Origin of the sequence: Chryseobacterium sp. ON_d1 (assembly GCF_006829085.1) — a bacterium.
Classification (GTDB): Bacteria; Bacteroidota; Bacteroidia; order Flavobacteriales; family Weeksellaceae; genus Chryseobacterium.
On record NZ_BJTC01000001.1, the window covers coordinates 495,842 to 553,512 of the forward strand.

General features: G+C 38.2%; 46 protein-coding genes and 1 tRNA gene (2 of these 47 running past the window's edge). 14 read left to right on the forward strand and 33 right to left on the reverse strand.

Annotated features, from left to right (window positions below):
- Positions 1–447, forward strand: partial view of a pectate lyase gene (gene pelA, locus CRS_RS02140; RefSeq protein WP_142722436.1) — the 3' portion only. It extends 573 nt beyond the left edge of the window; only the last 447 of its 1,020 coding nucleotides appear in the window; its start codon lies off the left edge, out of view; the stop codon is at positions 445–447.
- A 111-nt stretch (positions 448–558) separates the two neighbouring features.
- On the opposite strand, the gene CRS_RS02145 is transcribed toward pelA, so the two are convergent.
- From CRS_RS02145 to CRS_RS02205, 13 genes are all read right to left on the reverse strand, one after another.
- Complete coding sequence (locus CRS_RS02145; protein ID WP_142722437.1) at positions 559–1,665, reverse strand: polysaccharide lyase family 1 protein; 1,107 nt, start codon at positions 1,663–1,665, stop codon at positions 559–561.
- A 605-nt stretch (positions 1,666–2,270) separates the two neighbouring features.
- Complete coding sequence (locus CRS_RS02150; RefSeq protein WP_142722438.1) at positions 2,271–3,005, reverse strand: rhamnogalacturonan acetylesterase; 735 nt, start codon at positions 3,003–3,005, stop codon at positions 2,271–2,273.
- A gap of 42 nt (positions 3,006–3,047) precedes the next feature.
- Positions 3,048–4,010 carry a pectinesterase family protein gene (locus tag CRS_RS02155; protein WP_142722439.1) on the reverse strand — a complete coding sequence of 321 codons (963 nt, stop codon included), beginning with the start codon at positions 4,008–4,010 and terminating at the stop codon, positions 3,048–3,050.
- Positions 4,011–4,041: 31 nt separating this feature from the next.
- The gene (locus tag CRS_RS02160; RefSeq protein ID WP_142722440.1) at positions 4,042–4,950 is read right to left on the reverse strand and encodes an alpha/beta hydrolase; all 909 of its coding nucleotides are present in this window, start codon (positions 4,948–4,950) and stop codon (positions 4,042–4,044) included.
- A 55-nt stretch (positions 4,951–5,005) separates the two neighbouring features.
- Complete coding sequence (locus CRS_RS02165; RefSeq protein ID WP_142722441.1) at positions 5,006–6,673, reverse strand: glycoside hydrolase family 28 protein; 1,668 nt, start codon at positions 6,671–6,673, stop codon at positions 5,006–5,008.
- 1 nt (position 6,674) lies between these two features.
- Positions 6,675–7,520 carry a rhamnogalacturonan acetylesterase gene (locus CRS_RS02170; RefSeq protein ID WP_142722442.1) on the reverse strand — a complete coding sequence of 282 codons (846 nt, stop codon included), beginning with the start codon at positions 7,518–7,520 and terminating at the stop codon, positions 6,675–6,677.
- A gap of 49 nt (positions 7,521–7,569) precedes the next feature.
- Positions 7,570–9,213: a glycoside hydrolase 43 family protein gene (locus CRS_RS02175; protein ID WP_142722443.1), complete on the reverse strand. Its 1,644-nt coding sequence runs from the start codon at positions 9,211–9,213 to the stop codon at positions 7,570–7,572.
- 33 nt (positions 9,214–9,246) lie between these two features.
- Complete coding sequence (locus tag CRS_RS02180) at positions 9,247–10,500, reverse strand: glycoside hydrolase family 105 protein (protein WP_142722444.1); 1,254 nt, start codon at positions 10,498–10,500, stop codon at positions 9,247–9,249.
- Positions 10,501–10,511: 11 nt separating this feature from the next.
- Positions 10,512–11,507, reverse strand: coding sequence for a DUF4861 family protein (locus CRS_RS02185; protein ID WP_142722445.1), 996 nt, complete (start codon positions 11,505–11,507; stop codon positions 10,512–10,514).
- A gap of 49 nt (positions 11,508–11,556) precedes the next feature.
- Positions 11,557–12,972 (reverse strand): polysaccharide lyase family 1 protein, encoded by a 1,416-nt coding sequence (locus CRS_RS02190; protein ID WP_142722446.1) that lies wholly within the window; start codon positions 12,970–12,972, stop codon positions 11,557–11,559.
- A 31-nt stretch (positions 12,973–13,003) separates the two neighbouring features.
- Entirely contained in the window at positions 13,004–14,026 is a 1,023-nt protein-coding gene (locus tag CRS_RS02195) for a pectinesterase family protein (protein ID WP_142722447.1), read from the reverse strand.
- An 80-nt stretch (positions 14,027–14,106) separates the two neighbouring features.
- Positions 14,107–15,942 carry a RagB/SusD family nutrient uptake outer membrane protein gene (locus CRS_RS02200; protein ID WP_142722448.1) on the reverse strand — a complete coding sequence of 612 codons (1,836 nt, stop codon included), beginning with the start codon at positions 15,940–15,942 and terminating at the stop codon, positions 14,107–14,109.
- A gap of 10 nt (positions 15,943–15,952) precedes the next feature.
- Positions 15,953–18,970 carry a TonB-dependent receptor gene (locus CRS_RS02205; protein ID WP_142722449.1) on the reverse strand — a complete coding sequence of 1,006 codons (3,018 nt, stop codon included), beginning with the start codon at positions 18,968–18,970 and terminating at the stop codon, positions 15,953–15,955.
- Positions 18,971–19,845: 875 nt separating this feature from the next.
- Here CRS_RS02205 and kduI point away from each other — a divergent pair.
- From kduI to CRS_RS02250, 9 genes are all read left to right on the forward strand, one after another.
- Positions 19,846–20,682 (forward strand): 5-dehydro-4-deoxy-D-glucuronate isomerase, encoded by an 837-nt coding sequence (kduI, locus tag CRS_RS02210; protein ID WP_142722450.1) that lies wholly within the window; start codon positions 19,846–19,848, stop codon positions 20,680–20,682.
- An 8-nt stretch (positions 20,683–20,690) separates the two neighbouring features.
- A complete protein-coding gene (locus CRS_RS02215; RefSeq protein ID WP_142722451.1) occupies positions 20,691–21,473 on the forward strand; it encodes a gluconate 5-dehydrogenase in 783 nt (260 codons plus the stop codon).
- Positions 21,474–21,490: 17 nt separating this feature from the next.
- Complete coding sequence (gene uxaC, locus CRS_RS02220) at positions 21,491–22,888, forward strand: glucuronate isomerase (protein ID WP_142722452.1); 1,398 nt, start codon at positions 21,491–21,493, stop codon at positions 22,886–22,888.
- Positions 22,889–22,897: 9 nt separating this feature from the next.
- Entirely contained in the window at positions 22,898–23,902 is a 1,005-nt protein-coding gene (locus CRS_RS02225) for a sugar kinase (protein ID WP_142722453.1), read from the forward strand.
- Positions 23,903–23,904: 2 nt separating this feature from the next.
- Entirely contained in the window at positions 23,905–24,573 is a 669-nt protein-coding gene (locus CRS_RS02230) for a bifunctional 4-hydroxy-2-oxoglutarate aldolase/2-dehydro-3-deoxy-phosphogluconate aldolase (protein ID WP_142722454.1), read from the forward strand.
- Positions 24,574–24,796: 223 nt separating this feature from the next.
- Positions 24,797–26,320: an MFS transporter gene (locus CRS_RS02235; protein ID WP_142722455.1), complete on the forward strand. Its 1,524-nt coding sequence runs from the start codon at positions 24,797–24,799 to the stop codon at positions 26,318–26,320.
- Between the two features lie 48 nt (positions 26,321–26,368).
- Complete coding sequence (locus CRS_RS02240) at positions 26,369–27,832, forward strand: tagaturonate reductase (protein ID WP_142722456.1); 1,464 nt, start codon at positions 26,369–26,371, stop codon at positions 27,830–27,832.
- A gap of 5 nt (positions 27,833–27,837) precedes the next feature.
- Positions 27,838–29,451: a UxaA family hydrolase gene (locus CRS_RS02245; protein ID WP_142722457.1), complete on the forward strand. Its 1,614-nt coding sequence runs from the start codon at positions 27,838–27,840 to the stop codon at positions 29,449–29,451.
- Between the two features lie 213 nt (positions 29,452–29,664).
- Positions 29,665–30,390 (forward strand): WG repeat-containing protein, encoded by a 726-nt coding sequence (locus CRS_RS02250; RefSeq protein ID WP_142722458.1) that lies wholly within the window; start codon positions 29,665–29,667, stop codon positions 30,388–30,390.
- A gap of 199 nt (positions 30,391–30,589) precedes the next feature.
- On the opposite strand, the gene CRS_RS02255 is transcribed toward CRS_RS02250, so the two are convergent.
- From CRS_RS02255 to CRS_RS02275, 5 genes are all read right to left on the reverse strand, one after another.
- Positions 30,590–31,618 (reverse strand): LacI family DNA-binding transcriptional regulator, encoded by a 1,029-nt coding sequence (locus CRS_RS02255; protein WP_142722459.1) that lies wholly within the window; start codon positions 31,616–31,618, stop codon positions 30,590–30,592.
- 330 nt (positions 31,619–31,948) lie between these two features.
- Positions 31,949–32,974, reverse strand: a complete 1,026-nt coding sequence (locus CRS_RS02260; protein ID WP_142722460.1) for an NAD(P)-dependent alcohol dehydrogenase — start codon at positions 32,972–32,974, stop codon at positions 31,949–31,951.
- Positions 32,975–33,863: 889 nt separating this feature from the next.
- Positions 33,864–33,935: transfer RNA gene (locus CRS_RS02265), tRNA-Arg, on the reverse strand.
- Positions 33,936–34,394: 459 nt separating this feature from the next.
- Complete coding sequence (locus CRS_RS02270; RefSeq protein WP_142722461.1) at positions 34,395–35,165, reverse strand: alpha/beta hydrolase; 771 nt, start codon at positions 35,163–35,165, stop codon at positions 34,395–34,397.
- A gap of 12 nt (positions 35,166–35,177) precedes the next feature.
- Positions 35,178–36,284 carry an epoxide hydrolase family protein gene (locus CRS_RS02275; protein WP_142722462.1) on the reverse strand — a complete coding sequence of 369 codons (1,107 nt, stop codon included), beginning with the start codon at positions 36,282–36,284 and terminating at the stop codon, positions 35,178–35,180.
- Between the two features lie 340 nt (positions 36,285–36,624).
- Between CRS_RS02275 and CRS_RS02280 the strand changes: the two genes are divergently transcribed.
- A complete protein-coding gene (locus CRS_RS02280; RefSeq protein ID WP_142722463.1) occupies positions 36,625–37,266 on the forward strand; it encodes an NAD(P)-dependent oxidoreductase in 642 nt (213 codons plus the stop codon).
- Positions 37,267–37,585: 319 nt separating this feature from the next.
- Here the strand turns inward: CRS_RS02280 and CRS_RS02285 are convergent, their stop codons facing one another.
- Both CRS_RS02285 and uvrA read right to left on the reverse strand, forming a co-directional pair.
- Positions 37,586–38,353 (reverse strand): methyltransferase domain-containing protein, encoded by a 768-nt coding sequence (locus CRS_RS02285; RefSeq protein WP_142722464.1) that lies wholly within the window; start codon positions 38,351–38,353, stop codon positions 37,586–37,588.
- 82 nt (positions 38,354–38,435) lie between these two features.
- Positions 38,436–41,228 (reverse strand): excinuclease ABC subunit UvrA, encoded by a 2,793-nt coding sequence (gene uvrA, locus CRS_RS02290; RefSeq protein WP_142722465.1) that lies wholly within the window; start codon positions 41,226–41,228, stop codon positions 38,436–38,438.
- Between the two features lie 642 nt (positions 41,229–41,870).
- Between uvrA and CRS_RS02295 the strand changes: the two genes are divergently transcribed.
- Both CRS_RS02295 and CRS_RS02300 read left to right on the forward strand, forming a co-directional pair.
- Positions 41,871–43,682 carry a TonB-dependent siderophore receptor gene (locus tag CRS_RS02295; protein WP_142722466.1) on the forward strand — a complete coding sequence of 604 codons (1,812 nt, stop codon included), beginning with the start codon at positions 41,871–41,873 and terminating at the stop codon, positions 43,680–43,682.
- A 71-nt stretch (positions 43,683–43,753) separates the two neighbouring features.
- Positions 43,754–44,470 (forward strand): DUF2490 domain-containing protein, encoded by a 717-nt coding sequence (locus CRS_RS02300; RefSeq protein WP_142722467.1) that lies wholly within the window; start codon positions 43,754–43,756, stop codon positions 44,468–44,470.
- Here CRS_RS02300 and CRS_RS02305 read toward each other — a convergent pair.
- The 13 genes from CRS_RS02305 to CRS_RS02365 all read right to left on the reverse strand — a co-directional run bounded on the left by CRS_RS02305 (position 44,467) and on the right by CRS_RS02365 (position 57,451).
- The gene (locus CRS_RS02305) at positions 44,467–46,515 is read right to left on the reverse strand and encodes a M48 family metallopeptidase (protein ID WP_142722468.1); all 2,049 of its coding nucleotides are present in this window, start codon (positions 46,513–46,515) and stop codon (positions 44,467–44,469) included. The two genes, CRS_RS02300 and CRS_RS02305, sit on opposite strands and share 4 nt — an antisense overlap.
- A gap of 10 nt (positions 46,516–46,525) precedes the next feature.
- Positions 46,526–46,972: a phosphohydrolase gene (locus CRS_RS02310; protein ID WP_041461800.1), complete on the reverse strand. Its 447-nt coding sequence runs from the start codon at positions 46,970–46,972 to the stop codon at positions 46,526–46,528.
- A gap of 79 nt (positions 46,973–47,051) precedes the next feature.
- Positions 47,052–47,387 carry a YegP family protein gene (locus CRS_RS02315; protein ID WP_142722469.1) on the reverse strand — a complete coding sequence of 112 codons (336 nt, stop codon included), beginning with the start codon at positions 47,385–47,387 and terminating at the stop codon, positions 47,052–47,054.
- Positions 47,388–47,413: 26 nt separating this feature from the next.
- Positions 47,414–47,728 carry a hypothetical protein gene (locus tag CRS_RS02320; protein WP_142722470.1) on the reverse strand — a complete coding sequence of 105 codons (315 nt, stop codon included), beginning with the start codon at positions 47,726–47,728 and terminating at the stop codon, positions 47,414–47,416.
- 152 nt (positions 47,729–47,880) lie between these two features.
- Complete coding sequence (locus CRS_RS02325) at positions 47,881–49,656, reverse strand: acyl-CoA dehydrogenase family protein (protein ID WP_142722471.1); 1,776 nt, start codon at positions 49,654–49,656, stop codon at positions 47,881–47,883.
- A gap of 118 nt (positions 49,657–49,774) precedes the next feature.
- Positions 49,775–50,953, reverse strand: coding sequence for an acetyl-CoA C-acyltransferase (locus CRS_RS02330; RefSeq protein WP_142722472.1), 1,179 nt, complete (start codon positions 50,951–50,953; stop codon positions 49,775–49,777).
- 48 nt (positions 50,954–51,001) lie between these two features.
- A complete protein-coding gene (locus CRS_RS02335; RefSeq protein ID WP_142722473.1) occupies positions 51,002–51,355 on the reverse strand; it encodes a four helix bundle protein in 354 nt (117 codons plus the stop codon).
- 48 nt (positions 51,356–51,403) lie between these two features.
- Positions 51,404–53,797, reverse strand: a complete 2,394-nt coding sequence (locus tag CRS_RS02340; protein WP_142722474.1) for a 3-hydroxyacyl-CoA dehydrogenase/enoyl-CoA hydratase family protein — start codon at positions 53,795–53,797, stop codon at positions 51,404–51,406.
- 53 nt (positions 53,798–53,850) lie between these two features.
- The gene (locus CRS_RS02345) at positions 53,851–54,303 is read right to left on the reverse strand and encodes a MarR family winged helix-turn-helix transcriptional regulator (protein ID WP_041461799.1); all 453 of its coding nucleotides are present in this window, start codon (positions 54,301–54,303) and stop codon (positions 53,851–53,853) included.
- A gap of 165 nt (positions 54,304–54,468) precedes the next feature.
- Entirely contained in the window at positions 54,469–55,392 is a 924-nt protein-coding gene (locus CRS_RS02350) for an ABC transporter ATP-binding protein (RefSeq protein ID WP_142722475.1), read from the reverse strand.
- Positions 55,393–55,394: 2 nt separating this feature from the next.
- Positions 55,395–55,799, reverse strand: a complete 405-nt coding sequence (locus CRS_RS02355; protein ID WP_142722476.1) for a hypothetical protein — start codon at positions 55,797–55,799, stop codon at positions 55,395–55,397.
- Positions 55,800–55,893: 94 nt separating this feature from the next.
- Complete coding sequence (locus CRS_RS02360; protein WP_172616980.1) at positions 55,894–56,865, reverse strand: iron ABC transporter permease; 972 nt, start codon at positions 56,863–56,865, stop codon at positions 55,894–55,896.
- 25 nt (positions 56,866–56,890) lie between these two features.
- Positions 56,891–57,451, reverse strand: coding sequence for a thioredoxin domain-containing protein (locus CRS_RS02365; protein WP_142722478.1), 561 nt, complete (start codon positions 57,449–57,451; stop codon positions 56,891–56,893).
- Positions 57,452–57,484: 33 nt separating this feature from the next.
- Here CRS_RS02365 and CRS_RS02370 point away from each other — a divergent pair, with 33 nt between their 5' ends.
- A protein-coding gene (locus CRS_RS02370) for a ferredoxin--NADP reductase (protein ID WP_142722479.1) crosses the window boundary here: on the forward strand, positions 57,485–57,671 show its start. Its footprint extends 938 nt past the window's final position; only the first 187 of its 1,125 coding nucleotides appear in the window; it begins with the start codon at positions 57,485–57,487; the stop codon falls past the right edge of the window.

Consider the following 57,671-nt stretch of genomic DNA (forward strand, 5'->3'; position numbering starts at 1 on the left):
TGGGCGGATCAGTATCATGAAATTACTTTGCAGCCGGATAAGGCGAGAGCCTTTGAACCTGTTTCATTAGCTACAGGAGAATCAGTAGGAATTATAAGGTTTTTGATGCAGCAGCCCGTGACTCCTGAAATAGAAAAGTCCATAAAAGCAGCAGTAGCATGGTTTAAGCAGAATAGAATTGAAGGATACAGTTACAATGTTGCCAGGCAGAACGGGAAAGCGGTGAGAATACTGGCTGAAGATAAAAATTCTGTGATCTGGGCCAGATTCTATGACATTCACACCAACAAACCTCTGTTTGGAGACCGTGACGGCAGTGTAAAGTATAATTATAATGAAGTTTCGGAAGAAAGGAGAAATGGATATAGCTGGTTTGGGAATTTTGCAGAAAAACTGCTCGCCAGAGAATATCCCAAATGGCTGGAAAAAAATAAGATAAAGGAATAATTAGCGTCATTCATGAAGCAGGCTGAAGTCTGCTTCTATTAGAAACTAAAGAGAGTACCTCAGAAATGAGGTACTCTTCTTTTTTATTACTACTATTATTAAAGTCTTCTGTTAAAAAGCGTCACAGACATTTCCGCCTAACGTAGCTCCTGCATTAGCCGTAACATCAGCTTTTACATCAGCTGCATTCAGTTTTGTTATGCTGTATGGCGGGGTGAATGCGGTTCCGCTTCCTGCTGTATTTCCGGTAACATTAATAAAGCTGCTTCCGGTTTGCGTTACGGCAGTAAAGCCGCTCATTAAATTAATAGGCTCTTTTACGTTTTCAAAAACATTTCTTTCGACAAGAATATTAGCCTGTACCCCTGCTGCAATACATTTATTGCTCACAGAACTGTTGAAATAACTGTTCAGGATATGAATCTTTCCAAACCGCACTCTCGGCATACGCTCTCTGCATCCAGGAGCCCACCAGCAGCGTACAAAAGTTACATTCAGTTTTCCGGCATCCGCTGTAGCACCATCACTGGAGCCGATAAGGTTAGAAAATCTGTGGTCATCTGTCCCTCCTGAACCTCCAGGTTTCGGAGCTTTCAGATAATGGAACTTGGTATAGGAAACCGTAACGTAGTCGGATTTGTTTTTGATATCAAAATTTCCATCCACACCATCTCTGAATTCGCAGTGGTCTATCCATACATTTCGACAGTCATCAAGGATAGCATTGTCCCAGCCATCCGTATCATAGGCTCCCGGACCTTCGAAAATAAGGTTTCTGATGATGATATTGTTACATCTTTTAATGTTGATAATTCCGGAACCGTCTTTAGTCTGGTCTGTAGAAACAAGCTTTGCTCCTGCAGTCCCGTAAATTGTTTTTCCGGTCTGATCCTGAAGAGATAAACGGGTAGTGATGGTAATGGTTCCGGTTACTTTAATCACTTTTACAGCTGTATTTTCAATAGCCGCTTTTAACTGGGCATAGGTAGAAACCGTTGTTTCTGCAGCGGTTCCCCCTCCAGTAGTTCCTCCGTTTTGAGAAGCCCATCCCGGAGCTACACAATTAGCCAGAGGAACAATCTTTTGGGCCAAAGTGTTTTTAGTATTGATTTCGCTTTCTGCCAGGTCATTACTGATCTCTTCGTGACCGCATCCGGTAAGGGCAAAAGCAGAGCTTAGAGCTGCCGTAAAGAAGGCAGCCTTGAACATTGTTTTCATAGTTTATATTTTGTGATTTGTTCTGATGTAAAATTATGAATTTAATATGTAATTATTTTATATTTTAGTATATTAATATTTATATAATTATAATATTAAATATTTAATTTGGTTAATCGGTTGCATTTTATTGTTTGTTTAAAAGTTTATTTATTGTTTGCAATAACCGATAAAAATCAAGAGTTTTGATGTGTGGATTCAACGAAATAACTGATTCTTATTATAGAATATATTATTGATAGAATTTTTGTTATTGTAGGCATAGGTTTAAAATGTAAAAACAGCCTCAACAGTATGATATAAATTTCCTTCTTCATCTCTTAAACCAAGATATCCGAATTCTCCATTTCTTCGTTATGAATTGTAAATCACTGACCTTGATTTCGGTTGTCAGGTCTTGTTATTTTTCACATAACATTATCTGATTTTTTCCTTTGTTTATGGGGGAAGTTGGATTATTTTTGGGATAGCTAATTATACTTAGCAAATCTAGTAAAACTAATTTCCAATCGTACTCAGCCAGGGTACGGTTTTTTTGTTGGCCGTTAATTTTATAGCTGTCCGGATAAGTACAGAATGACAAACGGGGCACATCGCAACGTTTTTTATTTAATATAGGTCTCCAATCCTGTTTTCATCTTTTTCAAAGAAGCAGCTGCCAGTTTTGCAATAGATTCGGCTCCCAGTTTTGATAAATGAGTATCATCATCTTTTCCCTCAGGATAATAAGTTTCATCCCCTTTTTTATAGTGCAGATGCAGCTTTTTTGAATTTTCCGGACCATAAGAAATCTCCAGTTGCTCCGATAATAACTGTAAATCAACAAAAGGAACATGAAGATCATTCGCTACCATTCTGACAACTAAAGGATATTCTCTATGGGTATCTACCAAAACTCCGTTTTCATTAAAATTTCTTCTCACGATGGAGGTGAGCAGAATGGGAATTGCCCCTTTTGACCTTGCTTCGGTTACATATCTTTCAAGATTGGCTCTGTATTGAGTATAGGGATTGGTAAATCGTGCCGAATCATTGACTTTCTGGTCATTATGTCCAAACTGGATGATGACAAAGTCTCCTTTCTTAAGCTGATTCATCACTTTATTCCATCTTCCTTCCGTTCTGAAGCTTTTTGAACTTCTCCCGTTAGTAGCGTGATTCTGAATAGAGATCCCGGAAGTCAAAAGAGAGGGAAGCATCTGTCCCCAGCCATGTTCCGGGTTTTTATCAGGATTTTCTTTATTGGCCATTGTTGAATCACCGATCAGAAACAGGGTAGGTTGTTGTGCCAATGTCATGATTGAAAGGAAGAAAAGGAGTAGGGGTAGCTTTTTATACATAGTTGTTTTTTATAAATTTTTTTACGTCTGCTCAAGAATTCATTAATTAGGGTTCCAGCCATCCAATATTTTTTTCAGGGTATAATTTTTCAAATCTTTTTGGGTGAGCTGATGAGACCATTTGATGCGTTTTGAAGTGTTTCCGCCTTCTCCTTTACTTGCGGACTCTGCATAATAGGCGGTTTTTTCTTTATCGGGGAACATTTTATCGCCTTTCCATGGATTCCAGCCTTCAGGGAGAATGTGTTTTCCCATTTCTGTATTGATAAAAACTGTTTTGGCGTAGGGCCTCCAAGGTCTTCCCAGAAAAACTTTGGTAATGCCATCTTTTGCAACCAGTGTACAGTGTAAGAATACAAAACCATATTTCCTGTCAATTTCGGTGGCAGCAGCAGTGATATAAGAATCAGCAAGACTTTTAATTGTACAGTTTTTAAATACGGCAGTGGCCTGTCCGAAAATAAAATCTGTAGTTCCTTCTATATAGCAGTTTTCAAAATACTGCCTGCTATGATTGGTCGCAGCATATACGGTGTCCTGGCAGCCCAAAACAGCAGCGTTGGTGATGATAAAACGATCACCTTCTACATGAAGGGCAACAGCCTGCCCTTCGTTGCATGAGCTGTTTTGAATCGTAAGATTGGTAATTTTAATATCATCTGCCATCACCAATACCGTATATGAATTGAACGTTGTCATCTTTTCATTGAAGGCATCAGGCTTTCCGGAGAAATCATTATAGGTAATGACCGTATTTTCTCTGTTTTCGCCTTCCAGAGTAATTTTATGTTTCGAAGAGGGAATCACTATCTTTTCATGATAGATTCCCGGCTTTATTTTGATCAATGCTTCAGCAGGTCCCAGATCTCTTATAGAATTGATGGCTTTTTGAATGGTGGTAAAATCCCCGTTTCCTTTCTGATCAACCGTTATGATAATGTACGGTTCACCAGCCCACAAACATTGAAATGTTGTTATGAATAGAATTAAAAGTAATTTTTTCATACCATTTATCGGATACGTTTGAGCTTAAGACTTATTTTAAAACTTTATTTAAAAAATCTACAATATAGTTCAGTGTTTCTGTAAACCAGGGTTCTGCCGACCAGAATGAATGCGGCGAATCTTTGATCTCATGAAATTCAGTAGGGATGTTATAAGACCGCAGTTTCTTCATCATATCATCTCTTCCTGCGTGGAATCTGGGCTGCGAACTGTTGATGAAAAGAGTAGGCGGTGTATGCTTATCTACATATTCCAGGGGTGAGGCTTCCGTCCAGTTTTTGAGATTAATGTCCCTGTCACCATCCAGCCAGTAAGAAGCATATGTACTTTCTTCAGCTTCAGGGTGGATAAACGAAACAATCCCGTCCACATTGATGATGGCCTTTATTTTGTTTTTGGCTTTTACTCCTGCCAGGGTAGCCATCTGTGCACCGGCAGATTCACCTAAAACCGCTATTTTATTTTTATCTACAGCGTATTTTCTGTGGTTTTTCCTGATCCATTGAATTGCCGTTTCAATATCTTCAATGCCAGCAGGATATTTGGCAATATCAGCAAGGCGATACCCAACGGCAATGACGACAAAACCTTTTGAAGCCAGTTCCATTGCCATGTATTTTTCATTTTCTTTACTTCCGGAAATCCAGCCTCCGCCATGTACCATAGCAATTCCTGCATGTTTTGTTGATGTGTCAGAAGGGTAATAAACATCAGCTTTTAAAGAAATTCCGTCAACAGTGCCATATTCAACATCTTTGTCTATTCTGATATTGGGAGGGATGGGGCGATCAATAGGAGTAATGAAGCTGTATTTCTTTTTGAGCTTTTCAAAAGTTCCTTCATTGGTGTAAGGAGTAGCATTCGGCCTGCTAGTCTGCCCGAATGCCATCATCCCTACAAAGAAAATAGAAATATAAGTATGTCTTTTGTTAAAAATCATGAGCCGGATTCTTATATTTTTACACCTTTAAAAATGCGTAATGGTTTGAATTATATTATTTAACTGCATTCTTAGGCACATCCGTTCCTATAGAAAGTAAACTTTTGTCAGATAGTATTTCTTTTGGCAAGACCACAGTTCCGGTTTTGTTTCCTAAAACTTTGATATAAGGTGGAGTTGAGGATTCAAACTTTACGGCAGCAAGGTTGATATTTTTACTGTTGTAAACCGTAGCACCTGTACCTTCAGAATATTTCAACGTTACATTTTTCAATTGAATTCCGTCTGCATCTACGATAGTCAGTGCTTTTTTTGTATCAAATTTTGAATCTTCAATCACAATATTTTTAAGGTTCATTTCAGCCAGACCAAACAGGGTGATGGCTTCATAAGAATTAACGGCATTGATGTTTTTAAAGAAGATGTTTCTGAAAACCGGAGTTTCTTCCGTTACAGGATACATTTTTTCCGGGGTTTTATTTCCTTCCTGTTTTTGTCCCTCTTCTAAAACCGGTGAAGAACCTTCGTAAAACATATTAAAACCAATGGTTTGGGTAGGAATATTAATCATATCAATATTTTTAATGTAAATATTTTCTACAATTCCACCTCTTCCACGGGTTGTTTTAAAACGAAGCCCGATGTCTGTTCCGATGAAAGTACAATCTGATACCTGTATATTTCTTGCTCCACCGGACATTTCGCTTCCCACGACAAATCCTCCGTGGCCATGATACACTACATTATTTTTGATGATCACATTTTCCGTAGGCATTCCTCTTTTTCTGCCATCCTCATTTTTCCCGGATTTGATACAGATAGCATCGTCACCCACATCAAATGTATTGTCATAGATCAGAACATTTTTGCAGGATTCGAGATCTACACCATCGCCGTTTTGTGAAAACCATGGGTTTCTGACGGTAAGATTTCTTAGGATTACATTAGAACACATCAGTGGATGCAGGTTCCACGCGGGGGAGTTCTGGAAAGTAGGACCATCTAACAATATTTTGTCGCAACCCACCAGACTTACCATTACCGGGCGCAGAAAATCTTTTACAGTGGTCAGTTCATCTTTGGATATTTTATCAGGAACATTGAAGCTTGAACTGCTTTCAAATCCTTTTTTATAACTTTCTGAAGGATACCATGTTTTGCCGTCGGAAGATAGGATTCCCCCTGATGTTATGATTTCTTTCCATTCAGATTCTGCAACTTTACTTTTTTTGATGGCTCTCCATGCGTCACCGCTTCCATCAATGACCCCTTTTCCAGTAATGGCAATATTCGTGGCATTTTTTGCGGAGATAGGAGACTGGCATCGGATGGTATTGAGGCCTTCAAAACTTACATCCACTAAGGGATAATCATTTTTATCTTTACTGAAAATAATAAACGCTCCTTCTTCTACATGTAGATTGATGTTGCTTTTCAGCTCAATAGGACCTGTTAACCACATTCCCCTTGGTACCACCAGTTTTCCGCCTCCTTTTTTACTAAGGTCTTCAATGGCTTTTTTGAAAGCGGCCGTATTTTTTACAGTTCCACCGGAGATTCCGCCAAACTGCGTGATGGAAACTGTTTGGGCAGGAAAAGAGGTTTCTGCAACCTGAGGCATTGTAAACTCAATATTTTTGTAAATATCCAGGTTCTGGGCAAAAGCCTGCCCGGAAAACATCATTGCTGCGGCCAAACCGATAATTGTAAGTGACTTCTTCATGTTATTTTTTTTGAGTTTTAATTATTTTTTTAAATTCCTGATAAACCAAAGAGGCGACTGCTTGGGCTCCTTCAGGCTGAAAATGAGTATTATCTTTCTGTCCTTTTGGGTAGGCTTCATACACGTTCTCCGGAAGGTTCATGAAATAATGACTGGTGGTAAAATCCTGTCCTTTTTTTGTAAAATAATCCATTGACAATCTATTAAGATCGATATAGGGAACGTTCATTTCCTTTGCAACATCAATCGGTGCCTGCCAGTAATCTCCGTGCACATTGTCCAGTTTTCCGTCTTTCCAGGGGTAATTTCTGGCGACCGGAGTTACAATAACGGGATTTCCTCCTTTCTGCCTCGTCTGAGAAACGAATAAACGTAAAAATTCTTTATATCCCTGAATATTTACATAACGTTCCGGATGCTTTTCTGAACCGTCGTTGTGGCCAAACTGCATGATCACATAATCACCAGCCTGAAGGTGTTCATAGACATAACGCCATCTTCCTTCCTGGAAAAAAGTTCGTGTGCTTCTTCCACCGTGAGCTCTGTCTATAACCGCCACAGAATCACTTGTGCTAAAGGGCTTCAGAGATTGTATACTGTCTTTTGCAAAAAATGGCTGAAAAACCTGTCCCCAGCCTGTGATGGGATACCGGACTTTCATATAGTCTTTGCCGGGATCATAATCTCCGGTATAATCAGCCATTGTGGAGTCTCCGATGAGGTAGATATGGGTTATTTTTCTGTCCGTTTTTGTAGCTGTTTTCTGTGCTTTATCCTGTGACTGACATGCTGACAGAACCAGGGCACTTAATAAAAATAAAACGGGTTTACATATTCTTTTCTTCATGATTATTTTTGTTGGATAATCGGAAAGGCATCTTTTTTTATTCTCTATTTTATTTCTTAGTAACCCTGAACCAGTCAAAATCGGCATATCCTCCTCGTGGTGCTTTTGCCGTACTGATGCTGTAAAGTCCTACTTTTGCTCCAATCCATTTTCCCGGTTTTGCCTGGAAAATTTCACCTGCTTTGATGAAATTTTTGCCATTTTCGCTGTAACTGAACTGACATAATCCATTGGGCTCGGTTATATTCACTTTTAAATAAGCTTCATTGCTTTTCAACTGAGTTTCCCAGAGTATCTTCTCCTCACCGCCTTTATCTGCTTTTTCAGCTTTCCTTAGTTGTACATAATAACCATCCGGTTTGTTGGTGATAACCAGTGATGCATGATCTAGTCCCATGATCAATAATCCTGCAGTCTTGCCATCTTTAGCTTCTTCGGGAACTAATTTTACCTTTGTTTTGGCGGAAAAATTAGGAGCGGGGAATTTTTGGGTTAACAGATTCGGAACGTTCCAGAGGTTTTTTTCACCTTCAGGAACTTTTATCGCGAATAATCTTAAAAATTGCTGTCCGGGAAGTTTGGAGGACCATATAATATTTTCATTCGCACTCCATTGCCATTGTAACCCTAATTTCTCCCCATCAAATTCGTCAGTCTCAACAGGAGTAATTATAGGAGAGGATTGACCCGTATCAGGTTTTTTATAACGTTCAACAGGCTCTCCGATTCCGTTTTTATTATAGTCTGTTCCCATTACAGGCCAGTCTTTTTCCCATTTCATAGGCTGAAGATGAATAATTCTTCCTCCGGCATCTACATCCTGAAAATGATAGAACCAGTCTTCTCCGGAAGGTGTATCCACCCATGCTCCCTGATGAGGTCCGTTGACGGTTGTTGATCCCTGTTCCAGAACAATTTTTTCTTCGTAAGGACCATAGATGTTTTTTGATCTCAACGCAAGCTGCCAACCTGTTGCAACACCACCTGCCGGGGCAAAAATATAATAGTAGCCGTTTCTTTTATACATTTTGGGACCTTCAACAGTAGGATGGGCGTCATGACCGTCAAAAACATGAATTCCTTTGTCGAGTACTTTTGTTCCCTCAGGATTCATCTTATTAAGGGTTAACATACTTTTTACTCCGGCACGGCTTCCGGCCCAGCCATGAATAAGGTAGGAATTGCCGTCTTCATCCCAGAAAGGACAGGAATCAATCAAACCTTTTCCTTCCATCACCAACACGGGTTTTTCCCAAATTCCCAGAGGATCTTTAGTTTTTACCATATAAATTCCGAAATCCGGATCACCCCAGTAAATGTAAAATTCTCCTTTATGAAATCTGATGCTGGGCGCCCAAACACCATCGCCTCTTTTGGGGGTTGAAAAGTGTTCAAGAGGTAAGATATCCTGAATGGCATAATTAACCAGTTTCCAGTTGATCATATCTTTGGAATGTAGAACAGGCAGTCCGGGAGCTTCGTTGAAACTGGAGGCTGTCATATAATAGTCATTTCCCACACGAATCACGTCCGGATCTGAATAATCTGCATATAAAACGGGGTTTCTGTAGCTTTTCCCCTGGTCGGCAGTCCATACTTCCGAAACATAGTTTTTCTCCTGTGCCTGAAGATAGGTGGAAGCAGCCGAAAAGGCAGTAAGGAAAATGATATTTAAAATACTTTTTGTCTCCATACAATCACATTATACTTTACCTCAATCCTTTTTTTATTTTTCAAATTCTAAACAGGCAAGAATAAACGGACCTGTTCCTTTTGGATCATTGGAGCGGACTTCTTCATTCACATAATATTCGTAAGAACCGCTTCTGTAGGGTGTTCCGCCCAAGCCTGCCACGGCACAGCATTTATTTAAGCTGACAATGCCGTTTTCATCTACTGTTATCAGGTTTTTGATAATGCCGTCGTATCCTTTTTTTGCATAGGCTTTATACGATTTGGGTAAATATCCTTTGTTGACGGACTTTATCATGGTGTACACAAACATAGATGAGCCTGTTGCTTCCAGATAGTTACCCTTTTCTCCTCCTTTATCCAATACCTGATACCACAGTCCTGTCCTGGAATCCTGAACTTTGATAACGGCATCACAGTAAGATTTCAGGTAGGTAAATAATTTTGCTCTTCCCGGATGGTTTTGAGGCAGATAATCCAGTACATCTACGATAGCCATTCCGTACCAGCCCATTGCTCTTGACCAGAAATTGGGGGAAAGCCCGGTTTCTTTATTCGCCCATTGCTGTTCTCTGCTTTCGTCCCAGGCATGATAGAGCAGTCCCGTTTTTTTATCCAAAAGATGTTTCTGAATCAGTTCAAACTGATTGATGATATCGTTATAAGCTTTTTCAGCTTCTTCTCCTTTTGAAAAATCATGGGTATAATGAGCATAAAAAGGTTCTCCCATGTATAATCCGTCCAGCCACATCTGGTTGGGATAAATTTTCTTGTGCCAGAAACCGCCTTCGGAAGTTCTGGGCTGACCGTCAATCTGGGAACGAAGAGTTTGCAGGGCTTTTAAATATTTGTCCTTTTTCTCCTGCTGATAAAGGTAAAGAAGAACATTTCCACAATTCAGCATATCAATGTTGTATTTGGAAAGATCGTAAGAAATAATGCTTCCGTCTTCTTTCACCATGGTGTCACCAAAGGTTGTGATATACCTGTAATACTCTTTGTTTCCGGTTTTTTCAAACAGTCTTTCGGCTCCTTCCAGAACGATGGCTGTGGGATAGCTCCATTTGGGTGCTTTGTTGTAATCCAGCATCCATGCCTGAGGAAATCGTTGTATCTCAGAAAGAAGCATTCTTTCAGACCATGGAAGTTTGGCTGAGATTTTTCCGTTTACCGCTGAATGTATTTCGGATGAAGAATTTGGCAATGGTTGTTGTGCACAGGAAAAAAAAAGTCCTGAACATACTGCTGCCAATGCATAGATTGTCATAGAATTATTAATAAAGTTCATGCTTTTAAACTTTAAAGTTGTTGGGTTTTATCCAGAGTATCCAGTTTTTTATCCAGATCCTGGTAGAAAGCGTCTTCGGTGGTTATGCCGTTGGGTTCCTGTGACCAGGCTCCTAAAAAGTAATAAGATACATTTTTTGTCTTTTTGAAAATGATCGTATGGGTAGATTTCGTCTTTACATATTGATCAAAACTTTCAATAGGATAGAAGACTGCCATTCCCAGATTGTCTTCTTTTTTGGCTAAAGTTTGCGGCCCATAAGTCGCAATATAGCCCCATTTTTTATTCTTACTGATTCCCTGTTTCAAGGGAATATCTTTAAAAGCAACGATTCCCGTACATAACCCTGAAAGGCTGCTGCTTAGGGTAAGGTCTACTTTTACGAAACGGTCTTTAGGGAAAATAGTAAGCTTTGACTGCAGATCTACCGGATTACCCCAGGTTTTCCAGCTTTTGTAATCAATAGTGGCATAAGACCGGTCTTTTTCATTCACCACTTTTGCGGTAGTCTTTTTTACGATTTTAAAAGTTTCAACATAATCATTCTGCTCATCATATCTTCCATAAGACCCGATTCCGATGGTACGGCCGGACTTCAGGATATCCTGTCCCCACGGAGCATCATGATGATAGGATTCAAAACCATCCTGACCAACTTCCTGTAATACCGGAGTGGTTACTTTTTTACCAAAAATATCCGTAGCATTTCTCCAGTCCAGATAGAGCCTGTAGCCGATCTGATTGTTTTCCAGGCCAATTCCTTCATATCTGATATATGAGGAGTGATCTGTATGGGCTTCCGGCAGGGTAAGTTCCTCAACATTTTTAAAAGTTCCGCCAATGTATTGATTGCCTTCCCATTGGCCGCCTTCTTTTACGGAAAGTTCCGCATAGGAAAATGGAGCCTTAGGGTTTTTCTTACTGTTTTCATTTACAGAAGTCTGTGCTGAAAGGGTTGAACTGATAAAAGCTCCTGCAATACATATTGTAAATAAGCTGAATTTCATACTTTTTCTTATTAGTTTACCGATTTGTAACAAAGAGTTGTCATGGTTATTAGCGTTGTTTATCGGTTATTTCACTCACGATATCATTGAAGTATACTTCAATATTGTCATAATTTTTATCCAGATCTCTACCATTGGCATTGGCGGATTTTGGTTCTAAATGTTGTCTGATTTCCCACGCATCAGGCATTCCGTCGTTATCTGAATCGGGGAGTGGTCTTTCCTTCCTTAGATTTGGAAATCCACCAACGTCTTCCTGAGAGTCGATGATTCCATTTGTACTCCCTTTTGATCCTGCATAAGTAAAACTTCCGGTTTCGATGTCCTTTATAACATGAAGATCAACAGAATCACGGATGAGGCTTGCTCCTCCGTATTGTAAAGTTTTATCATATGCTTCCTGTGCAGAATGGGTGATGATATTATTTTCAATATTGTGAGGCTGATTGATCCTGATGGCGTTTTTATCCTTTTCTGTCAGGTTGTAAGAAGGCTTCATCTGATTAAAAACACCTTCTTTCCAATTGTCTTTAGTTGCTTCAGGGCATCCTTCCATGATATTTCCATGGATGTAGTATTTCCCCCAGATATCATAAACTTCTGTTTTTGGATTTTCATTTTTGTCGATGGCGACAATCCGCTGTCTGGTGATGGTGGCAGGCCCTGGTTTGTAATAATTGTTGATGATATTGACGTTCATCCCTTCGCCTCCGTATAGGCTGTTATGCCCCCAGTTGTAGATCACATTATTCCTGAAATCTGTCAGGTCGGTGAGAGCAGATCTACTTCCTGCATATTCGCCTAGCCGTGGATTCCTGCTGTCGTGGTGAGCATATATATTGTGATGGAATGATGCCCATTTACCTCCGGCAATTCCCCCATAACCATGAGCTCCTTTCTGATGGAAGCTGTTTCTGAGGCTTTCCGCAATAATGCACCATTGCAGGGTTGTATTTTCGTTGGCGTAGATGGAAACGGTTTCGTCTGTGGACCAGCTCATTGAGCAATGATCTACCATCAGATTTTTGATAAATCTGGCTCCCAAGGCATCACCTTCATATTTTTTCTGATCTCCCATTCTGAATCTCAGATAACGGATAATAACATTGTCGGCTGCTACAAATGTTTCATAGTTGGCAACGGTAATACCGTCTCCGGGAGCGGTTTGCCCTGCAATGGTGACATTGCCTTCTTTTATTTTTAAAGGAGACTCAAGATAGATGGTTCCGCTGGTTTTAAAAACAATATATCTCGGCCCTTTCTGATTCAGGGCATATCTTAATGTTCCTTCAGAATGATCATCTTTCAGATTGGTTACGAAATAGACCTTTCCGCCACGACCTCCCGTTGTGAATCTTCCAAAACCTTCAGCACCAGGAAAGCTCAGGACTTCCTGCGCGTGGTTCAGCGGAGAAATACTGCATGCAATTCCTGTAGCGAATAGTCTGATGAAACCTTTTATCATAATTGAAGATTCTTATTAACCTGGATTTGAATTATTGTAAGTTTTTTTTAGCATTCCAGCTATCCTTGCCTCTAAGGATATTATCTGCCGTATATTTTTTTCTTTCCTGCTGGGTCAGCTGATGTGACCATGAAACTCTCTGGACGGCATTGGCTCCTGGGCCATGGGAGTTGCTTTCTGCATAAAATGTTGTCTTTTCAGCTTCCGGTTTGCTCCAATTGTGCCAGCCTTCAGATTTTATGGAGGAATTAAGCTCACAATCAATATACACTGTTTTAGCAAAAGGTCTCCACGGCCTTCCAAGATACACCGAATGTTCTTTTGCATTTCCTGTAATTTTAGAATTGATAAAAACAAATCCAAACTCATTTTCCTGTGGAGTAGAAGCGGCTGTAACGTAACTTGCTGTTTCTTTGGAATAAATGACACAGTTTTCAAAAACGGCTGTTCCTGCCCCGAAAATATAATCGGTAGTGCCTTCTATATAACAGTTTTTAAAATAATTTCTTGACGGTTTTGTCTTATCCTGAAGATCCTGAGCTCCTTTCAGATATAAAGTATCCTGGTTTCCTAAAAATCTGCAGTTTTCAAAAGCAATCCTGTCACCTGAAGTCAATACTGCAACCGCCTGTCCGACTTTTCCTGAGCTGTTTTCAAATGAAATATTTTTAGCACTGAAATCATTGGAGTAAATAAATAGAGTAGACGAGCCTGTAGTTCCGATTTCCTTTCCTTCGGCATTTTTTTTAGAAGCAAAATCATCATAAGTAATGATTGTTTTTTCAGGATTTTCGCCTTCCAGAAAAAGAGCTCCTTTCGATTCAGGAATAACAATTTTTTCTTTATAAACTCCTGCTTTAATAACAATTTTTGTCCTCAGAGAAGAATTGTTGTCAACGGCATCTATCGCTTGCTGAACGGTTGTGAAGTCGCCTTTTCCGTCTTTCGAAACCACGATGGTTTTATCTCTGGTCTGGAAAGAAAGAAGGGTACATACAGCAATTAAAAAAGCAGAAAACAGCATACAGTTTCTAAAAAAGATAGAATATCTCATAAAGCATTTTGGTTTAAAATACAGACTGCTTTCCTGGGGAATACAGCCTGTATCTTGATATGAATGTAAAATTAAACTGTCTAGTATCCGTAATCCTGGGTAAGATTATAATTTGAATTGATCACGTCCAGTGCTATAGGAAGAAGTTCCTTTTTATTAGGCTGGAAATAATAGGCATAACTTTTCACCGGATCTCCGTTGATGTAAGGCTGTGTCATGGCAAGTCTCCAGTTGATTTTTGTATATCCTGAAGGCGTGGCAACACTCTGGTTAGGATTGTAGAAAACGTCAGCTTTGTTGATTCCATTCACATACAGATCCATATCCAGTACATTTTGCTGTGCTGTTTTTGTCGGAACATAATTGACAACGGTTGATGCCGGTTTTTTATAAAAGATATATTCTGGAACGTTGGCATAAGCTCCTGTACCGTTCATGAAATCTGTTAATTTCTGTCTGGTTTCATTGATCTTTGTTTCCAGAAGATTCCAGCGGATCAGGTCGTATTTTCTCAACCCTTCACCTCCGAATTCCAGCAGTCTTTCCTGTACAATATAATTAAAGAATGCGTTTTTAGAAGTCGGAATTGTTCCTACCTGGCCTAAATTTCCCGCGTATGCTCTCTGTCTTACAGCCATTACCGCATCAATAGCTTCCTGAGATGGTCCGCTGTGAAGTTCATTATCTGCTTCCGCAAACATTAGTAAAATATCGGCATATCTCAACAATGGCCAGTCTATCCCTAAATTCTGTGAAGTTCCTGTAATACTGGTCCATGATTTTCTGAATTTCCCGTCATTCCAGTTGATGGAGGTCTGAAGATCTTCCTGCTTGCTGGTGCTTACTCTAAAGATGGCAACATTGACGTCTCTTCTCAGGTCATATTTGCTGAATTCATAGAAATAAGTGGGTATCGCACTGATTCCGCCTGCTGATTTCCAGTCTGAGTCATCATGTCTTAATCCGTTATAATAACCAATCTTTGAATCTGTTCTTGAGTTCCCTCCAAACGCTCCGATGGCAAAAATAACTTCATTCGTTGTATCCTGACTGTTGGTATGCAGGGATCTGAAAAGCCCTTCATAACTAGGATTTAATTTATGCTGCCCGGAATTGATGATTTCTTTACATTCATCATAAGCAATCTGATAATATTTTTGAGGATTAGTACCCTGTACCATCAGTTGAGGACTTCTTCTGAGAGAATATCCGGCTCTTGCCAAAGCAATTCTCGCTCTTAATCCTTTTACCGCAGCCTTTGATAATCTTTGAGCCGTGGTGCCTCCTTCTGATTTCCAAGGCACTAAAGCAGATGCCTTTGCAAGATCTTCCAGCATCTGATCATAGATAATGTCACGATCGGTTTTAGGCAGATATACTGAAGGAAGATCTGCTGAAGGACGGTCCTGGAAAGGAACATCACCCCAGTTTTTAATAAGATCATAGTAGAACAGTGCTCTTAAGGTCAATGCTTCTCCAAGATAACGGTCCATCAGCTTTTTATCAGCTGCGGATCCGGTTTGATAAACAGGGGAAAGGGGAATATTTTTAATCACAAGATTAGCTCTTTCAATACCCGTGTACGTATCCAGAAAAGGTCTTAACAATTCTGTATTGGTGGGAACTGCTCCAAAGCAGCTTACACCTCTTCGGTCATTGGCGTTGTAGTCTCCTGATGTCCTGAAATCGTCTCCTGACTGGGAAAGGATAAGGTTCATTCTCTGTCCATAGGTATTGTCACCCATAGCACTGTTATAAACTCCCACAAGCGCAGCAAAAGTATCCGGTGCTGAGTCGAACTGTTGTTTTTCTGCGGTATTGGAAAGGTTTTCTACCTCTAAATAGTCGCTGCATGAGTTCAGGGTCATCGCGCAGAAAAGAGATAAGAAAAGGCTTGCAAATTTATTTTTGTTCATAGCGTTCGTTTTAGAAAGTGATATCTACTCCTGATAAGATGAATCGGCTTCTTGGGTAAGCTGAATAATCAACTCCCGGAGTTAATGGGTTTCTTCTTGTATTGGCTTCCGGATCAAATCCTGAATAGCCGGTAATCGTAAATAAATTATTCACAGTAGCATACAGTCTCAGGTTTTTAACTCCGATGGCTTCCAGAGATCCTTTGGGAAGGCTGTATCCTATGGTCAGGTTATTCAGTCTTAAGAAAGAACCGTCTTCAATCGCATAAGAATGCAGAAAGTATGCTCCTGCAGGTGGAGTCCACATCGTTGTATTGGCATTCAGAGCTGCAAGGGCGGTTGGGTCGGTTACTTTATTTCCCGCATTGTCAAACCATCTCCAACGGTCTGCCACTTCAGCCAGCATATTGTTATCTTTATACAGATATTGAGTTGTATATTCTACTTTGTTGGCATTATACACCTTATTTCCTATGGAGAAATTGAAAAGAAGGCTCATATCCCAGTTCTTATAGCGGAAGGTCTGGGTAAAACCACCGTAGAATTTAGGCTGTGCGCTTCCAAGGTCAGTCATGTCTTTACTGTCAATTACGCCGTCACCGTTAAGGTCCTGAAGTTTAAGATCCCCAGGCTGTACAGCTTTAGCGCCGTTGGCCACAGCAGCAGAACTTGCAATACCAGCTTTTAAAGTATAGAGCTGAGTGTCTGCATCATAGTTAAAATCACTCACCTCATACCTTCCCGCCGTAACATATCCCCAATATGTACCTACAGGTTTACCTACCTGTACCAGAAAGTCAAACAGGTTATTCTGCCATCCGGAAGGGTAGTAGTAAGAATTGGAACTTGCAGAAGCATTGTTTCCTAAACTTTTGATTGTATTTCTGTTGGAAGAGATATTGGCATCAATTTTCCATGAGAAATTTTCCTTATTGATAATAGTACTTCCCATTGATAATTCTATTCCTTTGTTTTCACTGCTTCCTGAATTCTGATATTGGAACTCATACCCCGAAGTCTGTGGTATTTTGGCCAGTAATAAAAGGTCCTTTGTATGCGTTTTGTAGACATCAATAGTACCATAAAGTCTTCCTTTAAATAAACCAAAGTCAAGACCCGCATTATAAGAAGTTGCAGTCTCCCATCTCACGTTGGGGTTTGCCATGATATTTCCTGTTGTAGCACCGGGGGTAACACTGGTCCCGAAAGCATATCCATAGTCTGAAGAAGAGGTGAAGAAAGTATCATATAAAAAGGCCCCGATTCTGTTATTTCCCGATTTTCCGTATCCTAAACGAAGTTTCAGTTCATTGACAAAATTGCTCTGTTTTAAGAAGTTTTCTTCTTTGATTTTCCATGCTAAAGAGGCCGCCGGGAAGTACCCCCACTGGTTGGGTCCAGGCTTGAATACGCTGGATCCGTCAGCTCTCATGGATACTGTTGCAATATATTTATTATTATAGATATAGTTTACTCTTCCGAAGAAAGACGCAAGGCGGTCTACTTCTCTTGCTGTTTTAGGAGCATCCTGAATCATTCCTGATGGAGGAGAAGCCAGCTGTGAATTGGCAAATGCTTCCTGTGCTGTAGAAGATTTCGGGAACCATTTGATATTGATAGACGTCGATTCTCCATCTGTTCTTACTGTTTCCTGGCCTGCCAGCAAATCCAACTTATGATTTCCAAATGCCCTTCTATAATTCAGGGTGTTGGTATTAGTAATTCTTCTGGTTTGAGAATTGCTTAAAAATACTACAGGCTGATCATTATTCTGTCTTGCAAGGCTGGTCACCGGACCGGAAAACTGATTGACAATCTGGTCTCTCTGCACATATCCGATAACACTTCGGAAAGTAAAGTCTTTACTGATTTTATAATCAAGCGTTGCATTCAGCAATAAATCGTTTCTTCCGCTTTCTTTTACTTCATCATTGGCCAGGAGTATCGGGTTGACAAGATTGGTCTGGTCTGCAAATAACGGATCAAAATCATCCACATTTACGGTAGAACCGCCTTCAAAAGGCTGATACCTCACGGCATTTCTCAGTCGGTTGGTGGTTTGCGAACCGGAAGCAGAGGTCCCGGCCCCATAAATCATTTGACGGCTGTAACGGGCATTAAGGCCTATGCTCAGCTTTTTTGAAATATCATAATCGTACCTGAAGTTGGCCATATTTCGTTTGAATCCGGAACCGATCATGATTCCGTCTTCTTCCACATTATTTAAAGTCAGGGAAAAGGCAGAATTTTCATTTCCGCCGGATAATGATACGTTATGGGTAAAGTTGAATGCCTCTCTTCCAAACAGCTTATCCTGCCAGTTTACATTCTTCACAGATTTATATTTATCCAGCTGGTCAAATGTTCCGTATCGGGTGTTGAAGGTTTCAATATCTTTCAGGTCTCCATTCTTGTAGTATTGTTCATACTGGTATAGTACATACTGATAAGGATCCAGAACACCTATTTTATTCTGAATGCTTCTTACGCCTACAAAACCATTATAATTGATCGTTGTCTTTCCTTTTTTACGGCCTCCTTTTGTTGTGATCAGAACAACACCGTTGGCTCCCCTTGACCCGAATATGGAGGTTGATGAAGCGTCTTTTAACACTTCAATTGATTCTATTTCCTTGGGAGATAAGATCGTCAGGGCATTATCCATCTGTACACCATCTACAATATAGAGTGGGGCATTGCTTTGGGTAATGGAGTTTCCACCGCGGATTACAATATCCACATCAGCTCCGGGAGATCCCTCACTCAGGGAAACCTGCACTCCGGCCAGTCTTCCCTGGATGGCTTCAGCAGCATTGGTGGACGGCATATCTTTAAGCGCTTCGCCTTTCACCGAAGAAACAGCGTTGGTAACATCTTTTTTAGAAACCTTTGTATATCCCACTAAAACCACATCATCCAGTTTGGTTTCTTTATCTTTTTTCGTTTCTTTTTCTTGAGCCATTGCAAGGACAGGAAGCAGAAAAACAGTTAAATATAACCACTTTATTGATTGTACTCTTTTATCCATTGTGTATCCTTATAGTTTTAATTCTTGGTTGAAAGTTTTTTCAATCGTTCTTGTTTAGGACTGTTAAGTATTCTGCGGATTTTAGTGGTCATGAAGCTTTTTAATATTTCTTTACGCTTTAGTGCAATCGATTGCGTAATTTTTTGTAAAACATTATTCTGGCTCCTAAACTAATATTATTTTTCAATATGCAAAGAAAAAAATATTATTTTTTTATTAATTTGATGGTTTGAATAAAAATATTTAAACTGGATGTTGCGGGTTTTTATCGTCTAACCTGCTGTAAATAAGGGTAATGTTTGTTTGTACTGAATGTTTTGTGTTTAGGTAGAAATTTTTCTTTTTTTAATGTTTATGATTTAGAAAACTTAAAAATAACTTAAAATTCATGCGATTTTTGTATCCTTAAAATCCCTAAATGAGCATCCGGGAATAAAATTTTGATGTATTTTCTGATTTTTGTCATCTTTTTGATCGGTTTTTTGAATGTTGATTTTATTGTTTTTAATAATATATCCCAATATATATAGTATATCCTGTAAAAGTGTTTAATTTTTGTGGATTCAATATCTTGAAAATGTCGTTTTATTTTGGCATGATTTTATATTTTTCAGCTCGCTTCGTCCTGTTTTTGGTTAATTTTTTTTAACGAAACAGTTTTTAATCTGATGAGAATTGGGGTTGTATTTAATTTTATATACCTGATAATCAGTTTATTTAAAATTTAAATTAATTTTTTGTTAACTAATTGAAGAATAATTCTATATTTATCCCACAAGTATTTCTGCGAATTTTAGTGTAATTTTATGCAATCGATTACACAATGTTTAACAGGTTTGAGAAAACCGCAAAAAAGAAAAAGTAAAAATAGAAGTATGGTACAGTCAGAATTTCGTTACGCCCACCATCCGGAAGATGTTAAAAAGTATACCACAGAAGATCTTAGGAGGGAGTTTCTGATCGATGATTTATTCAATGAGGATAAGATAAAATTAGTCTATTCTATGTATGACAGGCTTATTGTAGGAGGGATAATGCCTTCTTCAAAAGCTTTGACGCTGGAACCTACAGAGGATCTGAAAGCTGAACATTTTCTTGACAGAAGAGAGCTTGGAGTCATCAATGTGGGTGGCCCCGGAAAAGTAACTGTAGATGGAACGGTATATAAGCTTGGGAACAAAGAAGCCTTATATGTTGGAAAAGGAGCTCAGGAAGTCATTTTTGAGAAAGATGGCGAAGAACAAACCTATTTCTATATCAATTCAGCGCCGGCGCATCATTCATATCCCACAAAGAAAATCACGAAAAATGAAGCGGAAATTGTGAAATTGGGTGAGGAAAAGTACGCCAACAAACGTACGATCAATAAACTGATTGTGAATTCTGTGGTGGAAACATGTCAGCTTCAGATGGGAATGACGGAACTGCACCCGGGAAGTGTATGGAATACAATGCCTGCCCATACCCATGCCAGAAGAATGGAAGCATACTTCTATTTTGAGCTGGAAGAAGGGCAGACGGTAAGCCATTTTATGGGACAGCCTCATGAAACCCGACATTTGTTTATGACCAACAGACAGGCTGTACTGTCTCCGGAATGGTCTATTCATTCAGGAGTAGGAACAACTCATTATACTTTTATCTGGGGTATGGCCGGAGAAAATATGGACTACGGTGATATGGACGGTATCAAAACAAACGAACTAAAGTAATTTTTCCCATGAATTTATTTGATTTATCCAATAAAGTAGCTGTTGTAACAGGCGGTACTCACGGATTAGGAATGGCCATGGCGGAAGGCCTGGCTGCTGCTGGTGCTGAGCTGGCAATTACCAGCACTACACCATCGAAACTAGAAGAAGCTTTGAATTATTACCACGAAAAAGGGTATCAGGCAACCGGTTATGTTTTTGATGTAACGGATGAGCTGGAAGCTGCTCAGAAAGTAGCTTTGATGGAAGCTGCCCATGGAAAAATAGACATCCTTGTCAACAATGCGGGAATCATCAAACGTATCCCGGCTATTGATATGGAAGTGGAAGACTTTAGAAAAGTAATCGATGTGGATCTTACCGGACCTTTTATCATGTCGAAATTAATCGGGAAATATATGATCAAAAGAAAATCCGGGAAAATTATCAACATCTGTTCGATGATGAGTGAGCTGGGACGCGATAATGTAGTGGCGTATGCTTCTGCAAAAGGCGGCCTTAAAATGCTTACTAAAAATCTGGCAACAGAATGGGCAAAACATAATATTCAGGTGAACGGAATAGGTCCCGGATATTTTGCAACGTCCCAGACAGAACCCATCCGTGTGGATGGAAATCCTTTTAACGATTTTATCATCAGCAGAACTCCGGAAGGAAGATGGGGAAACCCGGAAGACCTGGCAGGAACAGCTATTTTCCTGGCTTCTGATGCAAGCAGATTCATCAACGGACAGATTATTTACGTTGACGGCGGAATTCTCGCCACCATTGGAAAACCTGCTAATGAATAACTACAGATTAGACTAGAATGAAACCTTTTATAACAGATCAATTTTTATTACAAAATAAATACGCTGAAGAACTTTACTTCAGATTTGCAGAAAAACAACCTATCATTGATTATCATAATCATCTGATCCCTAAAGACATCGCAGAAGACACCGTTTTTGAAAATATCTCCAAAGTATGGATTGCCGGTGACCATTACAAATGGAGAGCCATGCGCACCATGGGAGTGAACGAAAAATTCATTACAGGTGATGCTACTGACAAAGAGAAATTTGAAGCATGGGCAAAAACGGTTCCTTATACATTAAGAAATCCATTATACCACTGGACTCATCTGGAACTAAAGAGATATTTCGGAATTGATGAGTTATTAAGTGAAGATAATGCATCGGAGATCTATGAGAATATCACTGCTCAGCTTCAGACACCGGAAAAATCCACCAGAGGTTTGCTGAAAATGATGAATGTAGAATCTTTATGTACCACAGAAGATCCTACAGATATTTTAAATTACCATCAGGACCTTGCGAAAAGCGATTTCAGTATTAAAGTAAGCACTGCATTCCGTCCGGACAAAGCAATTTTGATTGAAAATCACAATTTTGCAGATTATATGGTAAAGCTTGGGGTATCTGCAGGTATTGAGATTACCTCATACCAGACTTTATGTGATGCTTTGCTTACAAGAATTGAATATTTCCATAACAATGGCTGCAGGCTGTGCGATCACGGCTTAAACAATATTTCTTTTGAAGAAGCTTCGGAAGCGGAAGTCAATGCTATTTTTAATGATAAACTGGCAGGGAAAGTCATTGCCGAAAAGCAGGTTAATCAATTTAAAACAGCAATTTTACTATTCCTTGGGCAGGCTTATCACAAATACGGATGGGTGCAGCAGTTTCACCTGGGAGCTTTGAGAAATAACAACGAAAGAATGCATAGAATTCTGGGACCGGATACCGGTTGGGATTCTATCGGAGATTTTGTTCAGGCAGAAACCTTGTCTAAATTCTTGAATACACTGGACGGAAAGGATCAGCTGACAAAAACCATTTTGTATAATCTGAATCCTGCTGATAATGAGATTTTCGCTACGATGATCGGCAATTTCAATGATGGAAGCATCAAAGGAAAAGTACAGTTCGGTTCCGGATGGTGGTTCCTGGATCAAAAAGACGGGATGATCAAACAGATGAATGCCCTTTCCAATATGGGATTGATCAGCTGCTTTGTAGGAATGCTTACAGATTCCAGAAGCTTCCTTTCTTATCCGAGACATGAATATTTCAGGAGGGTATTGTGTAATCTTTTCGGAGAAGAAATGAAGAATGGCGAACTGCCGGATGATATTGAACTGATTGGGAAAACCATTTCAGATATCTGCTATCATAACGCGAAAAACTATTTTGATTTTTAATTGAATACCATGAGCAAAATAGTCACATTCGGTGAAGTGATCATGAGGCTTTCCCCACCCGGAAACAGAACCATGAAACAAAGCCATGAAATGGAGTTCTTTTTTGGAGGAACAGAGCTGAATGTCGCTTCTTCATTGGCAACAATGGGCTGCGAAGTACAGCATATCAGCTGTGTATCCGATGACTTTGTCGGAGAATCTGCGGTTTCTTTTATTAAGAGTTTTGGTATTGATACCTCCTTTATCAAAAGGAATGAACATCCTCTGGGACTGTATTTCCTTGAGGTAGGGTCATCGGTTCGTGCCAGCAGAATTGCGTATAACAGGCTGAACGGTTCTTTTGCGAACATCCGGCCTGAAAAAATAGACTGGGAAAAAGCGCTTGAAGGATGCGGATACTTCCACTGGACAGGAATCAGTCCCGGTATTTCGGAATCTGCCTATGAAGCTTTGAAAGAGGGGTTGAAAACCGCTCAACACATGGGGGTTGAAGTTACAACCGATCCTGCCTACCGTTCAAACCTTTGGAAATATGGTAAAAACGGAGCTGAAGTGCTCAAGGAACTGGTTTCATATTCCACTGTTTTTATCGGTGGAGTGAATGAAATTAACGAAATTCTCGGAACCCATTTTTCTTCAGATAAAGAAGGTTTCATGGAAGCCTGCAAAGAATTAAAACAACAGATTCCTTCTGTTCACAGGATTTTTGATAAAATCAGAATAGGTGTTACCGCGAGTTCCCAACAGACACAGGGAAGAGCATGGGTCGACGAGAAGTATTTTGAAACCGATCTTCTGGAAATCAATCCTGTTGTAGACAGAATCGGGACAGGAGACGCTTTTGCCGCGGGGTTGATTTATGGGTTGAAAAATTTTGATGACGAAAAAGCATTGAATTTCGCAAACGCAGCCTGTGCTGTAAAACATACCATCCCCGGGGATATTAACTATTCAAGTACAGAAGATATTCTGGAAGTGATGAACGGAAATTCAGGAGGAAGAATAAAAAGATAATTATGGCAAGATTTAGTCGTATAGAAGTAGCCCTAAAAGCTAAGCAGACAGGCATCGTTCCTGTATTTTATCACGCAGATGCTGAAGTTTGCAAGAAAATTGTAAAAGCCTGTTTTATGGGAGGCGCCCGCGTTTTTGAATTTACCAATAGAGGAGATTTTGCTCATGAGGTTTTCGCCGAGCTGATACAATATGCAGCCAGAGAAATTCCTGAAATGATATTGGGAATAGGTTCTGTCATTGATCCGGCAACGGCCTCTTTATATATTCAGAATGGAGCCAACTTTATTGTAGCGCCTTCTTTAAACCCGGAAGTAGCAAAAGTTTGTAACCGGAGAAAAATTGCGTGGATGCCCGGCTGTGGTTCCGTTTCTGAAATTTCTTATGCAGAGGAATTAGGTGCTGAAATTGTAAAAATATTCCCGGCAACACAGGTGGGAGGTCCGGAATTTATCAAGGCGGTAAAAGACCCGATGCCATGGTCAAATATTATGCCTACAGGCGGAGTGATTCCCACCAAAGAAAATATTACCGAATGGATTTCTGCAGGAGCCTATTGTGTAGGATTAGGTTCGCAGCTGTTTGTGAAAAATGAGGGAGGAGAATATGACTATGAAAAGATTACAGAAGCTGTTGCCCGTTCGATTCAGGTTATTAATGAATTAAGATAATGATCCTTACATTTTGTTTTAAACCAGCAAGAAATTTAAAAACTAAGTAAAAACTTTGAAAAGAGTTACCATTGAAGCTCAACTTAATTGTTTTTCAATTCTTTAATTAAATAATAATGGTTTAAAAAATTAATAGATTCTGTGCTTAAATAGCATGGAAAGGATAGTTTTTGTCTTGTTCTATTGTTAAAATCAATAAAAATCAATACTATTAATGATTGATATGAAAAAAGAAATATCTCCGAAACCGAGTACCTTCAGATGGACGATCTGCCTGCTCCTTTTTATTGCAACGACCATCAATTATATGGATCGGCAGGTACTGTCACTCACATGGAAAGATTTCATCGCTCCGGAATTTCACTGGAACAATAATGATTACGGAAATATCACCGCATTGTTTTCTATTTTCTACGCAATAAGTATGCTTTTTGCCGGAAAGTTTGTAGACTGGATGGATACCAAAAAGGGATTTCTCTGGGCTATCGGAATCTGGTCTGTAGGAGCGGTACTTCATGCGTTCTGCGGAATTGCTACTTCAGGGGTCCTGACAGGAAGCTGGTGGGTAGGTTTTGAAGAATCCAAAGAGATTATCGGAAGGGTAGATCATGTGGGAGCCATTATCAGTACCAGCGTGACATTGTTTATTTTTGCCCGTTTCGTTCTGGCTGTTGGGGAAGCAGGTAATTTTCCTGCTGCAATAAAAACCACTGCTGAGTATTTTCCTAAGAAAGACAGGGCGCTGGCTACCAGTATCTTTAATGCCGGAGCTACGGTTGGAGCATTGGCTGCGCCGGTTACGATTCCTTTTATCGCAAAATCGATGGGTTGGGAATGGGCATTTATCATCATCGGAGCATTAGGTTTTGTGTGGATGGGGCTTTGGGTATTTTATTACAAAAAACCTCACGAGCATCATAAGGTTAATAAGCATGAGCTTACCTATATTCAGCAGGATCAGGATGATCTGCCTGCGGATTCGCCAGTGTTGGAAAAGAAATTTTCTTTCAAGGAATGTTTTAGTCACAGACAGACCTGGGCTTTTGCTTTTGGAAAGTTTATGACGGATGGCATCTGGTGGTTTTTCCTGTTCTGGACACCGGCATATTTAAGTTCCGTTTACAAAATGGATTCTACACAGAGTGCCTTTCCTCTTTTCGTTCTTTATATGATCACTTTATTGTCGATTATAGGAGGATGGCTTCCTAAATATTTTGTGGAGAAAAAAGGCATGGATGCTTATTCCGGAAGGATGAAAGCGATGTTGATCTTCGCATTCTTCCCGCTGCTGGCTCTGCTGGCACAACCGTTAGGTTCTGTTTCCTACTGGATTCCGGTTCTGATTATCGGAATTGCAGGAGCAGCACATCAGGCATGGTCTGCCAATATTTTCTCTACGGTAGGCGATATGTTTCCCAAAAAAGCCATTGCAACCATTACCGGAATCGGAGGAATGGCAGGTGGAATCGGTTCATTTTTAATCAATAAATCTTCAGGAGTTCTGTTTGATTATGCTCATAAAGCGTGGACTACTGTGGACGGAATGCCTTTACTGGAAAAATATCCGCAATACATCAATGAACGTCTGCCTGAAAATTTTGTTCATGATCTGGAAAAGTCAGGAGTCATTATTTCCGATGGAATAGATAAAGGATACATGATTATCTTCTCCGTATGTGCAGTGGCTTACCTGATTGCCTGGAGTGTTATGAAGACTTTGGTTCCGAAATACAAAGTAATTAAATAGAAATACAAACTATCATACGCAAGGATAGTTTCATTCAAATTAGAAAAAATGGAAAATCAGATAAAACAAAAATTAAATCGTGAATTCAATGGTTCTCAGAAAAAGCTTCCGATTAAAATCATACAGTTTGGAGGAGGGAATTTCATGCGGGGATTCACTGATTATGTGATTGATCAATTGAATAAAAAAGCAGGCTTCAATGCTGGAATTGCCAATGTTCAGCCTACACAGGGTGGTTCTGTTCATAGACTGGAAGAGCAGGATAATCTGTACACCCTTTTTACAAGAGGAATAAAGAAAGATGAAATTATTGATGAAAAGCAGATCATTTCTGCCATTCAGAAATCAATCAATCCGTATACGAATTATGACGAATTCCTTGCACTGGCAAAAGAAGAGGAACTGGAATTTGTTTTCTCCAATACTACAGAAACGGGAATTGCGTATGATGAAACTGAAGATCAATATTCCGGCCCACACAAAAACTTCCCGGCGAAAGTGACGGTTTTATTATATGAAAGATTTAAACATTTCAAAGGAGCATCAGAAAAGGGATTGAGAATCATCCCTTGTGAACTGATTGAAGATAACGCCTTTGTTTTAAAAGATATTATTATTCAATATGCCAGATTATGGAATTTAAAAGAGGACTTTGTGCAATGGATTGAACAGTGTAATTATTTCCACAATACGTTGGTTGACAGGATTGTTCCGGGATATCCAAAAGAGGATGCGGAATCCTACGAAGAGCAGCTGGATTATGAAGACCAGATGATGGTTGTTTCGGAAGTGTTTTTACTTTTTGTCATTCAGGATGCCCATCATCTGAAAGAGAGAATCCCTTTTGATCAGATCAATGAACAGATTCTGGTAGTGGATGATATTGAGCCTTATCGCCTGAGAAAAGTGAGAATTTTGAATGGCGGCCATACTTTAATGCTGGCTCCGGCACTTTTATCAGGAAAAGAAACGGTAAAAGAATCTATTGAGAACCCATTTATCGGACAGTTTTTAAGAGATTCAATTTTCAATGAAGTAAACCCCACTTTAGGGCTGGATGAAAATGAACTGAAAGAGTTTGCGGAAGAAGTGTTTGACAGATTCAGAAATCCTTTTATCAAGCATTACCTGGCAAGCATTGCCTTATATTTTGTTTCTAAATTTAAAGTGAGAATCCTTCCGAGTGTATTGAGATACGTAGAAATTAATCAGAAGCTGCCACTTAATTTAACCTTCTCTCTGGCGGGATTAATCAGATTCTACCAGGGAAATTTTAATGAGAGAGCCCTTCCGTTGAATGATGAAGAGGTCATAATCAGCCGATTCAAAGAAATCTGGGATACCAACGATTATGAAAAGGTAGCAGAACTGGCATTAGGAGAAATTTCTTTCTGGGATACAGATCTTACCTTAGTTGAAGGTTTGAAAGATGCAGTAGCAAAAGCATTGTGGGAAATTGACCATCATGATGTGGAAACAGCCTATCACAATTTTGTTCAATTCTATTCTTAAAAAGCATGCAAAAGAAAATACTGAAGGTAAACCCTGACGATAATGTAGCAGTAGCATTGGTAGATCTTGCAGAGGGTGAAGCGGTTACACTGGGTGATCTTACCTATGAGATGATAAAAGATATAAAAGCCAAGCATAAGTTTGCTACGGAAGATCTTTCAGCAGGAGATTCCATTATGATGTATGGTGTTTTAGTGGGAAAAGCCAGTCAGCCCATCCAAAAAGGCGAGGTGATTACCACCGGAAATGTAAAGCATCAAAGTGCAAAGGTAGAAGGCAAAACAGAAACTGTTTCCTGGAAAGCTCCGGATGTGGAAGAGTGGAAGGATAGAACATTTATGGGCTATCACAGAGAAGACGGGCAGGTGGGAACAGAAAATGTATGGCTGTTTTTTCCTTTGGTTTTTTGTGAAAACAGAAATGTAGAGATTCTAAAAGATGTTTTTGAAAAAGAACTTTTATTTGATAAAGTAACAAAACATCAGCTATTGCTGAGATCTCTGATCAATAACTCAGAGGAAGAAATGATCACTGAAGAAGATCAGGATTCCAGAGTTTTTAAAAATATTGATGTTAAATTCATTACCCATCAGGGAGGCTGTGGAGGCATTCGCCAGGATGCTGAAGCCTTGGGCCGTTTATTGGCGGGCTACGTCAACAATCCCAATGTTGCCGGAGCAACCGTTTTAAGCCTTGGATGTCAGAATCTGCAGGTTCAGATTTTTAAAGATGCCCTTGAAAAGATCAGTCCCAACCATAAAAAACCGATTATCGTGTATGAACAGCAGAAGTCGGGAACAGTGGATGAAATGCTGAGCGGGATCATCAAGGATTCCTATGAAGCGATTAAAAAAGCCAACGAAATTGAAAGAAAACCGGCATCTGTTTCAAAGCTTGTATTAGGATTGGAATGTGGTGGTTCAGATGGTTTTTCAGGAATTTCTGCCAATCCGGTTTTAGGGCGTCTGTCAGATCTGATGGCAGGAATCGGAGGTGCTACTATTCTTTCAGAATTCCCGGAATTGTGCGGAGTAGAGCAGGAATTGGTGAACCGCTGTGTGAATGAAAAAGATGCAGAAAGATTTTTACAGCTGATGAAAGATTTTGAAGAATCAGTCGTTGCTGCAGGATCTGGCTTTGATATGAATCCGTCACCGGGGAATATTAAAGATGGATTAATTACGGATGCCATGAAATCTGCAGGAGCGGCTAAAAAAGGAGGTTCATCACCCATCAATGATGTCCTTGATTTTACGGAATACATTCAGAAACCGGGACTGAATTTATTATGCACACCCGGAAACGATGTAGAATGTACCACTGCTTTGGTAGGTTCAGGCTCTAATGTTGTGTTATTTACAACAGGCCTGGGAACACCTACCGGAAATCCTGTAGTTCCTGTGGTAAAAATATCGTCCAATACTTCTCTTTCCGAGAGAATGCCTGATATTATTGATTTTAATACAGGAGATGTCATCACAGGAGAAAAAACGATCGATGAAAAGGCAGAGGAACTGCTGGAATTTATCATCAAAATAGCCAGCGGAGAAGTAAAAACCAAAGCTGCTATTTTAAACCAAAATGATTTTATCCCCTGGAGAAGAGGAGTAAGTTTGTAAAATGTTTTTTTAATTATAAATATTAATTAGGATTGAAAATGCTTTCTGCGTAGTGCAGAAGGCATTTTCTTTTACCATAGATAAAAAACGCTGTATATTTGGGCATTATTCAAAGACTGAATGATCGGTTTGATAAGAAGGAATTGTGTTAAACTGGCTGATTTCTGATGTATTGATAATAAAAGAGACATATTTACTATTTACAAAAAAACTATGGATAATCCTCTAGAGCTCTATCAGACTATTTTTATATCCGAAGAATTTGAAAATGCCATTTTTCAGCATAAAGACGGAAAAGTATATACTGCTAATCAATATAATATTACAGGAGAACTCAACGTATCAAAAATCGTTGATTATTCAAATGGGATGGTTAGGTTTTATAATAATATAGAAGGCAGGAAAAAATGGGGTGTAATGCAGATAACAGGTTTAGAGATTATACCTCCTGTTTATGATTATATTTCTCCTTTGATAGACGAAACATATTTTAAGATTTTTACAGGAGATTATGACTGGAAATATGATGAAGAATCCAGTAACCTTTTTTATGACTTTTTATGTGATCACGGATCTTGGAACGGCGATCAGTATAAAGGACGATTAGGCCAGGGAAAGTGGGGCTTAATTAATACTCAAAATCAGATACTCATTCCTGTGGAATACCAGTGGATAGATCTATTGGATAAAAACAGCGTATGCTGCAATGTGGGAGACAGCCCCATTATAAAATGGTACCTGGGAGATGATAAAAAAGATATACTGTCAATAGGCGGCGGATTATGGAAAGTCGTCCATCTAAGCCGTTTTTGGGACATAGAAACCGAATTGGGGCAGTACTATGATGTCATAAGCCAATTCCCTGAAGAATATAAAAAACATACAGGACTTGATTACTATAGTCTTTCCTATGAATCCCAAAAGATTCATCAGTTTTAAGCTTATAGGTTGCTGTCTGTATGAACATGAAAAACAGCAATCGTATTCAGTAGGAACGGGCTTTAGCCGTTTAATAAAAGTAAAAGTACAATAGGCTTCAGCCAAAACTTATACAAAACACATTAGATTTTTTTTTATCAGAATGACAAGTGTAGTGTTTTGATTTACAATGATTTGTGAAATTGAGACACAAAGAAAATTACTTCTTTTTTGAAGACTTTCTGATATGAAGCTGTGGAGTAAGCACTACCTTTTTCTCAATAGAAACTCCCGAACCGTTTTCTTTTACGCTTTCTAAAAATACCTGTCCGGCCATTTTTCCCATCAACACAGGAGTCTGGTCTACCGAACTGATCGGAAGTTCCATAAACTGGGTGAAAGGTTCATTGGAAAAACCAATAATAGCGACTTCCTGCGGGATTTTAATGCTTCGTTTTTTCAATTCCTGGCATGCCCCTAGAGCTGCAAAGTCACTGGAAGAGAATATAGCATCAGGAACCGATTTTTTACCCCAAAGTTTTTTGATCGCTTCCGTTCCTTCATCAATGGAGCTGCCTGTAGAAATAATATTGTCTTCTTTTACAGGAAGATGATGATCCGCTAAGGCCTGTTTATAACCATTAAGACGGTTCTGATAAATTTCAAGATTAAGATCGCCGGCAAAATGACAGATATTCCTGTAACCTTCTTTGATCAGGTGTTCTGTCGCCATATATCCTCCGCGATAATCATCAATAGTTACTGTGCTGACACCTGCAATATCTTTTTTACGGTCAAAAAAGATAATCGGAGTATTGGAAGTATCGAGAATATTTCTGATGTGGCTGATATCTGTTGTTGTTTTGGATACCGACATGAAAATACCATCTACCTGAGCATTCAGTAAGGTGTTAAGCTGTCGTTTTTCAATATTGACATCTTCGTGGCTCTGGCAAATGATAACATGATATCCCAATGGAGAAAGCTCTTCCTCAATTCCCCTTATTACTGAGGAGAAGAAGTTGGTGTTGATGTAGGGAACAATAATCCCGACATTTTTGGTTTCACCACTTTTCAACGCTTTGGCAAGGTTGTTTTGCTTATAGTTCATTTCCTTGGCCGTTTTACGGACCAGCTCTTTGGTAGCCTCACTTATTCTCGGATGGTCGTTCAATGCTCTCGAAACAGTTGCCACACTTACGTTGAGCTTGTTGGAAATATCATAAATGGTGGCATTTTTCTTATTCATACCGTTTTTTTCTGAACGTTTTTAAGATGTCTGAGTGAAAGACGTTATTGACGTAAATTTAATCAAATTATGGCTATTTGAAAGGAAAAAAGCATTTTTTAAACCGGTTTTATATGGATTATAGGTTATTTTGATTTTTATTGAATTTAAATGCTTGGTTTTGCGGTGGATAGGGTTGTTTTGAATGAAAATAAAATACAATAAAGATCAAAATGGAAGCATCTGGAAAAGTTCTGCTGTAAATGATTTCCCGATAAAAAAAATCATACAGAGAGGAATAAAAAACCGGAAGCAGTAATACTTCCGGTATATATTGTATGTTCATTTTCATTATGGGATAAGAACAGCTCTTCCTTTGATCTTGCCGTTCCTCATACGATCATAAACTTCATTGGCCTGATCCAGCTTGTACTGCTCAATTTCAATATGAATTTTTTTCTGACGCGCCAGTCCTACAACCTCCATGAGTTCAATTCTGGAACCCCAGTAAGGATTGGTCATGCTTACTCCAAACGGAAGGCCCGACATGCTGTACTGATAGTGTCCGCCTCCTAATCCCACAATGGTAAGATCTCCGTCTAAGCTCACAATTTTGGTTCCCAGTTCAATGGTTGACGTAGCTCCCACAAAGTCAATCACCACTTTAGCTTTTTTGATTCCAGTGATTTTTTGAATCTGTTCTGCAGCATCTGTATCTTTGGAATTAACGGTAAATGTGGCTCCAAGCTCTCTTGCAAAGGCCAGTTTCTCCTCTGTTACATCACAGGCAATGATGGTACTGCCACTTACTTCTCTCAGAATCTGCAACGCGACATGTCCCAGTCCTCCGACACCTATTACCACTACATATTCATCAGGAGTCAGTTTAGGCAGCGATCTTTTAATAGCAGAGTAAGGCGTTAATGCAGCATCTGTAAGCGGTGCGGCAATGATAGGATCTAAATCATAGATCGGAACCAATAAACGGGAAGAGGGGACAAGCATATATTCTGCCATACCGCCATCAAGCCCTAAACCACCTCCATAGGCCATTTCTGACTGGTGATCACAATAGTTTTCTTTGGATTGCTGACAAGGTTTACAATGGCCGCATCCCCATGGGCCATAGACCAGAACGGCATCTCCTTTTTTATATCCTTTAACATCAGGGCCCAGTTCTTCGATCCAACCCGCATTTTCATGCCCTAGAGTAAATACTGAACCTCCTACAGTTCCCTCATCAATAATATGAAGATCAGAATGGCACACTCCGGCGCCTCCGATTTTCAATACAACTTCATCTCCTTTAGGAACTGGTTTTTCCATATCATTGATCACACGGACATCTTTGTGTCCGAAAAAACGTACTGCTTTCATGACTTAAGAATTTAAAACTTATACCTTAAAAATACGAAAATAGATTCTAAATAACGAGCAATTCGCTTGTTAATAAACTAATATATATCAGTAAATCAAGAAATAAATTCAAGTGTTGCTTGTTTAGGAATTCTTACATTAAAAGAAATATGAAAGGTTTTTCATTGCGGTATGATCCGGATCATATTTTGTGATATAAGCACTTATTATATTTGCCCCATTGAAATTTCATATTTCTGACAAATTACAGTATAACCTTCCGATGATTCGGGAGGTTTTTTTGTTTGGTAACAGAAATAGATACCACAAAAAGTCAATTTTCATTAAACAGTGATATGGTTGGCATATGCATTGTTAATGTTAAAACAAGTTATTAAGAGAACTTTTATTTAACACCACATCATTTAACTTATAATTCATTTTTGCACTTTTTACCTCCCAGTTGCTCAGGAGGTATTTTTATGATGTCACACATACATATTACTTCATAAAAATTGTATATTCAGGTGTTCTTTGAATGTTTTCGACAGAACATATTTTCAGCTCCTGGGCAACCAGGAGTTTTTTTGGGGGTACTTATAAAACCATATTTTAATATATCTCGTATATCCAATCACAACTCATACTTTTTTGAGTTTTCATGGTTATTAGTTTTTATCCTCGGAGAGATCCGGGGATTTTTTTGAAGCTACCGGTTAAGAATCCGGTGACAACTTTCCCGGGAAGAGTGTCCGGAGATTTATTAAAAGACATCGGTATTTTAAATGAAGATTGGTTTTGATACAAAAAGGTATCAGTTGAAAAGCGGGTAATTTAGATTGAAACTTTTCAATATTGGGTATTTAATTGGGGGTGCTTTGAGTAAAGTAATGATTTTCAATGTAAATTGTAGCCCCATCAGGGATCGAACCTGAATCTAAAGTTTAGGAAACTTTTATTCTATCCATTGAACTATGAGGCCTGTTGTAAAAGAAGTACTGCTTTTATTTTCCTAAATGACGTTCTCTGAAATTGTTATTAAAATTAGGAACAATATTCAATTCATTTATTAATTAGGGAAGCTATCCGCTAAACCAACGAAGTTTGCTGCCTTTGGAATACAGTAAAGTTACGAAAACGCTTCTATAAAAGGGCTACAGGATAAAAGAATCTGCCCTTTAGGGGCAGATCCAGTAGATAAATACATCTCATTTTTTTAATTAGACAACAATAAAAAGCACAGCCGACAATGCTGTGCTTAAATTTTTATTTCAAATTTAATTGCAATTTCAATAGTAGTAAGAAAAGCAAATAAAGTTTCCACTTCGATGTTTATTACATAGTAAATGTAGTAATAATTTTAATACGAAATATGAATTTAATGTTAAAATTCACAAGTTATCCACAATTTATTGTGGATAACTTGTGGAGTGCCGTAAAATTATTGTTCAGCAAGGTATTTTAAAACAAAATCATTTAAGGTTTTTTTCTCTTCATCACTCCCTTTATTGTCCATCTGACCGTGATTGATGGTGGTAGATTGTACGGTTATATGATATTTTTTTTGTTCCATTTCATTGGGCAGTACGCCTTCATCAGCCGGATAGTCATCAGAACGTAAAGTATAGACTTTGGGAATAGAAGTTCTTGGCAGGAACATTCTCCGGTTGTCCATTGTGATGAGTTTATAGACCAGATTAGGGTGCTGATTAGCGAACAAAGCTGCCATATCACCGCCATTGGAGTGGCCTATTAGCGTCAGGTGTTTATAATCGAGTTCCGGCTTTGTTTTTTTTAGTTCATTAATTACAAATAGAATGTTATCCGAACCATTTTGCCAGAAAGGTCTTCTTACCCTCTGTAAATTTACTTCTGTTGGCAGCAGCCTGTCTGTAATCAGCTCATGCTGAATGCTTACTGTAAAATAGCCTTCTGAAGCCAGTTTTTCGGTTAAATAAGAATAAACAAAGTAATCCCCGCCTTTATTGAAACCATATCCATGGTTGAAGATAATGATCTGCTGGTTAGGAATCTTTTTATTGGTTTTCGGATGGTAAAAGGCAACGGGAATCTTACGTTTTCTGCTTTGATCAAAAAAGGTTAAAGTGTCCAGTTTTACTTCATAATTACGACTTTCAGTGTGTTTATTTTGTACAGTACAGCTGGTTATAAAAAGAGGAATGGAAAAAAGGATAGCAAAGAAATACTTCATGGGTTGTTTTTATCAGACAGAATAAAAGAATGATCTCAGTTCATCTGCAAATATATGAGGTAATTCCAGGGCGGCAAAATGCCCTCCTTCATTCATTTTTTTAAAACTGGTCACATTTACAAACCGTTCTGCCCATTCTTTGGGAAACTGAGCTTCACGGGGAAAAACAAGCACTCCGGCAGGGACATTGCTTTTTTGATGAGCCTGGGTTCCACTCCATAAAGCGGCTGCATCTTCCTTATACATTCTGGCCGAAGAACCTATGGTTTGGGTTACCCAGTAAATCATAATATTGGTGAGCATTTCATCTTTTCCGCCAAATGCAGTTTCAATGAGCTCCGGAGGAGCTCCGGCGTTTACAAAGCTTACGATCCAGCCTGCCAGCCCGACAGGGGAGTCGTTCAGACCGTAAGCGAGTGATTGAGGTTTGGTAGACTGTACCATAGCATAGGCGCCTTCACTATACCACCATTGCTGGACAAACTGAGCAAACTTTTTTTCTTCCTCACTCATTGTTGCGGGGTCTTCCTGGCCGGTAGGATATCCCACATCTGTAAGATGAACAGCTTCCATTAGTTCGGGATATTTTGAAGCCAGCGTCTTTACTACACCCATCCCTATATCTCCTCCGGCAGCACAGAATTTTTTATATCCAAGAACCTCAGTCATCAGTTTTTTCCACAGATCTGCCACTTTTTCACTGCTGACAGCTTTTTTATCTGAAAACCCAAATCCCGGAATGGAAGGTATAACCAGATCGAAGCTCTGTTCGCCCTCAGTAAGCAATGGAATGATCTTATGAAAGCGGTAATAGCTGTCCGGCCAGCCATGAGTAAGAATTAAAGGTTTGGGATTAATGCCTTTTCCTCTGATATACTGAAAGTGGATCAGAATTCCGTCAATATGGGTTGTATACTGAGGATGTTGATTCAGCTGCAGTTCACTCATCCGCCAGTCGTAGTCGTTTATCCAGTATTGGGTAAGTTCTTTCAGATAAATTTCGTTGGTGCCGTAATGCCAGCCGGCACCCTCAGGTTCGTCCGGCCAACGGGTGTTTTGTAAGCGGTTTTTCAGGTCGGTTATCACTGATTCAGGAATGTTAACAGTAAATGGTTCCATATTATTTTATTGTATTTGGTGTAATTGTGTCTGATGGAATATGCTGATAGTAAGAATGTTATCAAAGTTAAAAACTTTATCTTTTAAAAAGTGTTGTCAAAATCATAAATTTTTGAATTTTTAATGATGAAAAGATGTAACTTTAATTCATTAAAATCTCGTAATACATATTACTCTTATTCGGGGAGTATACTGATCCCTGAAATCTTAGGTTCAATCTTCTGAGCCCGATACATTTATTATATCATAGACAAAGCAAAAGCATAAGTCTTTTATCATTTTTATTATCAGCAGTATTTATAGCTGTTGAGGATTAATGTTTAATATTAAAAAATTCATTATGAATACTTATAAAATTGCCGTTATCGGCGGAACCGGAAAATCCGGAGAATATCTGGTGCGACATCTTCTGGAGAAGGGATATTCGCTAAAACTTTTAGTAAGATGTCCTGAAAATCAATCCTTTGAAAGTCAGCTAATTGAAGTTGTAAAAGGGGACGCCAGGGATGAAACAGCAATCTATAAATTGATTGAGGGGACCGATCTTGTAATAAGTACTTTAGGTCAGCCAAAAGGAGAGAAGTCTATATTCAGCGATGCTGCAAAAAATATTATCAGAGTAATGAACCATTTGGGTATAAGCCGTTATATTGTAACTACGGGCTTAAGTGTCAATACGCCATCTGACCAAAAGAATGAAAAGGTAAAGATGGCTACAGACTGGATGTATCAAAATTACCCTGAAACCACTGCAGATAAACAGAAAGAGTACGAACTCCTTCTGGAAAGTAATCTGGACTGGACTTTGGTAAGGTTACCATTAATCAATCTTACAGATGAAAATTTCGCAACGGAAGCAAACCTGACAGATTGTAAGGGGGAGAATATAAGTGCTGCAGATCTTGCCGGTTTTTTGGTTTCCCAGATTGAAAATTCAGATTATATACGGAAGAGTCCGTTTTTATATAATAAAGTTGTTTAAACCTTACAAAACCACCATAGTCAAAAAGTTGTCATTTTAAAACACTCAAGTAAGTTTAAAATGATGCCGCAGAAAAGTTCACCTAAGATGAAAATCAAAGATTTTCACAAAACTTAGGTGTGCTTATTACGCATAAGGTTTGGTTCTCAAAAAACTTAAGTGTTTAAAACTTTTGCGCCTTTTTGACTTCGTTGAATCTTCGATTTGTGGTTAAAATAATGAATATAAAAGTTTAAAAAATCTCAATCTGAAAATTAAAGAATGCTAAAAGATAAGCTGTCACAAAATAGTGACAGCTTATTTAACAGATAAAGATCTTTTATTTCTTATATCCATACATCAGAATACGCTTGAATGCATAAATGGCCGGATATTTTGTAAACCTTTGAGCTATACGGGATTTAAAATCGCGGATGAATTTTTCTTTCTGTTCTCCTTCCAGACGCTCCAGATAGGGTAATAGTGCTGTTCCGGAAATAAAGGCATATAAAGCTTCGTGATCATCTGCAATGATTGGATAAACTTTCTGAAAGATTTCTATATCCTGAATTCGGTTATCAAATAATATCTGTGCATAATCATCCATTGAAAGCACAGGAGAATTACGTTTAAAATGATTTAAATAAGAAACATAAGGTTCTTCATCCACCATCTGCATCAGTATCTGGTTAAGAACATTTTCATTCTGTACAGGCATCTGGATGGCTAACTGACCATTCTGTGAAAGTAATCCAATGATCTTTGGAAATAAAGTTTCGTGATCATCTGCCCACTGTAAAGCAGCATTACTGAAAACGATATCCCATTTCTGGTCAGACTGGGCTGCTTCTTCAATGGACTGAAGCTTAAAATGCAGGTTTTCATTTTCATACTTCTTTGATTTTTCAAGCATTTCTGCTGATGAATCAATTCCTGTGAATGTAGAACCTGTCAGTTTCTCTGCCAGAATGGAGGTTTGTTCTCCGGTTCCACAGCCTAAGTCAATAGCTTTTATATTATTTTCAGGTTTAATTAATGCTGCCAAATCGTAAAAAGGTTTGTAACGCACATCTTTGTACTGATCATATAATTCAGGATTCCAGGGCATAAAAATAATTTTTGTAATGGTTTAATAAAGATAAAGAAATCTCAATAAAAAATCGGCTGTTTTTAAAAACAGCCGATTCTACTTATTGTTCAAGTTTTTCTTTGATATATTTTGCCGTATAGGACTTTTTGTTTTTGGTCAGATCCTCAGGGGTTCCTGTAAAAACAACTTCTCCGCCATGTTTTCCTGCTTCAGGGCCGATGTCGATAATATAATCGGCACATTTGATGATGTCAGGCTGGTGCTCAATAACAATCACTGAGTGTCCAAGATCGATCAACGCCTGTAATGATTTCAATAACTTCTGAATATCATGGAAGTGAAGTCCTGTAGACGGCTCATCAAAGATAAATAAAGTTTTGTCTGTTGTTACCCCTTTTACTAGGAATGAAGCCAGCTTCACACGTTGTGCCTCACCACCGGAAAGGGTAGAAGAGCTTTGTCCCAACTGAAGATAGCCCAAACCTACTTCCTGAAGGGGTTTCAGTTTTGTTACAATTTTTTCTTCATTGTTATCTTTAAAGAATTCCAACGCTTCATCCACAGTCATATGAAGGATATCTGAGATGTTTTTCTCATCAAATTTCACTTCAAGGATCTCATTTTTGAACCGTGTCCCTTTACAAACTTCACATTCAAGTTCGATGTCTGCCATAAACTGCATGGAAACGTTGATCACACCTTCTCCTTTACACTCATCACATCGTCCGCCATCTACGTTGAAAGAAAAATGTTTAGGCTTATATCCCATCATTTTGGCTACTTTCTGTTTGGCAAAAAGATCTCTGATATCGTCGTAAGCTTTCAGGTAGGTTACAGGATTTGAACGGGATGATTTCCCAATCGGATTCTGATCAATCAGTTCAATATTCTTGATCAGTTTTTTTGGGAATTCTACAGAATCATAATCTCCTTTTTTACCACCCATTCCCAGCTGGATCTGAATATCATTGGTAAGAATCTCTTTCATCAAAGTAGATTTACCGCTTCCTGAAACTCCGGAAATTACGACAAGATTTTCCAAAGGAACATCTACATCGATATTTTTAAGATTATTCTGACGCGCTCCTTTGATGTGGATCCATTCTTTTGCTTTTCTGCGTTTTTCCGGAACTTCTATCTTCAGCCTTCCGGTAAGGTACTCTGAAGTAAGTGTGCTGGCTTTTTTCAGATCTTTATAGTCTCCGGCAAATACCAGCTCGCCACCAAGATAACCTGCTTCGGGACCAATATCAATAATATAATCTGCTGCCCTCATGACATCTTCGTCATGTTCTACCACAATAACAGTATTTCCGAGGTCGCGGAGATTTTTCAATACTTCAATAAGATTTTCAGTATCTTTGGAATGCAGTCCGATGGAAGGTTCATCCAGGATATAAATAGAACCTACCAATGAACTTCCCAAGCTTGTTGCCAGGTTGATTCTCTGGCTTTCCCCTCCCGAAAGAGTGTTGGAAGTCCTGTTTAAGGTTAAATATCCTAATCCTACCTTTAATAAAAATTCCAAACGGGTAGTGATTTCATATAATAATCGTTTTGCAACCTCTTTATCGTGCTCAGAAAGCTTTAATCCATTAATCAGCGGAGCGAGTTCGTCCAGAGGAAGTTCAATCATCGACTGGATATTATGCCCGTCTACTTTCACCCAGCTTGTTTCTTCACGAAGTCTTAATCCTTCGCATGTTGGGCAAAGAGTTTTTCCTCTGTAGCGGGAAAGCATTACTCTGTACTGGATTTTATAGAGGTTTTCCTCAAGCATTTTGAAGAAATTATTGATGCAGGGGAAATTACTCCTTCCATCACCTTTCCAAAGGAAGTTTTTCTGTTCTTTTGTTAACTGATGGTAAGGTTTATGGATAGGGAAGTCACCCGCTTTTTTGATGAAATCTTTTTTCCATTCACTCATGGTTTCCCCCCTCCAGCAGACAACCGCATCTTCGTAGATGGACAGGGTTTTGTTGGGAACGACAAGATCTTCATCAATTCCGATTACCTTTCCGTATCCTTCACATGCAGGGCATGCTCCATAAGGGTTATTAAAGCTGAAAAAATGGACGTTCGGTTCAAGAAATTCCATTCCGTCCAGCTCGAACTTATTGGAGAATTCTTTCACCTTTCCGGTATCCGTATTCTTTAAAGAGCAATAGCCGCGTCCTTCGTAGAATGCCATTTGAATAGAATCTGCAAGTCTCTGTAAAAAGCTCTCATCTTCTTCATACGAGAAACGGTCGATTACAAGATTGATGGTCATTCCTTTTTCAGGTGTAAAACCAAAACTTTCCAGATCTTCAATGCCTGCTACATTTCCATTGATTTCAAGTCTTGTGAAACCTGCCAATTTTAAAACGTTTAAAGTCTCTTTAAAATTATCGGTATCATATTCCAATGGCGCTGTGAGCAGGAAAGAACTGTCTTTTTTGGATGCTTTGATAAAATCTACCACATCCGAAACCGAATCTTTTTTGACTTCTTCCCCGGAAACAGGAGAAAAAGTTTTCCCAATCCTTGCAAACAAAAGCTTCATATAATCATAGATCTCTGTAGATGTTCCTACGGTAGATCGTGGATTGGATGAAATGACTTTTTGCTGAATCGCAATAGACGGAGCAAGTCCTTTGATATCGTCTACTTTTGGCTTTTCCAGTTTTCCCAAAAACTGACGGGCATAGGAACTTAAGCTTTCCACATATCTTCTCTGTCCTTCAGCGTAAATAGTATCAAAAGCCAAAGAAGATTTACCGCTTCCTGAAACCCCTGTAATAACAATAAGTTTGTTCTTCGGAATCAGGACGTCTATATGTTTCAGATTGTTAAGATGGGCATTCTTAACGAAAATCTGTTTCTTTATGTCTATTTCTGTTGTGTTAGCCATATTTTGTTTATTCATAAAAGTAACTGTAGAGCCATAAAGCCTGCAGTATAATGGTGTTTTGCCTCAGAATATTCCAGGGCTGTCATCAATTGAACCATTCAATATATTCCTGAATTCTCCTGCCCTTTTATTACAGCATTTTTTTTAGAATGCTGTTAAAAAATACAGTTGAAAAAGAATGTTTTCATCGTAAAATTAAGACCAACAAAATTACGAATTTTTAGTGAAAATCTGATGAATATCTTAATGTTAAAAATTCTTTAGTGAATGTTAAATTACATCGGTAAATTCAAAATTTTACCTTCAATAAATACGAAAAAGAAGCCTGTTTTGTTGACTTATTTTTATTTTTATGGTTTATTTTACAGGATTTTACTTAATTTTTTTTAATATGTTGTGTTTTTTTATTTAACTATTGTTTTATATTATAAAATTATTTAAAATTGTACCTGTAAATATGTAATATAGAAATGAGAAAATTATTCAGAGATCTAGTTACACATTTAATGAGAAAAAGATAGAAATTACTCCCTCACACAGATGCAGCTTAATGTTGCATCTTTTTTTATGACAACTATCATTTGCCTGTCTTGGTGAACTCCCTTACTTTTGGACTCTGTTAAAAAAACTACGGAAACAATTATGATCAAAAAGATAGGAAGTGCTTTTTTTCTGGGATCTTTACTTTGGATACATGCACAGGAAAAGACAACGGATATTGAAAGCATTGAATTTCAGGGGAAGTTTATCTCTACACCTTATAAAAGTGCCAATCAGAATATCAGTGTCGTTACCAGAGAAGATATTATCAATTCTCCGGCTAAAAGCATTGATGAAATTCTTCAGCAGGTACCGGGAATGGATATCAGAAGGAGAGGTGCTAATGGGGTGCAGAGTGATATCAGTTTCAGGGGAAGTTCTTTTGAGCAGGTTCTTCTGCTTCTGAACGGAATCCGGATGAATGACTCCCAGACCGGACATAATAATATGAATATCCCTGTAGATCTGGATGATGTAGAAAGAATAGAAATCATAAAAGGACCGGCTGCGAGACGTTTCGGGCAAAATGCCTATGCTGGTGTTATCAATATCATTACGAAAGCTGCCCCCGGGAAAAAAGTGAAGATCAGTGCAGATGGAGGAGACTACAGTACTTATGGCCTTGGATTCAATGCGCAGATTGGAAATGACAGGTTTACCAGTTCTCTTCAGGCCAATTCAGCGTCTTCAGAAGGTTATATGTTCAATACCGATTATGAGATCAGAAATGTATTTTACCAGGGAAAACTGAATATTAAAAACGGAGATTTAAGAGTACAGGCAGGCTTTTCGGAAAAGAAATTCGGAGCCAATGGTTTTTATGCTTCCAAAGACGCTACAAAACAGTATGAGGAAACTCAGGCTTCTATTGTAAGCGTAGCTCACCAGCAGACTTTCGGTAACCTTAAACTTAACTCTAATATATATTGGAGAAGAGGACAGGACATGTACCTTTATGACAGATGGAATCCCGGATTATACAGAAATATGCATATTGGAAATAACGTAGGCGGAGAAATGAATTCCAGCTACCAATGGGGATTGGGGACAACCGGAATAGGAGTTGAACTTAGAAAAGAGCTTCTGGCGAGCAGCAATTTAGGGGATAGAAACCGTTTTGTTTCCCAGGTTTTCTTTGAGCATCATTTTTCATTACTGGATAAAAAGCTGAACATCAGTCCGGGGATTTCCTGGGCTAATTATTCTAAGGAAGGAAATTTCTTTTATCCGGGACTTGATGTAGGATACAACTTTAACCCTAATCATAAAGTGTATGGAAATATCGCAAAAGTACACCGTATTCCTACTTTTACAGATTTGTACTATATGAGCAAAACGGAACAGGGAAATCCTGATTTACATCCGGAAAATGCAGTGTCTTCAGAAATTGGATACCAGTACCAGAATCGTAAGATCTTAGCCAAAGTAAGCGGGTTCCTGAGAAACTCCAGCAATTCTATTGACTGGGTAAAAAAAGACCTGAATGATAAAATATGGTTGGCAGAAAATGTAGGAGACATCAGAACCAGAGGAGTAGAGATGGAGTGGAGCCACAGACCTGCTGAGTGGGTAAAATATACGTTGGGGTATACCTACCTGGATAGTAAATTCCAACAGTCCAATGGCTTGGTTTCAAGATATATACTGGATAATCTGAAGCATCAGCTGGTTTCTAAGTTAGAATTAAAATTCCTGAAAAGCTTCACGAATGAGCTGGTATACAGGTATAATGAAAGGGTAAATCTAGGCAGCTATAATCTGCTTGATGAAAAATTGAGTTTTGCCAAAAAAGATTACTCTGTGTATGTGCTGATTAACAATATTACGAATACACAATACACAGAAGCTTTTGGAGTAGCAATGCCGCAAAGGTGGTTCCACATTGGATTTTCTTATACAATTAATATTAAGTAGATGTTAATTTGATATGAATAAAAGTTAATATTAACAAATTGTTAAAAAATTTACATTTGCAAAAATTTTTTATGAAACGTCTTATAGGCCTAGGTTTATTACTTGGAATATCTTTTTTTAAAGCACAGGAACACGTTTCCAGCTTCAATGCAGTAACCCTGACCTATAAGTTTCATCCGAAGTTTTTCCTCTATGCTGAAGGTCAGATGCGTGGCAACGAAGATTATACCTACCCGGATTATTATGAAATAAAAGGTGGATTAGGATACAATCTCACCAAGAACCACAAGCCTTTTGTGGGACTGGGAAGATATGTCAATTATAAAGATCATAGTTTAAGCAGGGAAGAATTCAGGGTGTGGCTTCAGGATGTCATTGATCTTAAAAAAGGCATCGTGAAATTTGAAAACCGTTTTCGTGCCGAAAAAAGCTGGTTTTATGAGCCTAAAACAGATCAGACCTCCCAGAGAATGCGTTACAGATACCGTCTGAACGTGAGTGTTCCCTTAAATGCCAAAACCATTAAGAAAGGAACTGTTTTTGCCAATGCGTATGATGAGGTTTTCTTTGTTTCCCCGATGAAGCCTACTTTCGCCAGAAACAGAGTCTATGGTGGTTTCGGCTATCAGATTGATGACTATTTCGGTATTGTAAGCGGATATCTGTGGCAGCGTGAATTTGAAGCAAAAGGAAACAGAAATTTGCATTTTATTTACCTTGCGTTAAACATTAACATCGACGGAACAGAACATCATACGAAGACTTACGATTTCCCGGGGGCGGATTAATTTCTGCTTAATTCTGCCTGGAAATTTAGCAGGTTCAGTTTAGCATTAAGATAATGATCATTCAGTAATGCCTGGTACTTTTCAATTACTAATGAGATTGCATTTACTTCATGTTCAAGGTATTTGTCTTTATTAAAATAGATATATTCAGAGTTTACAAATTCCTGTAAAAGAATTTTATCCTCAATGGTTAAAGCTTCTTTATACGCTGAATTTTCAATCAGCTCTTTGGTCTTTTGTTTAAAAGGTTCCTCTGCTTTCAAAAGCTTGGCTCTGTGTTTGCGGATTTCCTCAAAAGGCAAAGTGACCGCCATGAATTGCAGATATATGGTAAATTCATTAAGGCTTTTCTGAAAATCATCAAATTCTCTATCTATTACTGCGAAGTTTTTATACCTGTTAAGAAGATCTTTCCTGATATTTTCATCAGAAATATGATAATAATGCCGGAAAATTGCTTTATCATTTTCCAGAAGTTCTTCTTTTACTCTCTTTAATTCATTTTCCAGATCAGGAATAAGGTTTGCTGCCTCTTTCGCTTTATATAAACTGCCATCAAACCTGAATGTTTTTATTTCTTTCGGATAGGAAGCCAGATATTGCAGGGTCCGGATGTCATTCTCTATTCCTGATTTTTCGTAGACTAAAGATACTTTTTTGTCACTGAAAAGATCAGCATCATCATGAGAAGAAGCGTCGGAAATGACAGATTCAATATTTTCTATAACAGGGTTGTGCCTTTCGTAATATCCATTGAAATTTGAACTAAAGGTCTGATAGATGTTATTATCCAGGTAAAGCCTGATGAAAGTCTCATCCTCTATGACTTCACCTACATTTTTTACTGTGCGTAAAGTCAGATATTTTGAGGTCATGATTTCGCAGATTTTATCAAATCCGCTGATTATTTCTCTTGCATACCTGTGATCTGCTGCTGTATTTCTGGTTTTGTTTGTTTTAATTCTTTCAATTCTTTTTAAAATATCAGGGTGCGATGTCCACTGGTCTTCAATTTCAATTCTGGATTTATTATAGCGGTTAAGATCTTCAGCATCTATTTTCGGAAGCCCATTTACATACGGGTGGTTATTCCTTTCTGATAAAATTTTCATTAAGGAAATCTGGTTCTTATACAGATCTTTTGGGAGGTATTTCTGATTACTTTCAACGTAAAAATTAAAAGAATGATTAAATGCCAAGTCACTTAATTCCAGTCTTAACAATGATGAAGCCTGTTCCTCAGCATTGGTAATATAGGTTGAAATAGCATCTGCATGGTATTCCATTTCTCTTTGCAGAGATGCATGATTTTTGAACAGGAAATTGGACATACTTTTAAGAACAGATTGAAATGCATTAATGAAACTGACTGAAATCAGGCCAAAAATTTTAAAAATAGCATTCCCTCCCGAAAATTCCATGATAAAGTTTTCGTAGTCTTTATTATTGTAAACCGTTTCAAAAATTATTTTTTCAGCCTGGTTCACATAACCGCCGACCTTCATGCTTTTCTGAGAGAAATGCCCGAATTCGTGAGCCAGAATTGTCCGCAATTCTCCTACGCTTGTAGTATTGATTAACCCAACGCCAATCGTTAGATTTTTCTTAACAGGCAGAAACATGCTCCAGAAAATAGAATTATAGCTTACACTGGCATTTACATCCGGAGAAAGAAAAACTTTTTGTGGAGCCTTCACTTTTGTTTCAGCTACAATTTCGTCAATGATAGCAAACAGTTCAGGCTGGTGAGATCTGTTAACTTCCAGCAGATGGCGTGTACTGTAATGGTTTTTTCTGAAAATAAATTTGACAAGAAATATAAAAACAAAAATTCCTACACTCAACAGTCCTGCAGCTCCCAAAACTGTAAAATAATTGACAGAAACACTCAGCATTTTTATGGCTCCATATCCTAATAAGAATATCATGAGCAAAGAGGTGAGTATAAGTACCAGATAGATCAGGAAAAAAACTGAAATAGATACAATAGCAGAAATCAGCTTGGATTGATAAGCTGATGAAATTTTGGGTAGGTTATTAGTCATGTGTTTTTTATTAATATTTCTCTATCAAATAACGATAGGCTTTCAAATATTTATTGAATCTTTTAATATCCTTAGGCGTAAGTTCTCTGTTTACTCTTCTGAGGTCCATGTTGTCACGCAGGTCATTCAGTTTTACGGCAACAGATAGGAGGGATCTTTCAGTTCTTTTGATAAATTCGTCATAATCTTCTTCAGGATCAAGTTTCGTAAGGCAGCTGATGGCGAAAATAATATATTCAGGAAACCCTTCAGATCTTAAATAATCAAGACTAAACTCCTGTGGATGATCTTCCACAACATCGTGCAGTACCCCAACGATCTTTTCGTCCAGCGTTTTACCGTAATTCATCACACGCATTACGTGGGCAATGTATGGAGCATGGTATTTATCGGTTTGTCCTTTATGAGCCTTATCGGCAATTTTGATTGCTTTATTCAGTAATTCTTCTTTTGTCATTTCTAATGAAAAATAGAGTACAAAAATAAAAAATGCCTTAAAAAGTAAGGCATTTTTATTGAGAATATTTCAGATGATTTTATAAGTTTGTTTCATCCTCTATATGGGCATGCGGAGCATTGTTTTTTACGGATTCTATTCCATTTTCCATACCGTTATCAGATTCATACATCTGACTTGTTCCTATGATCTGTCCGTTACCTGCTTTAAGGTTAAAATAGCATCTGCCATCCTTAGCTGTATTTCTTTCGAATTTTGAATCTTCCTGTGAATTGATTTTTACAGATCCGATTCCATTTTCGCAGGAGGGTTTTGTGCTGTATCCCTGGCTCGTTAAAATAACCTGTCCGTTTCCTGCTTTGAGGTTGAACTGAAAGTCTCCGTTTGTTCTTTTAGAGATAATAAATTTTCCCATGATAATAGTTTTAATTTGATGTTGTGTTATTTTGATGGTATTGTTTTTTGGGGATTCACCTGGAGTTTGTCAGGCGTGATGGCATTTAAGATCTTATATTGTAAATAATCCTTTGAAGGTTCCTTTAAGGCCAGATAAAGGGTAGAGTCCTTTGGTGAAATTGTCAGTATCTTATACAGTTCTTTCCGTGGTTGATCCGACTTCAATGAAAAGTATCCCGGCAGTTTTCCATTCTTTACAATGTTAATGGTATCTGATTTGGGAACAGGAATTAGCTTTTCCTTTTGTTGGGCTGTAAGAACCGCTGAAATAAAGAAAAGAGGAAATAATAATATTTTCATGTGTTAATTAATTTAAAATAAAAATAATAAATTTTTCTGAATAATGTCAGGAGATGGCGGGAAATTCAATGGTGGTAATAATAATTGAGGGTAAAAAACAAAAACACCTCAAAGAAATGAGGTGTTTTGAATCAAATTTATGTTATTAAAGACTAATAAGCTCCTTTTTCAATATAATGAGCTGCCACTTTTTCAGTAAGCGCTACTACATTTGGATGGTTGGTATATTTGGTAAATCTTCTTAATCCTGAAAGCATCATTCTCTGCTCATCCCCTTCAGCAAAAGAAACGATTCCTTCTTTAGCAGCGGTGATGATTTTCTCAACAGCTTTGTAAAGGTTAAGCTGAGCCATTGCTGCTTCCACAGAATCAGGAGAGAAGTGTTTCTCTGCTCTTAATACGGCAGATTCTGCCATATAGATCTGATTCAGGATTTCAGATGCATTCAGTAATAAATGCTGTTGTTTCTCAATGTCCATCATGTATTTCTGAAGAGCTGCTCCGGAAACCATTAAGAACACTTTCTTAAGGTTAGCGATAATCGCTTTTTCTTCGCTCATGAATTCTGAATAATCAGGAACTTCAAATGAAGGGATACCCATCAGTTCTTTACTGATTGCCATTGCAGGAGATAAAAGATCCAATTCACCTTTCATTGCTCTCTTGATAAGCATTCCTACCGCTAATAATCTGTTGATTTCGTTGGTACCTTCATAGATTCTTGAAATTCTTGAATCTCTCCAGGCTGCTTCCATAGGGGTATCTTCAGAGAATCCCATTCCTCCGTATACCTGGATTCCTTCATCTGCAGTATGCTGAGCAAGGTCAGAAACGAATACTTTAAGGATTGAACATTCTACAGCAAATTCTTCAACTCCTTTCAATTCTGCTTCCTGGTGGCTTAATCCGCCTGCTACCAGCTCGTCAATTTTATCCTGAATATTTTTTGCCGCTCTGTAAGAACCTGCCTCACTTACGAACACTCCGGTTGCCATTTCAGCCAATTTTTTTCTGATGGCTCCGAAAGTAGAGATGGATACCCCAAACTGTTTTCTTTCGTTAGAGTACTGGATAGAGTGGTTTAAGATTCTTCTCTGAGCATCAAGGCATGCTGCAGCCAATTTGATACGGCCTACGTTCAGGGCATTTAATGCGATTTTAAAACCATTGTTTCTTTCACCCAAAAGATTTTCTACAGGAATTTTCATATCATTGAAGAAAACCTGACGGGTAGAAGATGCACGGATACCCAATTTGTGCTCTTCTTCACCGAAAGTTAAGCTTCCGGGGTTTTCAAGCTCAGATCTGTTGATTACGAATCCTGTGATATTTTTATCATCATCAATTTTAGCGAATAATGTAAATGTATCTGCAAATCCTGCATTGGAGATCCACATTTTCTGTCCATTGATGATATAATGTTTTCCGTCTTCGGAAAGTTTTGCTCTTGTTTTTCCTGAGTTGGCATCAGAACCGGCATCCGGCTCTGTCAGACAGTAAGCTCCGAATTTGGTCCCGGTTGCTAAATCCGGAAGATATTTCTTCTTCTGCTCTTCAGTTCCATAAAGAACGATAGGAAGGGTGCCTATTCCTGTATGTGCCCCGTAAGCAGTTGCCAGTGAACCTGTTGTTCCGGAAAGGTAGTCGCACGCTAGCATTGTGGTCACGAATCCCATTCCAAGACCTCCGTACTCTTCAGGAACTGCAATTCCCAACATGCCCATTTCACCAAGCTTACGCATTGTTTCTTCCGTGAATGCGTAGTCTTTCTTTTCAAAACGTTCTCTTTGAGGAACTACCTCTCTGTCGATAAATTCTTTTGCAGAATCACGAAGCATCTTTTGCTCCTCATTCAGTTCTTCAATACTGAAAATTTCATTTGCTGGAATTTGTTTGATCAGGAATTCCCCGCCTTTTAATGTAGCCATATCTGTTTTTTTTATTTTTTGTAAAAAGTATAATGTAAAATGTACATTGTACTTTTTTATGAAATTATTATTATGTAAGATTTAATACTTTATACATTGTACAACGGACATTATACAATTATAAAAGTTCAAAAATAGAAGCCGCTCCCTGTCCGGTTCCTACACACATAGAAACCATTCCGTATTTGTTACCGCGTCTTTTCATTTCATCAAGAAGCTGGACTGTCAGTTTTGTTCCTGTACATCCCAGTGGGTGACCAAGAGCAATAGCTCCTCCGTTTACATTTAAGATATCCGGATTTAAGCCCAATTCTTTTTTGATAGCAACCGATTGAGATGCGAATGCTTCATTAAGCTCGATCAGTTCTATATCTTTTAATTCTAAGCCTGCCTGTTTCAACGCTTTTGGAATAGCATAAATTGGTCCCATACCCATGATTCTTGGCTCAAGACCTGCAGCTGCATAGGCTACTAATCTTGCTTCCGGTTCAAGGCCTAATTCTTTTACCATTTCTTCACTCATTACCATTACGAAAGCAGCTCCGTCGCTCATCTGAGAAGAGTTTCCGGCAGTTACACTTCCTCCGTTGGCAAATACAGGTCTTAATTTTGCCAAACCTGCTAAAGAAGTATCAGCTCTTGGGCCTTCATCCACTGAAAAATCAAATTTTTTACTCTGAAGTTTCTGATTTTCGTCAAGGAAATTATATTCTACAGGAATCGGAACAATCTGGTTGGCAAATTTTCCTTCCTGATTGGCTTTTAAAGCTTTCATGTGAGACTCAAATGCAAACTGATCCTGCTCTTCTCTTGTAATGTTATACTGTTTTGCTACTTCTTCAGCAGTATAACCCATTCCCCAGTAGTAATCAGGGTTTGTTTTTGCGATATCTGTTTCAGGAACCGGCTTATAACCTCCCATCGGAATATATGACATAGATTCAGTACCGCCTGCGATGATACAATCCGCCATGCCAGCCTGAATTTTTGCAGAAGCAATGGCAATCGCCTCACTTCCTGAAGCACAGTATCTGTTTACGGTAACTCCCGGAACTTTATCGGTATTTAATCCCATCAGAGAGATCAGACGTGCAACATTCAGCCCTTGTTCAGCTTCAGGCATTGCATTTCCTACGATAAGGTCATCAATTCTGTTTTTATCTAATTGCGGAAGCTCAGCCATTAATTTTTCAATAACGGTAGCCGCCATGACATCAGGACGTGTAAAACGCAGAGAACCTTTTGGCGCTTTTCCTACTGCTGTTCTGAATCCTTTTACTATGTATGCTGTTTTCATTTTTTTTTGTATTAAAGTATTTATAAAATGTATTTATGATTAAAATGTTTAAGTATTAAATTTCTGCTTCAACTTTGCTAACATATTTTGTATATGTTTGATTTCTGAATTAATAATATTAAAATCATCATTTTTAAAGAAACCTAAATCATTTGCAATTAATATCTGGGTTTCAAATTCAAATGAAGAGCCTAATGCTATATTTAAGAAATGTGAAAACTGAGCATCTGTATCTCTGCCCGCACCCTCAGCGATATTAGAAGGAATTGAATATAAACTTCTTCTTGACTGGGAAGTTAATCCGAACATTTCATCTTTTGGAAAACCGTTTGAAGCCAGATAAAATATTTTACAAAGTTTCATTGATTTTGACCAAACTTCTAAATCTCTAAAATTATGCATCGTGAATACATTAATACTTTTTACATTTTACATCCGACATTGTACAAATTAATTTCTCAACGGTTTTCCATTCTGTAACATGTACTGAATTCTTTCCAGAGTTTTTCTTTCTCCACAAAGCTGAAGGAATGTTTCTCTTTCAAGGTTCAGCAGATATTGTTCTGTAACAACTGTCGGTTCAGACAGATTTCCGCCTACCATTACGTTGGCCAGTTTATCTGCAATTTTCTTATCATGTTCAGAAATATAGTTTCCGGTTAGCATTTGGTCTGTTCCTACATAGAACATTCCTAATGCGTCTTTACCAAGAACTTTTACTTTTTGCTCAATTGGCTGGGTGTATCCTTGTTCTGCTAATAATTTTGCTACTTTTTTAGCTTCAGCAATCTGTCTGTTTTTGCTTACAGAGACAATGTCTTTCCCTTTTTCAAGGATTCCCATATCGTAAGCTTCATAAGCAGAAGTGGCAACTTTACCCATTGCAATGTTCATGAACGCATCACGAAGTCTGTTATTCTTAACATCATCATTGTGGAATTCTCTGGAAGTTCTTAAGGTAAGCTCTTTGGTACCGCCACCGCCAGGAATTACCCCAACTCCGGTTTCAACAAGTCCGATATACGTTTCTGCAGCGGCAACCACTCGGTCTGCATGCATGGTCATTTCGCAACCTCCACCTAGAGTCATTCCGTGAGGAGCAACTACTACAGGAATAGAAGAGTAGCGTACTCTCATCATAGACTTCTGGAAGTAAGCGATAGCCATATTCAAATCATCCCAATCCTGTTCGATGGCCATCATTAGGATCATGGCAAGGTTAGCACCTACAGAGAAATTAGCCCCCTGATTTCCGATTACTAATCCATCATATTCTTTTTCAGCTAAATCAATGGCTCTGTTCAATCCATCCAGAACTTCGCCTCCAAGGGAGTTCATTTTTGAACGGATCTCAAAATTGATGATACCATCTCCTAGATCTTCAATGGCAGCCCCTGAGTTACTCCAAAGCGTTTTGTTTTTTCTGATATTATCTAAAATGATGAAAGCATCCTGGCCAGGAATTTTGTTGTATTCTCCTGAGTTTTTATCAACGTAAATGCTTTGTCCCTCGTCATTGACTTTATAGAATGTTTCCACATTTTTTACCCAGTCAGAAACCTCATATCCTGCATCTTTAGCCAGTTCAATACCTTTCTGAACACCTACTGCATCCCAGATTTCAAATGGACCGTTTTCCCATCCGAATCCTGCTCTCATAGCATCATCAATTTTGTATACTTCGTCAGAGATTTCAGGAACTTTGTGGGAAACATAAGCGAATAATGCTCCTAATGATTTTCTGTATAATTCGCCAGCTTTATCTTTACCACTGATCAGTACTTTAAATCTGTCAATCGGCTTATCAATAGATTTCGTTAATTCCAGAGTGGGGAATGATGATTTTCCTTGCAGTTCATATTCTAAAGTATCAAGATTTAATCCGTGAATTTCAGATTTTCCTTCTGCATTTTTCACTTTTTTATAGAATCCTTGTTCTGTTTTTGAACCCAGCCATTTGTTATCCATCATCTTCTGGATATAAGGAGGAAGGGCAAAAACATCATTGAAGTCATTGGCTTCAGCACCGCTCTGACGAACTCCGTTGGCTACCATTACCAAAGTATCAAGCCCTACTACGTCAGCTGTTCTGAACGTTGCCGATTTCGGACGTCCAATGACAGGACCTGTTAATTTATCGACATCGGAAACCGTAAGTCCTAATTTTTGTACATTATGAAGAAGATCCATCATAGAGAATACTCCGATTCTGTTGGCGATGAAAGCAGGCGTATCTTTCGCTAAAACGGTCGTTTTACCTAAGAATTTCGCTCCATAATTCATATAGAAATCAATGATCTCAGGATCAGTATCGTTTGTAGGAATAATTTCTAAAAGCGGAAGATATCTTACCGGATTGAAGAAGTGTGTTCCGGCAAAGTATTTCTTGAAATCCTCACTTCTGCCTTCTGTCAGCAGGTGGATAGGAATACCGGATGTATTGGAGGAAATTAATGTTCCCGGTTTTCTGAACTGTTCAATCTTTTCATATACAGACTTTTTAATATCAAGTCTTTCTACTACCACTTCAATGATCCAGTCTGTGTTTTTGATTTTCGGTAAATCGTCATCGAAATTTCCGATTTTGATTCTGTCTGCAAACTTTGGTGAATAAAGAAGTGCAGGACTTGCTTTTTTAAGTTTTTCAAAGTTTTCGGAAGCAATTCTGTTTCTTACTGCCTTATCATCTTTGGTCAAACCTTTTTTCTGTTCAGCTTCAGTAAGTTCAAAAGGAACAATATCCAAGAGTGATACTTCAACACCAATGTTGGCGAAGTGAGCTGCGATACCGCTTCCCATAATTCCTGAACCAAGAACCGTTACATGTTTGATTCTTCTTTTCATATGTAAATTTTTATTTTGAGAAGATTAGATAGAACCGAAAGGTTCATCATAATTTATTTTCTGTTATTTAATAATTCGTTTGCTATTTTCATGATTTCGCTCATGACGTCTTTGAACGTTTCCATCTTTTCAGGAGAGATCTTTTCCATCACCTTCTTGTTAAAGTTGACAACGACTTCTTTAGACATATTTCTGGAGTTTAACCCTTTATCTGTAAGTTTAATGATAACCTCTCTCTTATCGGTGGTTGTTTTTTCCTTATAGATATAACCGTTATCTTCCAGAAGTTTGATGATTCTCGTTAAAGAAGTTGGCTCAATAGCCATCTTTGGACCGAGATTGGTGCTTCGGGTTCCTTCTTTAGGGTCTATTTTAAGAAGAGTAAGGGCCTGTACAGCCGTTGAATCATGTTCCTGAGCTAATTCTGTGTACATTTTTGAAACAGCCAGCCAGGTCTGCTTTAAAATTAAATCTACGTTTTCTATTTTTTCCTTATTATTATCCATCATTTTTGCGCCAATGGTTTTACCCAAATTTAGTAAATATTATGCATGCATAGTATTTATTAACGTTAAATTTTGTTAATAGATTGATAGTAAGAAGATTAAATTGTATGATTAGCATAATACTATGCATGCATAGTATGTAAATTAATCAAAGAAAACTGTGTATTAGTGAATGTTTTTAACCAAATTAATGATTTCTTCAAAAGATTCACATTGGTATTTCATGGAATCTTTAGTAATTACCCAAAAAGGGCTCTGAAATTCAAAATTGAGAGCAGAAAGATCTTTTGTGAAGGTTTTCTGAAGCAAAGAATACAGCATTTCTTTATGAAACTGCGGAGCAGAGATAAAAGGGGGAATAAAATTTTCGTTGATTTGAAATAATGAGGCATTGGTAAGTTCATCATGCTGAAGCAAAATATCCTCAACAATTCCCGAATAGAGATGGTTTTCCTTCACGTACCATATTTTATCCGCAAACTCTTTGGCCAGCCGCCAGTCGTGGGACGAAAACAGAATGAGTTTGTTCTGTTCCTTGGCAAGCTTTCTCAGAGTTTTAAGAATAATGATTTTGTTTTTTTCATCCAGATGGGTTGTTGGCTCATCCAGAATAATGATAGGAGAGTTTTGGGTAATGGCACGGCCGATAAATGCTTTCTGCAGATTTCCGTCTGAGAGGTTTTTAAGAAGTGTATATCGGTATTGATTTAAGTCCAGTTCTTCAATAATATGGGCAACTTCTTCGCGGTCTTGCTTTGTTAGTTCAAAATAAAAAGGATAGTAAATGTACTTTCCCAGGGAAATGAGGTCCTCAACTGTATAATGTTGCGGTATTACCGACTTTGAAAAAACGATGGCAATGTTTTCTGCAATTTCCTTTACCGAAAGGCTCTTCACATTTTTGCCATTAATAGAGATTTCACCATCCAGTAAAGGAAGCTGGTGAAGAATAGACTTGATAAGCGTTGTTTTTCCTACACCATTATTACCAATCAGCAGGCATACATCACCAAGCTTTAAATCCGCATTGGCATTGGAAATTAAAGTTGTATTGTAGCCGATATCTGCCTGTTTGATCTGTAGGTGCATGTTTAAAAGAAGAATAGTATTAGAAATAAAAGGATAGGGAGAAAACTTAAAAATAGATATAAGAATTTATTTTTTTTAACTTTCCATAAGGTATAACCACCTAAAATAAGAGAGCCCCAGAATGCTGTAGGTAACGCAAGCATAATCCACCAATTATTACCCCAAGAATAAATCCAATGTAATTTCTGATTCATCCGAAACATTTTTGAATACTCCAGAAATACAAAACTTACTACAAACAAAATGATGTTTGCAGAAATTAGTTGTTTTTGTGTTATTTCAATTTTCATTGTTTCGTTTATAACTATATAAGTTTTACTTAATAAATCATGTTGAAAGCATCTCTGCAAAGTTGATTTAGATTCCTTCGGAATGACACAGTATGATTGATTTCCTTTTTTATCCATTGAAGTAAGTTATAAAATTATTCTCAAATTCTATGAGTTATTTTCCTGGTCTGTATTATTTTGAAATTGGTTGCTCGGTTTATACACACCATCATTATACTTTATTCTGTTTCAATAGCATCATCAAAATCACAGGTATTCCAAAAACAGAGCTTATGACATTCAAAGGAATCTGTGTTTTTTCTGCAATGACGGAGAAAAGCAGCATGATCAGCATTCCCAGAAACATATTAAGAATCCATTGCTGCCATAATTTGGATGGGTTATAAACCAATCTGCAGAAGTGAGGAACAATGATTCCGATAAATAAGATCGGGCCCAGAAATGCAGTAATAGAAGCGGATAGGAGAGAGGATGCAATTATAATTAAAAGCTTGAGCTGCTTCAGGTTTACTCCTAAACTTTGTGCATAAGAATTGCCGAGAGAATTCCCGATAAGTGGCTTTATAGCCTTAAAACAGATGAACATACCGATGAAAACAAGGACAGACAATACATAAATCTGGTTTCTCGTTACCATATTATTGGCCCCGAAAGACCATAAAATATAGTTTTTCAGGCTTTGATTCTCTGCGTAAAACTGAAGCAGTGATACAATAGCCCCCGCAAAAGCGGAAACTAGGAATCCAAAAATAATAAGATAAGACTTATCCTGAAATCTATTGGACATGGATAGAAGTATCAGCATCAGCAGTAAACTTCCTCCTATAGCAGATAAGCTAAGGAAACTATTCTGCAGAAACTCTGGCAGCAGAATATTGTGAGAAAAGAAGATGTAAAAAGCGACAGACAGGCTGGCAACCGATGTTATTCCCAGTATATCAGGCCCGGCCAGCGGGTTTTGAAAATATTCCTGCATCAGAAAACCCGAAGTAGGAATTGAAATGCCAGCCAATACCATTACCAGAACACGATTGATGCGGATTTCAGCAATTTGATTGTGAGCTGAATCCTGAAAGAAATCATGGATATTTAAACTTAAAAATCCCGTGTTCAGATTAATGACCGCACTTACAATAATGGCAATCACGAATAATAAACTCAGGATTTTAAATCTTTTTGACATGATTCAGAAAGCGTTCAGTCTGTTTTTATTTTAAGAAAGAATCAATTTTTGAATTCAGTACCTCTTCCGTCATCATTCCCAGATATTCATCAGTTTTATTACCTTTTCTCATGAAAGTAAAGGGAATAGAACCTCCGTCCCATTGCTTAAAGTTATTATGGAAGAAGTTTTGATCCAATTTTTGTCCATCCAGTAAAACAATACTGCCTCCCAGTTTATTTTCTGTGGCGAAATTCTTAACAGCACCGGCCCATTCAGTTTTTTCATCAAGATTGATGAAAGTAAATTTTACAGGCTTTCCTTTTAATTCTTCCATTTTGCTTTTGAAACTTGGAATCTCCCTCATACATGGTCCACACCATGTTGCAAAGAAATTGGTAATATATAAAGTGTCATTGCTTTTTACTAAATGCTGGCTTACAGTTTCAGGGGAAAGCTCTTTAGGGAGTACAGTACTTTCCGCAGATTCCGTATTTTGAGATACAGAAAGTGAATCTGAGGCAGTTGTATTTTCAACTTTCTGACCTTCTTTTTTACAGCTGTACAGTGCCGCAAGAAGTAACGTGGATAAAATTATCTTCTTCATAAATTATTTTTTATCTATTTTTGAATTGAAGTTATGGAACAACAAATCTATAAAGGGAAACTGATACAGTTTCATCCGTTAAAAATAGCGAAAAAGGAAGAGCTGACCAAAAATACTTTTTCTCTGGAGTTTGATATTCCTGAGAATCTAAAAGAAAATTTCAGGTTTGAAGCCGGGCAGTTCGTCAGTATAAAATTTCAGTCACATGGGAAAGAGGTTA

Bases quoted from the DNA above. Each gene is read 5' to 3' on its own strand.
- CRS_RS02335 (WP_142722473.1), bottom strand. From the start codon at position 51,355: ATGCATAATTTTAGAGATTTAGAAGTTTGGTCAAAATCAATGAAACTT.
- CRS_RS02195 (WP_142722447.1), bottom strand. From the start codon at position 14,026: ATGAGATATTCTATCTTTTTTAGAAACTGTATGCTGTTTTCTGCTTTT.
- CRS_RS02170 (WP_142722442.1), bottom strand. From the start codon at position 7,520: ATGAAGAAAAGAATATGTAAACCCGTTTTATTTTTATTAAGTGCCCTG.
- CRS_RS02355 (WP_142722476.1), bottom strand. From the start codon at position 55,799: ATGGATAAAAAAGGAAATCAATCATACTGTGTCATTCCGAAGGAATCT.
- CRS_RS02260 (WP_142722460.1), bottom strand. From the start codon at position 32,974: ATGAAAGCAGTACGTTTTTTCGGACACAAAGATGTCCGTGTGATCAAT.
- CRS_RS02280 (WP_142722463.1), top strand. From the start codon at position 36,625: ATGAATACTTATAAAATTGCCGTTATCGGCGGAACCGGAAAATCCGGA.
- CRS_RS02215 (WP_142722451.1), top strand. From the start codon at position 20,691: ATGAATTTATTTGATTTATCCAATAAAGTAGCTGTTGTAACAGGCGGT.
- CRS_RS02295 (WP_142722466.1), top strand. From the start codon at position 41,871: ATGATCAAAAAGATAGGAAGTGCTTTTTTTCTGGGATCTTTACTTTGG.
- CRS_RS02175 (WP_142722443.1), bottom strand. From the start codon at position 9,213: ATGGAGACAAAAAGTATTTTAAATATCATTTTCCTTACTGCCTTTTCG.
- CRS_RS02205 (WP_142722449.1), bottom strand. From the start codon at position 18,970: ATGGATAAAAGAGTACAATCAATAAAGTGGTTATATTTAACTGTTTTT.
- CRS_RS02155 (WP_142722439.1), bottom strand. From the start codon at position 4,010: ATGAAAAAATTACTTTTAATTCTATTCATAACAACATTTCAATGTTTG.
- CRS_RS02330 (WP_142722472.1), bottom strand. From the start codon at position 50,953: ATGAAAACAGCATACATAGTAAAAGGATTCAGAACAGCAGTAGGAAAA.
- CRS_RS02340 (WP_142722474.1), bottom strand. From the start codon at position 53,797: ATGAAAAGAAGAATCAAACATGTAACGGTTCTTGGTTCAGGAATTATG.
- CRS_RS02315 (WP_142722469.1), bottom strand. From the start codon at position 47,387: ATGGGAAAATTTATTATCTCTAAAAGAACAAACGGAGACTTTCAGTTC.
- CRS_RS02325 (WP_142722471.1), bottom strand. From the start codon at position 49,656: ATGGCTACATTAAAAGGCGGGGAATTCCTGATCAAACAAATTCCAGCA.
- CRS_RS02320 (WP_142722470.1), bottom strand. From the start codon at position 47,728: ATGAAAATATTATTATTTCCTCTTTTCTTTATTTCAGCGGTTCTTACA.
- CRS_RS02240 (WP_142722456.1), top strand. From the start codon at position 26,369: ATGGAAAATCAGATAAAACAAAAATTAAATCGTGAATTCAATGGTTCT.
- CRS_RS02300 (WP_142722467.1), top strand. From the start codon at position 43,754: ATGAAACGTCTTATAGGCCTAGGTTTATTACTTGGAATATCTTTTTTT.
- uxaC (WP_142722452.1), top strand. From the start codon at position 21,491: ATGAAACCTTTTATAACAGATCAATTTTTATTACAAAATAAATACGCT.
- CRS_RS02360 (WP_172616980.1), bottom strand. From the start codon at position 56,865: ATGTCAAAAAGATTTAAAATCCTGAGTTTATTATTCGTGATTGCCATT.
- CRS_RS02250 (WP_142722458.1), top strand. From the start codon at position 29,665: ATGGATAATCCTCTAGAGCTCTATCAGACTATTTTTATATCCGAAGAA.
- uvrA (WP_142722465.1), bottom strand. From the start codon at position 41,228: ATGGCTAACACAACAGAAATAGACATAAAGAAACAGATTTTCGTTAAG.
- CRS_RS02305 (WP_142722468.1), bottom strand. From the start codon at position 46,515: ATGACTAATAACCTACCCAAAATTTCATCAGCTTATCAATCCAAGCTG.
- CRS_RS02235 (WP_142722455.1), top strand. From the start codon at position 24,797: ATGAAAAAAGAAATATCTCCGAAACCGAGTACCTTCAGATGGACGATC.
- CRS_RS02165 (WP_142722441.1), bottom strand. From the start codon at position 6,673: ATGAAGAAGTCACTTACAATTATCGGTTTGGCCGCAGCAATGATGTTT.
- CRS_RS02245 (WP_142722457.1), top strand. From the start codon at position 27,838: ATGCAAAAGAAAATACTGAAGGTAAACCCTGACGATAATGTAGCAGTA.
- CRS_RS02190 (WP_142722446.1), bottom strand. From the start codon at position 12,972: ATGATAAAAGGTTTCATCAGACTATTCGCTACAGGAATTGCATGCAGT.
- CRS_RS02200 (WP_142722448.1), bottom strand. From the start codon at position 15,942: ATGAACAAAAATAAATTTGCAAGCCTTTTCTTATCTCTTTTCTGCGCG.
- CRS_RS02180 (WP_142722444.1), bottom strand. From the start codon at position 10,500: ATGAACTTTATTAATAATTCTATGACAATCTATGCATTGGCAGCAGTA.
- CRS_RS02225 (WP_142722453.1), top strand. From the start codon at position 22,898: ATGAGCAAAATAGTCACATTCGGTGAAGTGATCATGAGGCTTTCCCCA.
- CRS_RS02350 (WP_142722475.1), bottom strand. From the start codon at position 55,392: ATGCACCTACAGATCAAACAGGCAGATATCGGCTACAATACAACTTTA.
- CRS_RS02285 (WP_142722464.1), bottom strand. From the start codon at position 38,353: ATGCCCTGGAATCCTGAATTATATGATCAGTACAAAGATGTGCGTTAC.
- CRS_RS02310 (WP_041461800.1), bottom strand. From the start codon at position 46,972: ATGACAAAAGAAGAATTACTGAATAAAGCAATCAAAATTGCCGATAAG.
- CRS_RS02230 (WP_142722454.1), top strand. From the start codon at position 23,905: ATGGCAAGATTTAGTCGTATAGAAGTAGCCCTAAAAGCTAAGCAGACA.
- CRS_RS02275 (WP_142722462.1), bottom strand. From the start codon at position 36,284: ATGGAACCATTTACTGTTAACATTCCTGAATCAGTGATAACCGACCTG.
- kduI (WP_142722450.1), top strand. From the start codon at position 19,846: ATGGTACAGTCAGAATTTCGTTACGCCCACCATCCGGAAGATGTTAAA.
- CRS_RS02150 (WP_142722438.1), bottom strand. From the start codon at position 3,005: ATGTATAAAAAGCTACCCCTACTCCTTTTCTTCCTTTCAATCATGACA.
- CRS_RS02145 (WP_142722437.1), bottom strand. From the start codon at position 1,665: ATGAAAACAATGTTCAAGGCTGCCTTCTTTACGGCAGCTCTAAGCTCT.
- CRS_RS02185 (WP_142722445.1), bottom strand. From the start codon at position 11,507: ATGAAATTCAGCTTATTTACAATATGTATTGCAGGAGCTTTTATCAGT.
- CRS_RS02365 (WP_142722478.1), bottom strand. From the start codon at position 57,451: ATGAAGAAGATAATTTTATCCACGTTACTTCTTGCGGCACTGTACAGC.
- CRS_RS02255 (WP_142722459.1), bottom strand. From the start codon at position 31,618: ATGAATAAGAAAAATGCCACCATTTATGATATTTCCAACAAGCTCAAC.
- CRS_RS02345 (WP_041461799.1), bottom strand. From the start codon at position 54,303: ATGGATAATAATAAGGAAAAAATAGAAAACGTAGATTTAATTTTAAAG.
- CRS_RS02270 (WP_142722461.1), bottom strand. From the start codon at position 35,165: ATGAAGTATTTCTTTGCTATCCTTTTTTCCATTCCTCTTTTTATAACC.
- CRS_RS02160 (WP_142722440.1), bottom strand. From the start codon at position 4,950: ATGATTTTTAACAAAAGACATACTTATATTTCTATTTTCTTTGTAGGG.